The following is a 57,671-nucleotide window of genomic DNA, read 5'->3' as shown; positions in this document are numbered from 1 at the left end:
ATAATAAACTTTTAACAACCAATTTACTAAGTGAGGAATCAGCATGAGTAAGGAAACCAGACGCGCGATTTTCATAATTATCGCGGCCAATTTTATTATTTGTTTAGGGTGGAGTTTAGTTATTCCGGTCGAACCCTTCATCAAAAATGAATATCATTTAACGGCGGGAGAAATGGGCATGATGACGTCCCTATTTGCGTTTACCCAATTTCTCTTTTCACCACTCGTCGGGCGCCTCTCCGACCGAGTTGGCCGGGCGCCAATTTTAACGGTCGGTCTGTTTCTCTTTGCCTTTTCCCAGTTTATCTTTGCTCTCGCCAACTCACTGTTGTGGTTTGACCTTTCCCGGCTAATCGGTGGGGTGGCCGCAGCAATGGTGGGAACGACCTCCATGGCCCTTGCGGCTGATTTGTCCAGCGAACGGGAACGGGCGCGGGTAATTGGCTGGATCTCCGCCGCCTTTAGCGGAGGGCTCATCATTGGACCCGGGATCGGGGGCATCCTTGCCAATTTAAGTTATAAGACGCCCTTCTGGTTTGCCGGAGTCTCTGGAATCTTGGCAGCCCTAGTCTTTATCTTTGGAATGCCCAGCCACCTCAAAGAACGCAGCCACGGCAAGCTGGTTGATGGCGTGCCCCTCCGTACCGGTAGCTTCAAACAACTTTTAAATAAGTCGATCATTACCCTCTTTTTCATGATTCTAGTGGCCTCCTTTGGGTTAGCCGGGTTTGAAAGCATCTATACCCTCTACGTCAACCAGGTCTTCCACTTCTCACTCAATCAAATCGCCCTCGTGTTAATTCTCAATGGAATTTTCTCCCTCTTTTTACAGGTAGTCCTCTTTGACCGCCTGGTTAACTGGGTCGGAGAGATTGGCCTAACGCGCATCTGTTTTTTAGTCAGCATGGCCGGGATTCTCTGGATCCTCGTTGCCCACACGGCGGTGGAAGTGATTGTCGCCACCCTGCTAATCTTCTGTGCCTTTGACGTTCTCCGACCTGCGATTACCACATTGTTGACGCGCTTTGGAAAGAACAATCAGGGGCTGATCAACGGGGTGAACATGTCTCTAACCAGCATTGGAAACATCGCCGGCCCCATCTTTGCGGGAACCCTCATGGATCAAAATCCGAGTCTGCCCTACCTGATCGTTGCGATCATCATGTTCTGTTCGGCGCTGATTACTTGGGTAGTTAGTTACGAAATGAAACAACAACGGTCCACGCAATGACCTTAACCAATAAAAAAAGAACCTTTCTAACGGAAAGGTTCTTTTTTGTGGGCTACACCCTAACGATGCTCTAACGCACAGGCAATGCTGTGGGCTAACATCCCAAAGATCATCATGTACATTGAAATCATCATCCCATCGGGCAATGCCATAAATAAAATCAACGTGATAATCCAGTAAATCGAAAGCAGCCAGTAAAATAACTTCATCGGGGAACCTCCTCATTCAGATTATTCACATTCTAACATTGATTTTATTTAAAAATAAGCCTTGACAAATAGGTCCGCAGCGAGTAAGAATGCTGCAATCGCAATTAGGAACCGGAGAACCTTAATGTTGACACGCCGCACAATCAACGGTCCGCAGTAACCTCCGATTAGCAAGCCAATTCCCAACGGTAAAACGGCATGCCAAGCCACCGTCGTGGTCATGATAAAGTACGCTGACGAACAAATGTTACAAGCAAACGTCATCACGTTTTTGACGGCATTGTACTTGGCAAAGCTTTCCCGGGTAATCACCGCTAAAATTGCTAATAACACTACCCCACCGGCAGCTCCAAAGTAACCTAGATAACCACCTACCAGGACAATCCCTAGGTAACTAGCTAACGTAAGCACTTTATGGCGGGTAGGATGCATTGCTTCTCGTTGCAAGCGTTCTTCTTCCTTAAGTTCCTTCCCCCGACCGGAAAGTAATAACATAATTCCGGCTACCAGGATGAAGAAGGGCACGACCTTTTCAAAGGTCGATGCCGGGGCAACCAATAGGAGGGCACTCCCACTCACACTTCCAATCACCGCTAGGATGGTATACCCAAGCGCCCGGCGCCACTGACCGTGCAGTTCCTTTAGGGACGCTGGAATGGCGCCCACCCCGGTAAAAATGAGGGAAACCGTATTCGTCACGTTCGCAATTACGGGCGGAATCCCAACTAATAATAGCGCCGGATAAGATGCGATTGAAGCGAGCCCCGCAATGGTGGCCATTAAGCCCGCTACAATCCCCGCGGCTAATAAGAAAATAAACTGTAAAATCATGTACTCTAAACCCCTCTTTGTAAGTTAATTTACCACTCTGTCTGTTTCATTATAGTATAAATAATCAATTGGATAAAATTAACTAAAAAAGCACCTCCATAGTTGGAGGTGCTTTTCGCGAATCTACGTTACAGTTCTACTTGGTATTCATCAAAGTAGTGTTGCAGTGGTTGTAAGTCTTCACCATCATAAATCGCAAAGAAGTCGGCCAAACTATACTGCTGTTGGTCCCCTTTATCCTTGCGGAAGTTCGGGCTAACCGTTTCGACTACCTTACCATCTTGGATCTTAACCACTAAGTCTTCCACAGGAAGGGCCCGGTGGTCGTTAATCATTACATCCAGCAAGAACGGACGTCCTGCTTTAACAGCTGCAACGGCTTGATCAAAGGCCGCCGGTAACTCTACATAGTTCGTAACCCGAACGGCATCTAAGCCCATTCCCTTGGCAATCATTGCAAAGTCTTGGGGTTGCAAATCCAGGCCGAAGTATGGCATTGCTAGGTCTTCTTGCTCCCCTTTAATGAAGCTCAAATCTCCATTTTGGGTCACGATGTTAATGATTGGTAACTGGTACTTAACTTCTGTAACCAAGTCTTGCATTACCATGGACAGCGCTCCGTCTCCGGCAATGTTAAAGACTTGCTTGTCCGGTTCGTCTAACTTAGCTGCGATGGCTCCGGGAACTCCGGAACCCATCGTAGCAAACAGAGCGGAAATGACCCACTTTGTACGATCCGTGAGGTTTAAGTATCTAAAGGTACTGATGATGTTATCACCAACGTCAACGGAGTAGACAGCGTCTGGTTCTGAAATCCGGTTAATTTGCTTGTAAACCTGTGCTGGACTCAAACTGTCGGCGTCACTATCCATCATTTTCTGAATGTAAGCCTTCCAGTTTTGCATGTTCGCAACGGCGGCCTTAAAGAACGGCCGCGCTGGAACTGCTTCTGACTGCGCAATTGCCTTTTCCACAAACTGCGTCGCATCTGACCAGATGGCCAAATCCGGAACGTGGTGGCGACCTAGTTGAACCGTCTGATTATCAACTTGAATGTACTTAAATTCGTGACTAGCGTAAACGCTGTGGGCGAAGGCAAAGTCACCACCAATGGCAATTACGAGGTCAGCAGTAGCTAAAATTTCATCCGCTGGCTTCGAAGCAGCTCGGTTCGCTGTGCCTAGGTTCCCTTCGTAGGCTTCGTTAACATATCCTTGGGCTAACCCATCCATAATAAGAGGAATTTGTAACCGTTTGGATAGTTCAATCAACTGATCCCCACCAGCCTTAATTCCGCGACCAACGTGAATTACCGGGCGCTTAGCTTCCTTTACCATGGCTAAGAATTGGGCGACTTCGTCATCAGTCGCAACTGGTTGCGGGGCCGGTTTCTCGTAAGTTGCTGAAGCGGAATCGTAACGTACATCCGGAATTTCGGCGAACCCAAAGTCATTTGGAATTACCACTACGGCAACCCCTTTGTGCGCGTAGGCCGCGTGAATTGCTTGGTCTACCACGTGCGGTAAACTTTCGGGACTCATTACTACTCGATCGTAAACCGAAACGTCTTCAAACATGGGCACTTCTGGAAATTCTTGGAAGTAGTCATAGTTCATGTTCGTATGCGGAACTTGACCTACCAGTGCTAACACCGGCACTTTATCTTCCTTTGCATCGTACAATCCGTTTAACAGGTTAACTGCTCCGGGACCAGCGGACCCAAAGGCCACACCAATGTGACCAGTTAGCTTCGCATGAGCGGCCGCTGCGAGCGCACCCACCTGTTCGTGACGAATCTGAACGTAGTTAATGTTCTCTTTTTCAACGTCTAGGGCGTGCAGCGTCGAGTTGATGGACCCACCTGGGTAACCATACACATCTTTCACACCGTAAGCCTCTAAGACCTTCAGCATTGCCACTGCAGCAGGAACTTTGTTTACATCTTTCATAAGGATTCCCTCCATTTCTTACTATTAGCTTAGCACTATTTGAAAACGCTTACAACAAATTATCCTCCCGCTAACCCTAGTTTTTTACTTCACAAACTGTCCGCGGGCGTAATCCTTCAACCGGATGACCCTTAGTCCTTAACCTGGTGTCGTTTGCGGTAAAGTACCACGCCAATCGTAACGGGAATCGTCAAGATTACCCCGATAGCGGAAATGATTGTCATGATTAGTTCCGCGACAAAAATTTTGTCGTTGATAATCATCCCCAGCGTGTAGTGCAACCGGGCAAACCAGATAAAGAGGCCTAGAAGTTCCCCGTAAAACCCAAAGAACAGGGTATTAAAGGCCGTCCCCACGATTTCTTGGCCAACGCGCATTCCAGTGCGAATCAACTGCTGGTCACTAATCGTGGCATCGTGATCCTCCAGTTCGACTAACCCGGTCGCAACCGCCACAGCGGCCTCTGCTACCGCCCCTAGACAGCTCAAAATCGTCATCGCACAGGAAACATCTAGAAACCGGACCCCTAGTTGCAGGGATAGTCCTTCCAAGTCTTCCGTATTTTCGACTCCAAAACCCTGCACCTGGGCCCAGTGTTCAATCGGAATGATCAATAAAATTACTAAGCCAACCACGATGATGGACGTCAAAAACGCAATGTCAGCATTGCGCCCCTGTTGATTACCAAAGTAAATGGAAACTACGAGGATAATCACCGCATTACACAACGTCACAATCAGGTAAGGAATCCCCCAGGAAATCAAGACTACGGATAAAAAGACCACCGCAAAGTTAAACAGCAACCCGAGAAACGAAACTAGCCCCTGTTTACCACCAGCTAGTAACATCGCTCCCAGTAATACCAACACTAGGGCACTAATCGTACTCATTTGAACACCTTCATTTCACAAATGCCACCGGCTAACAACCCCGTAATCGGAACGGTTAGCGCAATTCCAATTCCACTTATCAAACTCTGGACGATTCCTAATGACATAATCATTGAGTAAGAATAGCCCCAACTATTTCCGTTCTTTAAAAACAGTACCATCATGGGAAAGGTACTAGCCACAAAGATTAAAAAGAGCACGTTAATCAGGGGACCCATGATGGAGCGACCAATCTTACGGGCATTCGCAAACAACTCGGCAAATCGCATGGTCGGTTGCTCGCGATAGATTGCAAAAACACTCGACGTGATGTCTGCTGAAAGGTCCATGATCGCTCCGAGCGAGCCAATCATACTCCCTGCAAAAAAGAGTGGCAGCCGTTGCTGGGTCACGTAGTCCATCATTTCAAATTTCATGCCCCGTTGGTGCGTTCCCATCAGCACTAACCAGGCAATTAGCAACGCCGCGGCGGTCCCCAAAATGGTAGCAATAATTGCCACCAGGGTTTCCTTGGAGCGCCCAAAGATTAGCAAGGCCGTTACGATCGTAAACACCACCGCAAGGAGACTAAACAGCACGAAGGGATTCCAATCCGTATGCACATCCAACTCCACGACTACCATGAACAACAAGGCATTTACTACTAGGCTGAGGAGCGCCATCGACCCACGAAACTTTAGGATGAGTAACAGCAGACTCACGGTTAACCACACCAAAAAGACCACCACGGTATCCCGTTTAAAGCCGTTAATGAGACCGGATCGGTTGCGTTGGGAGTTCCCACCCAGGTGTAAAAAAACCTGTTGACCCGGGTGATATTCCTGATCGGTGGCGTTTGAGCGCGAAAATTGATTTTGCACCCGCAACGTTTGGCCCCGTTTTTTCCCATTGAGGATTTTGAGGGTCACCGTTTGGTTTTGCTGGTAATCCTGATTCCGAAACTCATCCGTCGTTTTCATCCGCGGACCGTTTTTAACCTGCTGGACCTCAGCCACGGTCTGACTGTATAGCGGTGCATCGTAATGGGTCAATAAAACGGCGACTAGCCCCACGACTAGCACCACTAATAACCACCACCATTTAACTGTGATGCGGGGTTGCATTCTTTTCAAAGTAATTCCTTCTTTCCTATTTGTGGTACGGACTGTTGCTATTAATCATGAAGGCCCGATAAATTTGTTCACATAAGACCACCCGCATTAACTGATGAGGAAGGGTGAACTTCCCAAACGATAGCTGATCGTCAGCCCGCTTTAGGACCGCTGGGGCTAATCCCAGTGAACCGCCAATGATAAAGGTCAGGTCCGAATGACCATACGTCGTCAGGTCTTTAATCTGCTGCGCAAAGGCCTCTGACGTGCGTTCGGTCCCGTTAATCGCCAATGCAAACACGTACTCACGCTCACTCACCTTGGCCAGAATTCGGTCGCCCTCTTTCGCCTGCACCTGCTCCATCTCAGCAGAACTTAATGATTCCGGAGCTTTTTCATCCCGGACTTCAATCATTTTAACCTTACAAAAGCGCGATAACCGCTTTTGGTACTCAGCAATGGCCGCCGCAAAGTACTTTTCCTTTAGTTTTCCAACTACTACCAGTTTGATGTTCATAACTACCAGCCTTTCAACAGTTTATCCACAAAGTTATCCACAGGCAGTGGCTAGTTTTCCGCAATTTATGGAAATTTCCCCACCTGTCTTTTTCCCAGCTTTGTCAACAAGTTTTTTAGTTATCCACAATTAGCACAGCAACATTTGTTCGTTAACACATCGAAAAAGGCCGTGAAACGCCGTTATTATCAGCTTTAAAAATCGAACAAAAATGTTCCATAAAGTTATTAACAATCCCTGTGGATAACTTCCAAGAAGTTATTCACGGAGATTATTCCGCATCCGCACGCGCTTTTGCTCATCACCGAAAACTTATCCACAAAGTTATCAACAGGAATTTCCCCCACCAGCTGCACGCTTGATAATTTCTTGCATTTCAGCATTGTGGAACTTTTTTTGTTCGGAATTACTGAAAATTTGAGCCGGATTTCCGCTCAGCCAAAATCAGCAATTTGCCCGCCATTAAAAAAACACGGTTCATCGCTGAATAGAACCGTGTCGTTTCCTATAACTTAATTAACGGAGAGGGCTGTTCGACGTCCGTATCAAAGAGTTCAAAATCTTGACCAACTCCAAATCCATGATTCTTCATGACCGACGCCACGGTCAGGCGCGCGAGCGCTTTGGTGTTATTGTGATGACTCCGGTGCGCCAGAAAAATACGCTTGGTTTGTGGACCCATCACGTCCATTAAGATCTCCGTACTAGCCTGGTTAGACAAGTGACCGGTGTCGCTGTTAATTCGTAGCTTCGTGGAATACGAATAATCCCCATTCATTAGCATGTCTGGATCATAATTGCACTCAAATAAATACGCATCCGCATTCCGGATCAAACCCGCGACCCGGTCAGAAACTGAGCCGGTGTCCGTGATGATCACAAAACTTTTTCCGTGATGGTGATAGTTATAGAACTGCGCCTGCGCTGCGTCATGCGCGACCGTGAAGCTTTCGACGTCCAAATCACCCCATAACTCGGTGGTATTGGGGTCAAACACAAACTTTTGCTCCAGCGGAACCGCGCCGATTTTTTGGTCCATCGCCTTCCAGGTCGCCTCGTTTGCATACACGTTCATCCCATATTTTCGGGCTAAAATGCCAACTCCCTTAGCGTGGTCCGTATGTTCGTGCGTAACGAGCATGGTGTCGACATCGGCAAGGTCCTTCCCGATGCCTTCCATTAACCGTTTAATCCGAATCCCCGAGAGCCCTGCATCTTGAATAATTTTGTGCTGGGGCGTTTCAATGTACGTGCAATTGCCCCCACTGCCACTCGACAATACACTGATTTTAAACTCATCATTCATTAGTTTTTCACGCTTTCCACTTTCGCAGTTCCGTTTGGTTGTTCTTGCACCTTTTCCGTATTAAACGAGGCCCCGTTTAAGGCATTAATCCGTTTAATTTGTACCTTCGGATTCGACTTCGTGTTCATCGCGATGACCCAGGTCGGAATATAAACTTCCTTACCACTTAATTCCAAGAAGCGAGTATACGCTAACTTTTTCCACAAAATCTTGGCGTTATTCGGTAACTCGTTATATTGATACAAACTAATCACCGCCCGTTCCTCCGTAATGAGGTCCGCTTTATCATGCAGAATCTTGACGTTTCCAAGTTCGCGTTGGGTATAGCCAATCACTCGTTGGTTCGCAACGCTAAACGTCAGTTGCGCGTTCGAAGAGAAGAAGGGTCCCACTGGACTTTGTTGGGCATAAACCACCTTGGTCCGGGTGGACAAATCCGGATCATACCGATACTGCTTCGCATCCAGCACAAACCCGGATCGCTCCCGCAGCAACTTGGTAATCGTCCGCTCCGGATGCGTTGCAGAAACCTTCACGGGCGTCCGCAAATCGCTAATGATCGCTCCGTTCTCACTGCGCGCGTTCTGATCCTTTAACGTTGCCAACCGATTCCCCAAGTCCGTTTGTGGTTCAGCCGACAAATAGTAGCCCGTGTGCTTAGCAGTACTCAAGGGGCCCACCGTAATGTTGTCCCGTTTCATGTCTTTGATAATCGTGGTGTTCACATTGCCAGCGTTCGCACTGTCATCCTGAACCTTACTATTCTTCGTCATCATGAACAAAAACACGTCAATCACAATGAAAGCAATCAAGAAGATTCCTTGAATTCGTTTAAAATTCATTAGAAGTTCTCCTTTCGGGCCTTAGTAACGTTCCCCTGTTGCAAGTCAACGTAATTAACCCACTGATTATTATACTTTACAAACCAGCTGGGCCGCAGCAGTACCAGTAACTTATGCTCGTCATTGGGCACAATTTGGTACCCGATCTGCACGTTACTAATCCGTTTCGTATCAACGTTTGCCTGGGCCAGTTGGGCTAACATCGTCTTACTGCTAGGGAGCGTGGTCTGCTGTTCATCAGTCGGTACCGGAATTTGAAAATCGCGCAGGGAGAATTGGTAACGTTCTGAAGCTCCATTCACGTACTGATAGGAGTAATTACCCAGTTGCTGATTACCAAAGATTGGGAAGCCATCGATAAAGGAGCGATAGCTGACCGTCTTATTCTGCGCCTGGTAGGCATCAAACTGCGATGACGCCAGGGGAACCCCAAGTTGAACCGCGTTTTGGTACGCCACCTTGAGCGCATCCTCCTCCGTTTTAACCGTTTTTTGGGGCCGAAAGTTATTGTAGGTCACGTCGTCATTGGCCGAAAAGGTCAACTCCTGGTTCGCAGAAGCGTAGGTCGTTTCCCCCTGATGGTGTTTGACGGTCGTATCGGTACTATTGCCAATGATCCGACTCAAATAGGTGGACTGGGATTGTTCCTGCAACATGTACCCGTAGTCTTTGAGCTGGACGGCGTGTGGGAAGTATAAGAACGGTTTGTTGTTAAGGGCCCGGATTTCAACCCGATTACTAGCTACGTCGTGTCGCAACGTCCGTTTTAGGTGAGCAAGGTTCAGCTGCTGCACGGAGGCCTCGTACACTTGATAGTTCTGATCGGTTAAAAAGTAAATTTTCCCCTTCTCATTCAGCGGAATCACAATCCGTTGCACCTTCAGTTGCTTTGAAAAGAGCTGTGGTTGCTTTAAAACCTGCCCTAACATCTGTCCCGCGAGGGCGTTATTGTAATTCAACATGATTGAATTTGGCTGGTTTAAGACGTCAAAATACCGTTGCTCATGCTTGGTACTAATGCGATGTAAATCAGTCATCTGGGTCCCTCGGAGCTGTTTTACAATCGTCCCCACTAGGTTGACGGTTGATGACGTCAACATGGTTTGATGGTGGTGCTGATTCGTTTTAATGACCCGCAGAGGAGAATATACGTCCTGTAACGGACGCACGTTCGCGTCGTTATGGAGAGCAACGGCCCGATTTTGATGCGTCCGACTGCTAAAGCGGGCTGGATTCGTCAGTAAAGAAACCGACAGGCCGACACTAATCAGGACGGCGATTGCCAGCGCAACTGGTAAAAAATAGCGTTTAAGCTTCTCCATCATCCCAGAGATCCTCCTCAATTGGTTCATACGGAAGGGAGATATAGAAAGTCGAACCCTTTCCTTCCGTACTTGCTACCCGAATGTCACCACCAAACGATTCGATGATTTCCTTTGAAATCGCTAATCCAAGGCCACTACCCCCTTGCGCCCGGGACCGCGCCTTATCTACCCGGTAGAACCGGTCAAAAATGTGTTTTAATGCACTCTGAGGCATCCCGAGGCCTTGGTCACTGATGCTCAAGACGATCCGATTATGATTCTCATACAGCCGACAGGTAATCGTGCCCCCGTCTGGAGAATACTTCACCGCGTTGTTCATCACGTTATCAAGCACCTGGGTGAAGCGGTCGGGATCGACCTCCGCCCATAAGTCCTGGTGCGTAAATTCGCGCTTAATCCGGTAGTGTTTCTCAGCATCGTTTTTCACAATCATATCAAACCGGTCCAAGATGTAGTTAAACAACTTGTTGATGTTGACGAGCTCGGTGTTATACTTCTGGGTTCCAGAATCCATCCGTGACAACGTCAATAAGTCATTAATCATCCGAATCATCCGATCTGTTTCATCCTGCGTCACGTGCAAAAACTTCGGCGCCAGTTCGGGATCTTCCCAGGCCCCGTCTGAGAGCGCCTCTAAGTAAGAATGCACACTGGTTAACGGCGTGCGCAGTTCGTGGGAAACGTTTGACACGAACTGACGACGGTCCTCATCAATTTTTTGTTGGGCGGTTACATCGTGGAACACGCAAACCAACCCATTAATAAAGCCAGACTTTCGTTGAATTAGAGAAAAGTGCGCCGATAAAATCAAGCGCCGTTCCGGAGTCGAAAAGTCTAGGTACACCTGCCCCGGATCTTCAATTAAATCCCGCAAGTTAAACTGATCCTGCAAATTTAAAACCTGCAGAATCGGTTTGCCGACCACTGCCTGCTTGGTGGTGCCCAGTAACTCGAGCGCTTCGTCGTTAACGATGGTAACGAGACCACGCCGATCGGTGGCCACCACGCCGTCGGTCATGTTATCCAACACAGAATCCAGCCGGCGCCGTTCGGACTCTGTCGATTCCTGGGACTCTTCCACCTGCACCGACAGGTTATTAACGGCGTGCGCCAGTTGGCCTAATTCATCGTTGCCATAGACCTGGACGTGTCCCGAGTAATCCCCCCGGGCAATTTGTTCGGTTTGGCGTTTCAATTCGTCAATCGGTTTCGTAATCGCCCGCGAGATAATGAGGGTCAATAGTAACCCTAAAATAATCGAAAGCACCGCGGCAAACAGGTAAATAATCGTGATGTTATTAATATTGTGGTAAACCTGACTGAGGTTCGCCCGAATGTAAACGACCCCTTCGATGTTGTTCTGATTTTTAGCGCTGTTAATCAGCGGCGTTACCAGCACGTAATACCGATTATTGTTACTTGAGGTCGTTTTTTCAATCGTCTTACTACTGTACAGAGCACTCTTAACGTCTCCGTCGGTGTTTTTCTGTCCGACCAGCGACTGTTCGTTATTTTGGTTAGTTCCCCGGATGTTACCCCGGGCATCAACCACGGTGACCTCCGCGTTATTACTAATATCGGCATCCTGCAGAATCGTTTGAATTTGCTTATTTGCCTTAATTTGGTTGCGACTGGCAAGTTGCTTTTTTAGCGACGTATTGATGTATGGTTTCAGTTGCAACGATGCTTTAAACGTGTTGAGGTTTTGGTACTCCAACTGCCGCACAAACACGGCACCCACGGTTTCCAGCGTTAGCAGCATCATCAGCACGAACACCAGTGCAATTTTAAAGTGAATGGATTTAAAGAACTTCCATTTATGAGCCATTCTGCTGCTCCTTCAGTATCAGTGTTTAAGTTACTGGGCGTCCGGTGTATCGCGGACGTAATAACCGACACCCCGCCGGGTTACCAACCACTGCGGATGACTAGGATCATCCTCAATTTTTTCCCGTAACCGCCGGACGGTCACGTCCACGGTCCGCACGTCACCAAAGTAGTCATAACCCCACACCGTCTGTAAGAGGTGTTCCCGAGTCATCACCTGACCACTGTGTTGAGCGAGGTAGTGAATTAGTTCAAACTCCCGGTGGGTTAAATCAACCGGCGCCCCGTCCTTAGTTACCGAATAGGAATCGGGATGAATGGTCAAGTTTCCAATCGTCAGGTCCTGATTTTCTCCCGCTGCGGGACCCGCGGCTTCCGTTGCCACCGATTGCCGGCGCAAGTTGGCCTTCACGCGGGCAACCAGTTCGCGGTTAGAAAAGGGTTTCGTCACGTAATCATCAGCCCCGATTTCTAAACCTAGGACCTTGTCTAACTCCGAGTCCTTAGCAGTAACCATGATGATGGGCATGTCGTGGGTCTTGCGAATCTCCTTAGCGACCTCTAGCCCGTCCATTTTCGGCAACATCAGGTCTAAGATCACTAGATCCGGATGATCGTCTTCGACCTTGGCAAGGGCTTCCTCACCATCGTAGGCGACGATGACCTCGTATCCTTCTTTTTCTAAACTAAATTTTTCAATGTCTGTAATTGGTTTTTCGTCATCAACAACTAATATTTTGGCCATGATTATCAATGCTCCTACCATGTTTTTTTCGGTTTCAATCCAGAATTGATCAAGACTTATTCAATTGCTCAATCACAACTTAGTATATCACACCTCTAGACCGGGCTCCGCTTTGCAACCTAGCCGGCCCAACTCCGTTGCGATTTTTTTCGAAAAAAGTGTTGCACCACTAATGTGCCTATGCTAATATAATATATGTACTTTTGATTTGGGCAGTTAGCTCAGCTGGCAGAGCAACGGACTCTTAATCCGTGGGTCCAGGGTTCGATCCCCTGACTGCCCATCCCACAGAACGACTATGATGGTCGTTCTTTTTTTGTACCCAAATTCAGATACCGGTTGGCTAACTGCCACCAAGGAGACGATCACCATGAAAACCTGGCACCGCTTACTGCGTTTAACCCGGGTGCATTCTTTAATTGCATCCGTCCTTCCCTTTTGTTTGGGCCTGCTCTTCGCCCTCTTTCGCGATCACGAATTCAACTGGGGAAACAGCCTGCTTTTCTTTCTCATCACCTGTTTAATGCAGATCTTAGTTAATCTCTTTGATACCTATCAAGACTTTCAAAACGCACTTAAGTATCAGCTTAGTCCGGAAACGGATGACATTTTTGCTAAGGTGAAAAACAAGTCGGAAGCCCACCGTCTCAAACTCGCAATTTATGGCTTAACCGCCCTTGGGGGGCTATTAGCACTGTGGTTAGTTCTTCGTACCAGTCCTGTAATCTTAGGCCTCGGGCTACTCGGGACCGCCGTTGGTTATCTCTATAGCGGTGGTCCTCACCCGATCCAAAATGGTCCGGCTGGAGACGTCGCCTCTGGGCTCATCATGGGCTACATCATTACCCTCGCCACCGTTTTGATCAACATCCAGCCCGCTCAGTACCACTGGGCGCTGGTGGGAGAAATCCTGCTCGTCGCTGGAATCGCGATCTGTGCGATTACGAACATCAGTCTTGCTAATAACCTCTGTGACTACGAAGAAGACGTTAAATTCCACCGGTTCACCAGCGTCAGCTACTTAGGCAAGGAAGGGACGCTACGTTTTTACGCCTGCAACTATCTGCTTGGTTATGGGTGTCTGCTCGCCGCCATCTGCCTTGGTTGGTTACCGGTTTCAACCTGCCTAGTCTTCGTTACCATTCCGTTGGTAATTAAGAACACCCGCCGGTTTTGGCAGGTCCAGAGTAAGCAACAAACCTTTGTCCTTACGATTCGCAATGACATCGCCATTACCCTCGCGGTCGTGGTGGCTACCATCATTTTTATCCTGTTTCAGGTCTAACTAAAAAGCGTGTTGCAAAAACTGCAACACGCTTTTTTTTATTCGCTTGATTTTACGTCAATCCGATATCCGTACAGGGTAATCAACGAACTAACGATGATAATGGCAACCCCGATGATGGTTGGCAAGCTAATGTTTTCCCCGATTAGGAAGAAGGCGAAGATTGGCGAAAGCACCGGTTTAAAGAAGAACACCAGTGAGGCCATCGTAACGCCCCCTTCTTGTAGAGCGAGGAAGTAAAAGGCAAAACCCCCACCGGTAACCGCGACCCCGACAAACAGTAAGATCCAGAGGTTTGGCAGGTTCACGTTGGTAAGGATGGGAATTGCCGCAAACGGTTTTAACCAACTCACGGAGCGCATGGCTGCCGCTACTGGCGGTAATTTCGTGATTAGAATAATCACCAGTAACTCCAGTGCTCCTGCAATAAAGGTGAAGCTGGTCATCACGACCCCGTCAAGTTCCACCCGCAGGGAGGCAGCTTGCGACATGATGCTATAAAACCCAAACGTTGCGGCCGCCAGGATGGCAAAGAAAATCCCGAGCGGGTCCGTTAACTTAAAGGGATCCACGATTACCAGTAACCCAATCACGGACAGAATCAACGAAATAATGTCCGTTCGTGACACGTTCTCATGCAAAATCAGGTACGCAAAGATTAATGCAAAGACTGGATTACAACTAAACAGAACGGCGACAATGGCCGGTTCTCCGTATTCAATCGCCAGTTGGTAGAGCGTCATAGAAACGACGACACACAAAAAACCGGTGAGAGAAAAGACCTTCCAATCGGCGAGCTGGATGCGCCGGTGCTGCTTTTTTAAGTGCGCAGCGGCAAAGGGCAGGATCACCAAGCCCCCAAGGGTAAACCGAATCAGGTTCAACTGAATTGGGTTAAATTGGTTCCCCGCTGCTTTCAAGGCAATTTCCATTAAACTAAATAACACCGTTGAAAGTAAAACGTATATTAATGATTTTTTCATTGGTTTGGATTCTCCTCTTCCTTTCCAAAATACAAAAAAAATGCGGAAATTGCAAATTAAGCTAAAAAAAGCACCCCAGAATTGGGATGCTTTTTAGTTTAGTGGTGAGGTATGTTTCACATGAAACAAATCGCATGATCTAATCACCGTTATAAATCGTATCTTTCACAATTACGTAATCAACCGTTCGTAGGGCCTTTAAATCCCGGCCTCCGGCGTAAGAGATTGAGGATTGCAAGTCTTCCTTCATTTCTTGCAACGTATCGTAGATGCTGCCCTTATACGGCACCAGCAATTTCTTGCCTTCCACGTTATGGTAAGCACCCTTTTGGTATTCAGACGCCGACCCAAAGTATTCCTTGTACTTCCGGCCAGCTTCTTCAACTTCTTTTCCGGGTGATTCTAGGTGCCCCGCAAACAGCGAGCCAATCATACACATCGTGGCTCCAAACCGTAAGGACTTCGCAATGTCACCATCCGTCCGAATTCCACCATCGGCCACAATTGGTTTCTGAGCGGCTTTAGCACAGTACCGAATGGCTGCCAACTGCCAGCCCCCGGTTCCAAATCCGGTCTTCACCTTCGTAATGCAGGCCTTTCCGGGACCCACCCCCACCTTGGTGGCATCGGCTCCAGCATTTTCTAAGGCCCGAACTCCCTCAGGAGTCCCCACGTTACCGGCAATTACAAACGCCGTAGGTAACTGTTCCTTAATGTACTTAATCATTTTAATGACGGAATCGGAGTAGCCGTGGGCAATGTCGATTGTAATGTATTCTGGTTGTAAGTCATCAGCCGCTAAGCTCGCAATGAAATCATATTCAGCGGGCTTGACGCCGACGCTAATTGACGCAAATAAATCCTGGTCGTGCATCCGTTTAATAAAATCGTGCCGGGCTTCCGGTTGAAACCGGTGCATTACGTAAAAATACCCATTTTGCGCCAACGAAACGGCCAACTCTTCGTTAATCACGGTTTGCATGTTCGCCGGTACCACGGGGAGCTTAAACTGCCGTCCCCCAAATTCCACCGTTGTATCGCATTCACTACGTGAGTTAACAATACACTTGTTGGGGATCAATTGAATGTCATTATAATCAAATACTTCCATGCTTTTCTCTCCTATTCACGAACATTAATCTTTATTTAAATTCTTTCATTCGCGGACCTTCCATATCATACCGAAGCCACCTGCAATAGTCAATTAATTAACCAAAAAAACAGCATCCCAGCGGATCCTGTTATTCGTGTGCATATGAAATTGAAGAAAACTTATTAAACGATTTTACAAACAAGAGCTTAACCGTTCCACGGGGTCCCGAACGGTTCTTTTCGATGATAATCTCAACTTCACCCACGTTATCATCATCGGGAGCTGGGGCATTCGCCCCTTGCTCGTCCTCGTTTGCACCTTCGCGCTCGTAATAATCATCCCGATACAAGAAGGCCACAATGTCCGCATCCTGTTCGATTGAACCAGATTCCCGAATATCGGAAAGCACCGGCCGCTTATCCTGCCGTTGTTCCACGCCCCGGGACAGTTGTGATAAAGCAATAATTGGCACCTGCAACTCATTGGCGAGTTTCTTTAACTGCCGTGAGATTTCAGACACCTCTTGTTGCCGGCTTTCCCGGGTACTTCCTTCAATCAACTGCAGGTAGTCAATCACGATTAAGCCCAAGCCACCATCAGGATCGCGGTCGGCTTCCTTCTTCAACCGCCGACAGTTCGCCCGGATGGAGGCAATTCGCGCTCCCGGAGTATCGTCAATAAAAATCTTGGCGTTCGACAACGTTCCCATGGCAACCGTTAAACTATTCCATTCGTCGGAGCTCAGTTCCCCCGTCCGCAGGTGGTTCGCATCAATACTGCCTTCCGCACATAGCATCCGGTTAACCAGAGATTCGGCACTCATTTCCAAACTGAACAGGGCCACCGTCTTATTGGTCTTCGTTCCAACGTTTTGGGCAATGTTTAGGGCAAAGGCCGTTTTCCCCACCGCGGGCCGTGCGGCTAAAATCACTAATTCGCCCGGATGGAGTCCGGTGGTCATCTGGTCCAGGGCTTTGTAACCAGTCGGCAGGCCGGTCACATCGTCGCCACCGTTTTCAGACAACTCGTTAATCTTTTCAAAGGCCTGCGTCAAGACATCACGAATGGGTTGAAACCCACTCTGATTGCGATCCTCCGACACATCCATGATTTCCCGTTCTGCGTTATCTAAGAGGGTGTCTAGGTCTTCATCCTCATCGTAACCATCAGTGGCAATCTTAGTCGCCGTTTGAATTAGGCGGCGGAGAACCGCCTTTTTACTCACAATTTTGGCGTAATATCCCAAGTTAGCGGCGGTTGGAACCGATTCTGCGAGTTCGACGATAGCTGAAACTCCGCCAACGTCTTCTAGTTGGTCCTGACTTTTCAATCGGTCGGTCACCGTTACGGCATCAATTCCTTCATCCTGATCCGCTAAGTCAACCATTGCTTGGTAAATTAATTGATGAGATCGCTTGTAAAAATCAGCGGCCTGTAAAATTTCCATGGCCTCGGGTAACGACGAAGGAGCTAAGAAAAGTGAACCCAGGACCGCCTTTTCCGCTTCAATACTATGCGGGGGCGTGTGGTCCGTTAACACATCGTTATTCATGCTCTAACCCTTTTCTAATGTAGCGCATTGATTTATTTTTCGGCAACGTGGACCCGAATTTTAGCCGTCACGTTGGGGTGCAGCTTTACGGGGACGTTGGTGTAACCCATTGCTTTAATGGGTTCAGCGAGTTCAATCTTACGCTTATCAATTTTTACTTGGTATTGTGTGGCCAATGCCTGCGCAATTTGTTTGCTAGTAATGGAACCAAACAAACGTCCGTCTTTGCCGGATTTAGCCCGTAGTTCCACTACCGTGTCATCCTTTTCCAAAAAGGCTTGTTGTTGCTTTGCTTCTTCTAATTCTTCTTCGGCATTTTCGGCCGCGTGTTTTTGTTGTGCTTTCACCCGGCTAACTGATGATTTAGTTGCTGGTTCAGCGAGGCCGTTCTTAATCAAATAGTTTTGGGCATACCCAGCTGGCACCTGTTTGATTTCGCCCCGTTTTCCTTTACCGCGCACATCTTCTAGAAAAATAACTTGCATAATCATTCACTCCTTTTGATCTAATGTAACAAATTTACTGCGTTCATGCTATTCGTCTGCCGGTGCATTGTCTAAGAGACTGGTTTTAATCGTCGTTTGTAACAATTCACTAGCTTCTGGAACGGTTTGGTCGGTCAACTGGGTAGCTCCCGCGCCTAAGTGACCGCCACCGCCCAGTTGCTCCATAATTAATTGGACGTTAATCGTCCCCGTACTGCGAGCTGAAATCCCAACGTTGCCATCCTGACGCCGAAAGACCACGAACGAGGCTTCGACCCCGTCTACAGACAGCAAGGAATCCACTGCCTTCGCCGCGGTCACTGAATCATACGCTACCTCGTCTTCGGCCGTAATTAGGGCAATGTGATCACTTTCAAATTTTACCAACGAAATCAGATGGTTCTCATCCATGTAATTTTTCACGTTTTCCTTCATGAACGAGGCAATTTCCTCTACATTGGCGCCCGCCGACCGTAAGTAACTGGCCGCATCAAACGTCCGGGTTCCGGTTTTAACCGTAAATGATTGGGTATCCACCACAATCCCGGTCAACATCGCGGTTGCTTCCAACTCGTTCATTGGATCAGCAGACTGCGACTGGTATTCAAACATTTCCGTGATTAATTCACACGCAGACGAAGCGTAGGGTTCCACGTACGCCAGCAACGGATTCGGCGGGAAATCTTCTCCGCGCCGGTGGTGGTCAATGATGACCACCCGGTTTTCGAGCTTCTGGTACAGCTCCTGGGCGACGCCAATCTTTGGATTGGAGTGGTCCACCATAATCATTAGGCTATCATCTGTCGTTAATTTAACCGCCTCATCGGTGCTGATGATGGAAGCTTCGATGTCTGGGTAGTCCTTGATTTTATCCAAGAGGCGCCGAATGTCTGTGTGTACATCTTGATCATCAAAGACAATGTAACACTTCTTGCCATTCATTTGCGCAATCCGGCGAATCCCTAGGGCTGCCCCCCAAGAATCCATGTCGGGCTGTTTGTGTCCGTCCACAAAGATCTGGTCGGCCGTGCCCATTAATTGCACTAGGGCGTGCGTGATCATCCGTGCCCGAACCCGGGTCCGTTTCTCCATCGGGTTTGTCTTGCCCCCGAAGAAAACGGCCTTCCCGTCCTTAGACTTAATCACGGCTTGATCTCCACCCCGGCCCAGCGCGAGGTCCAAATTATTTTGAGCTAAATCGGCCAGTTGGTTCAGGTCCGTATCACCATACGCAATCCCAATGCTCAACGTGATCGGGAAGTTCTGTTGCACCGTTCCCTTCCGGATTGTGTCGAGAATGTTAAACTTATCGGCTTCAACGGCCTTTAACGAGCGCACGTACATCATAATCGAATAGTGCTCGGCATCGATTCGTTTGAGATAAATCCCGTACTGTTGTGCCCATTCGGTTAACTTATTCGTGACGTAGTTTCGCAAGTTTGAAATTTCTTGGTCCGACATAGATTGACTAACCTCATCAAAATTATCGAGGTAAATCTCCCCAATGGCCACTTTCTCGTTTTCATACTGCACTTCCACCTCAGCGTAGTGCGTGATGTCCATAAGGTAAATGGTCCGGTACTGCCGTTGAATCAAAATGTTAAAGTGTCGCCCGTTCCAGGTGGCTTCAAACGGATCATCCTGATCCCAGTTGGTCTGAATCACCTGCGCGAGGTGGGGAGCAACTTGTTCCAGCTGCTTGCCTACCACCCGGTCCGTTTTAAAATAAGGTTGCAAATATGGATTAATCCAGCTAACCCGTTGTTGGCTATCTAAAATTAAAACCCCCAACGGCATTTCCAACATTGATTCTTGTTCCCCCCGTTTGATTAGGTACGAGAGGCTGTCCATGTAATTATTGGCCTTTTGTTCGACCACGTTTAGTTCTTTACTTACAAAGAAGAGACCCACGCAGGCCAGCATCAGGAGAACTACCCCAACCCACACGTTGTAAACAAACGCAATTACCAGACCCAAGACCAAGTTCAGGGAAATGAAAATGGCGATGTTACGCAGGTGTCGATTATGCATAAAAGGTGGCAACGCCAGCGTTGTGTTTTCCTTTTTCATCATTTGCTCCTTTACTCAATGGGGATCTATTACGCTTTATTTTATCACAAACTCTGCCCTAAAAAGGGGTGAATCCGATCTACCGAACCAGGCCGAATTGCAGCAAAGAAAAAAGAGCTTCTCATCTCTGAGAAACTCTTTGCAACTGCCCATTAGTCTTCAACAACGAATGGTAACAAGCCCATAATCCGAGCCCGTTTAATGGCAATTGTTAATTTCCGTTGGTTCTTAGCGCTAGTTCCCGTTACTCGACGTGGTAAAATCTTACCCCGTTCTGAGATGAACCGCTTTAATAAATCAACATCTTTGTAATCAATGTAGTCAATGTGGTTTGCAGCGATGAAGTCAACCTTCCGACGCCGACGTCCACCTCTTCTACCTCTTGCGTGTCTTTGTTCAGCCATGTGTAATCCCCTCCTCGTTCGTTAATCAGATTTGTCCCACTTTAGAATGGCAAATCATCATCGGAAATATCGATTTGGTCCCCTGAACCGGCAAACGGATCGGCAGAATTATCATTCCCATTGCTAGGATTACTCTGGTTTGCACCATTGTGATCAGCTTGGCCACCGAAGTTATTCGATTGCGGAGTTCCAAATGGATTTTGTTGAGGAGCTTGGTTGCCAGCGTTGTTGCCTGATTGACCACTATTCCGTGGTTCCAACAGGGTAAAGTTTTCAACAACGACTTCAGTTACATAAACTCGTTGGCCCTGCTTGTTTTCATAGTTCCGCGTTTGCAAACGGCCTTCTACTCCAAGCAATGACCCTTTATGAACGAAGTTGGCAAGGTTTTCAGCTGATTTCCGCCAAATAACACAATTAACGAAGTCAGCTTCCCGGTCACCATTTTGATTGGTGAAGCGACGATCAACGGCTAGGGTAAAGGAACCCACGGCTGCCCCGCTTTGGGTGTATCGTAAATCGACATCTCGTGTTAATCGTCCCGTTAGGACCACGGTATTAATCATACTGAAACGCTCCTCTCGTTCTTAAACAGCTTATTTATCACGTTTAACAGTCATTTGCCGTAAAATGTTGTCACTAAACTTCGACAACCGGTCGAATTCGTCGATTGCTCGACTGTCTTCAGCAGTTAAGTTTACCACGTGGTAGATTCCTTCGTTGAATCCATCAATTTCGTAAGCAAACCGCCGCTTCGACCAATCCTTTGAATCGATCAACTTGGCACCATTATCAGTCAAGATTTTGTCAAACCGTTCTACTAAAGCAGTTTTAGCAGCGTCGTCAAGATCAGGACGGATGATGTAAGTAATTTCATATTTGTTTTCCATGAATTTGCACCTCCTTATGGACTTTCGGCCCTCCAACGATTTGAAGGGCAAGGGTTGCAGTTTGACTCAGTGTCAATCTACAGCTTTACATTATAGCATTGCTTGGGTCCGTTGACAATCCACGAATGCGATTTACCGATACTTAGTTAACTACGTAAAAAAAGATGCCACCATGGCATCTTTTTTTCTTTTTTTATTTATTCATCATCAGTTGCTGGTGCACTTGCTACCGGAGTAGTCGGTTCATCATCCGTTTTCGTGACGATCGCCATCGTGGCCACCTTCGAATCTTCATCAATCCGAATCAGGTGAACCCCCATGGTTGCCCGGCCCGTTTCCGAAACGTTTTCCGTTGCGAACCGAATCATAACTCCCTGGTCGGTAATTAACATGATGTCTTCATCGCCGAGAACAACCCCCAGACCAACCACTGGTCCGTTTTTCTCAGTAACGTTGGACGTCTTAATTCCCTTACCGCCCCGGCCTTTAATTGGATACTGGTCAATTGGAGTCCGTTTTCCGTACCCCTTTTCGGAGATTACAAACACATCTCCACCAGGAACCAGCACGTCAGCACCAATTACGTAATCCTGGTCCCGGAGTTTCACACCCCGAACTCCAGTGGCAGAGCGGCCCATTGACCGAACGGCATTGACCTTAAAACTCACAGCGTAGCCCGCGTGCGTTCCAATGATGACATCATCGGTTTCACTTACTAACGAAACCTTGATTACTTCATCCGTGTCCCGCAGGTTAATGGCCTTGAGCCCGTTGTTTCTGATGTTGACAAACTCAGCTAACGGGGTCCGTTTGACCGTTCCCAGCTTCGTCGTAAAGAAGAGGTCCTTGTGAGCAACGTCTTCTGTATCACTAATGTCTAAGACGGTTTGAATCTTTTCGTGTTCACCCAGTTGCAAGAGGTTGACGATCGGAATTCCTTTCGCCGAGCGTCCGTATTCCGGGACTTCATAGGCCTTTAGGCTGTACACCTTCCCCGCCGTGGTGAAAAACAGCAGTTGGTCATGCGTGGAACCGGCCAGTAAGTGTTCAATGAAATCATCCTGGTTCACACCCATTCCCTTAATTCCACGGCCACCACGGTTCTGGGCCTTAAAGTCATCGGTTGGAATCCGCTTGATGTACCCGTTGTGCGTTAACGTAATGGTGACATTCTTGGCCTCGATGAGATCTTCGTCCTCGATGCTGGTAATTTCTCCCACCATCAATTCCGTCCGCCGGGCATCCCCAAACTTCTTTTGCGTCTCTAACAACTCGTTATAGATGATGTCTGTGACCCGGTCGTGACTATTTAAAATATCCCGGTAGTCGTTAATTTGTTCCAATAACTTTTGGTGTTCATCGGTGATTTTTCCGCGTTCTAGTCCGGTTAACCGAACCAACCGCATGTCTAAAATGGCCTGGGCCTGTTTGTCGTCTAACGCAAAGTTATCAATCAACTGTTGCTTGGCAATCTCACCCGTTTTGGAACTCCGAATGATCTGAATTACTTGGTCAATGTGGTCTAACGCCACCAGCAATCCGGCTAAAATGTGGGCCCGAGCTTCCGCTTTTTTCAGGTTAAAGCGTGTCCGCCGGGTAATGACGTCTACTTGGTAGTCCAAGTAGCTATTCAAAATCTCTCTGAGGCTCAAAACCTTGGGCGCTCCGTCAATAATTGCCAGCATATTAAAGCTGTACGAAGTTTGCATCAACGTCATCTTGTAGAGGTTGTTAAGTACCACTTCGGCACTGGCATCCCGGCGCACTTCGATAACGATCCGCATTCCTTCCCGGTCGGACTCGTCATTAATTGCCGTAATCCCGTTAATGCGTTTATCCCGAACTAAGTCCGCAATTCGTTCAATTAACTTTGCCTTGTTAACCATGTACGGTAACTCGGTTGCAACGATGGTTTGTTTTCCATGGCGGTCCTCTTCGATATCGACCTTAGCCCGCACCACGATGTTCCCGTGCCCCGTTTCATAGGCATGGCGAATCCCCGATTTCCCCATTACGATGCCTCCGGTTGGAAAATCAGGACCAGGTAGCACTTCCATCAATTCGTTGACCGTAGCTTCTGGTTTTTTCATCAGCAAGTGAATGGCCGAGATGACCTCACTTAAATTATGCGGCGGGATATTCGTGGCCATCCCCACCGCAATTCCGGTTGCTCCATTTAGCAACAGGTTCGGAATCCGGGCCGGGAGGACCACTGGTTCCCGTTCCGTGCCGTCGTAGTTCGGGGCAAAGTCAACAGTATCCTTGTTCAAATCCCGCAACATTTCTAGTGAAATCTTGCTTAAACGGGCTTCGGTATACCGCATGGCAGCGGCGCCGTCCCCGTCGACGGAGCCAAAGTTTCCGTGTCCGTCCACCAGCAGGTAGCGGTAGCTAAATTCCTGTGCCATCCGCACCATTGCCTCGTAAATGGAGCTATCCCCGTGGGGGTGATACTTCCCCATCACGTCCCCAACGATCCGGGCAGACTTCTTGTAGGGCTTATCGGGTGTCACTCCGAGTTGATCCATCCCGTACAAAATCCGCCGGTTCACGGGCTTTAAGCCATCCCGAACGTCTGGTAGCGCCCGCGCCACAATCACACTCATGGCATAGTCCAAAAATGAGGACTTCATTTTTTTCGACAATTCGACGTTGGTTATTCTAGTTTCTGGCGTTTCCATTTCGTTAGCCAAGTAACTTGCCTCCGTTCCCTCTAGGTAACTCTTTTTCCGGTTGTTTCACATGAAACAAAGTTAAACATCCAGGTTTTCAACAAACTTAGCATTCTCTTCGATAAATTGCCGCCGGGGACCCACTTTTTCTCCCATCAACATCTGAAAGGCCTCCGTTGCGGCGGCAGCATCGTCAGACGTTACCCGGAGCAGGCGTCGGTTAGCCGGATTCATCGTGGTTTCCCACAACTGTTCGGCATCCATTTCTCCTAACCCTTTGTACCGTTGAATTTGCGGTTTCGGAGCAGCGGGCAGCGAACTCAACAATTGTTGTAGTTCCTCATCCGAGTCAATGTAGCGTTGGAACTTATTCCCCTGCCGCACCCGATAGAGCGGTGGTTGGGCAATGTACACGTAGCCCTTATCAATCATCGGCCGCATGAAATTGTAAATTAAGGTTAATAACAGGGTTTGAATGTGGGCACCATCGACATCGGCATCGGTCATGATGATTAACTTGTGGTAGTTCACCTTCGTAATGTCGAACTCTTCGCCAAAGCCCGTTCCCATCGCCGTAAATAACGACCGAATTTCCTCGTTGGCTAAAATCCGATCCATGGTGGCTTTCTCCACGTTCAAGATTTTCCCCCGAATGGGTAGAATTGCCTGGGTTAACCGAGATCGTCCTTGCTTAGCAGAGCCGCCGGCCGAGTCCCCCTCGACGATGAACAATTCTGAAATGGCGGGATCTTTACTGGTATTGTTTGCAAGTTTCCCCGGGAGGCTGTTAATTTCTAGCCCACTTTTCTTCCGGGTGACTTCCCGAGCTCGTTTGGCTGCTGACCGTGCCTTGGCTGCCAGTAACCCTTTTTGCACGATTTCTTTGGCCACTTGCGGATGTTCGTCCATGAATTTCGCAAATTCCTGGCTAAAGACGTGATTAGTAGCCGTCCGGGCGTCCGAATTTCCCAACTTCGTCTTGGTCTGGCCTTCAAATTGCGGATCCGGATGTTTAACACTCACAACGGCCGTTAACCCCTCACGGACATCCGGTCCCGTAAGGTTATCCTCGTTATCCTTAAGCAGGTGGTTATTGCGGGCGTAGACGTTAATGATCCGCGTCAACGCTTGCTTAAAGCCCTCTTCGTGGGTTCCACCTTCGTAGGTATTAATGTTATTCGTAAAGGTTTTTAACGTACTGTGGTAGTCATCGGTATATTGCAGCGAAACTTCCACCGTGATGTCATTTTCGACCCCTTCCACGTAAATGGGATCCTGAAACAGCGGTGCTCGATCCCGGTCTAGGTATTCCACGTAATGCCGAATCCCGCCCTCGTAATGAAAATCGTGTTCAACGGGCGGTTCCTGCCGGTTATCCTTAATCGTGATCCGTAGTCCCTTATTTAGAAACGCTAACTCCCGAATCCGGGTCGTCAGGGTTTCCATGTCATAAACCGTGGTTTCCGTAAAAATATCGGGATCTGGTAAGAAGTGAACCTTCGTTCCGTGGGCCTCAGCTGGAGCAGTTCCAATTACTTTCAAGGGCGTCTGCACGTGACCGCGCACGAAGTCCATGTAATAGCGTTTCCCGTTCCGAGTCACCTCCACAGAGAGGTTTTCTGAGAGCGCGTTAACCACTGAGGCCCCAACTCCGTGCAATCCACCAGAAACCTTGTAACCGCCACCGCCGAACTTTCCGCCGGCGTGCAGGATGGTATACACCGTTTCTAGTGCGGATTTACCGGTTTCTTTTTGTTGGTCAACCGGGATCCCCCGACCGTTATCCGTTACCGTGATGCTGTTATCTTTTTCAATGACAACATCAATTTGGTCGGCAAAGCCGGCGAGCGCCTCATCAATTCCATTATCGACAATTTCCCACACGAGGTGATGAAGTCCCTGTGAATTAGTCGCACCAATGTACATTCCCGGCCGTTTCCGCACCGCTTCCAGTCCCTTTAGGACTTGAATTTGACTCGCATCATACTCATTTGCTCGTTCTGCCTTTGTCTCATTCGAATGCTCTGCCATGTTCATCCTCCTACTGGTCAATCTTTCCGCCGTGAATGTGGAACAAGCGGGGATCATGAATTAACTCCGCTGACACCCCACTCAGACTAGTTGTCGTTAAAAACGTCTGCACTTTATTTTGAATTGCCGTCAACAAATGGGTTTGCCGGATATCATCTAGTTCCGACAAGACGTCGTCTAAGAGCAAGACCGGGTACTCCCCCGTTTCATCCTTCATCAAATCAATTTCCGCCAGTTTAGTGGCCAGGGCTGCAGTCCGCTGCTGTCCCTGTGATCCAAAGGTCGCCACGTCCTTGCCATTAACCAAAAACCGGAGATCATCCCGCTGCGGTCCGTAAAGGGTCGTCCCCTGCTGAATTTCTTTTTCCTGATTATCCGCAAACTTTTGCAACAGGGCCTGATAAATCATGTCAACACTTGTAAGTTGCTCCCGCGGAAGCGCCGTTGAGTAACGAAACTGCAACTCCTCGCGATGCTGCGAAATTTCAGCATGCAATGCTTGCGACCAGTGTTGCAAACGTCGCAACAGTTGCACGCGCTGAAAAATGATTTCTGCAGCGTAGGCAGCTAACTGATCCGATAAAACCGTGAGGTACACCCGATCGTGTGCTGTTTGAAAGTGCAACTGGCGGAGGTACGCATTGCGCTGTTTCAAAATCCGGCGGTACTGACTCACGTTGTATAAATACCGGTTACTCATCTGCCCAAATTCAATATCCATGAACCGCCGGCGTACCTGTGGCGCACCCTTAACGAGTTTTAGATCCTCTGGGGCAAACAAAATCACGTTTAACTGTCCCACGTAAGTCGAGAGCTTCGCCTGTTCAATGTGATTGACCTTTGCCTGCTTTCCACTCGGGTTAAGCCGCAGTTCCAACTGAGTGGACCCGGTCGCACGCCGAATCTGACCCCACAGGGAGGCCGTTTTGTGCTCCCATGTAATCAAATTTCGGTTATTGGAAGTGCGATGACTGCGGGCTAACGCTAAGACGTAAATCGCCTCCAAGAGGTTCGTTTTGCCCTGCGCGTTTTCCCCAATCAAAACATTGACGCCGGGTGCAAAAGCGACGTCGAGTCGTTCATAATTACGAAAATTTCGCAGTTTTAGTTCGTCAATCCGCATGTAATGGCCTACTTTGCCTTAATAAAAAACAAACCCACCTCGGGAACCCGGACGACATCACCGTCGTACAGCTTCTTTCCGCGTCGGTTTTCTGGTTCATCATTTAGATAAACGGTTTTTTCGCGTAAAAACAACTTTGCTTGTCCGCCTGAAGCGATCACATTTTCCATTTTAAGCAATTGGCCTAACGTCACGTACGGCGTTGTAATTAAAACCTCTTTTTTCATCTTGCCACCTGCTTTCGTTACTTCTAATTATAACCTTTAAAATTCAAAAAGTACACCCAGCTCGCATTTATAAGCCGTTTCAGCCCGTTCAGGCCATTTAGACATTTAAACCGTTAAAGCACCAAAAAAGCCCATAAACTAAATTATGGGCTTTTAGTGCGATTTTAGGTTAAAAGGTTCGTACGGGAGTGATCAGTTGAATAAAGTTCGTTTGGTTATCGGCCGGGGTAATCGTAAACGGTCGTAAGGCCGAAGTAAAGGCGATTTCAACGTCAATCGGACCAAAGACGCGGAGGGCTTCTTTCATGTAATCCGGATTAAACGAAATTTCCAAGTCCGCCCCACTAATGGCAGCGGGCGTTAACTCTTCTTCCACCTTCCCTACGTCTGGAGAGTTCCCCGTGATCGTTACAACTTGATCAGCAGGCTTAATTGTAAATTTAATGACGTTGTTGCGGGATTCATGGGACAGCAAGGATGCCCGTTCTACGGCAGCGAGTAGGTCAGTGGCTGCAAACTTGACCTGGGTTTCTGAGGAAGTTGGGACCAGCCGCGAGGTATCTGGATAATTTCCCTCAAGGAGTCGGGAGTAAAACCGGGTCGACCCAAAGGTAAAGAGCACCTGATTTTCTGACAAATGCATGTCAATGGCATTCGTTTCCCCGTCTAACATCCGAGCTAATTCTTTCAGACTTTCGCCAGGGATAACCACGTTATAGTCACCTTCGGCTTCCTTGGGTAACTCCACGTTCCGTTGGCTCAGCCGGTGACTATCGGTGGAAACGGCCAGTAACTGATTGTGATCTAACGTAAAGTGCACTCCAGTCAAAATCGGGCGGCTTTCTTGCTTAGAAACTGCGATTACAGTTTGGCCGATGACTTCCCGAAAAATTTCAGCGGGAAGGTGAATGGGATGTTCGCTATCAACTTCAGGTAAGTGTGGGTATCCATTGGCATCCAGTCCATTAATTGTAAACTCAGAATTTCCGGACTTAATGGTGGTTTGGAAGTTATCACCGACTTCCACTGAGAGTTCCCGATCTGGGAGCTTTTTCACGATTTCACTAAAGAACCGAGCGGGCAGGGTGATTTTCCCAGTGGAACTAATGGTTAATTCATGATCTGGATTATCCCCACTAATCGTGGTTTGAATGGAAATGTCAGCATTACTACCCGTTAATTGAATGTTGCTGTTGGAAACATCAATCATCAAGTTGGTAAGGATGGGAATCGTTGTTTTGGTTGAAATGGCTCGTTGAACAATTCCTAAGGCTTTAATAAACGAAAGTCGATTAATGGAAAATTGCATACTTCAGTTCCTCCTTAAGGGCCGGTGGGTTAATTTAATTAATTAAAACAAAAATCGTAGTAGTAGTAGGGCCTGTGATTTCTGTGGATAACTCCTAAATAGTAAGTTGGTTAATCAGTTATCCACTGTGGATAAGTTTGTTGGTAAGTGGCCTCGTTTTTTAATATTTATCCACAACTAGCATTATACCATTTTTCCAAAGGTACTTACGCCCCCGCTCGTTAGTGCCGGATTTCCGTTTTTAAATCGGCAATTTGTTTTTGGAGTTCGGCATCGGAGGCAGCCATTTTAGTAATCTTTTCGTGCGCATGAATTACCGTGGTGTGATCCTTGCCCCCGAAAGCTTCTCCGATTTTGGGGAGGGAATTATCGGTGAGTTCCCGACAGAGATACATGGCGACCTGCCGCGGAATGACGATGGCTTTCACCCGCTTTTTCCCCTTCAGATCCTTAACCGTGACGTGGTAATAGGACGCGGTCACTTTCATGATCGTTTCGGGGGTGAGAGCACTCTTTTCCTTGTTGAGTTTTAGGGGTTTCAGCGCTTCGGAAACGAGGTCCATGGTCACTGGTTCCTGCTTTAAATCGGCAAAGGCTTTAATGCGGGAGAGCGCGCCTTCTAGTTCCCGGACGTTTGAATCAATTTGACTGGCGATGTAACTCATGATGTTATCGTCGACTTGGAGTCCCTCAGACTGAGCCTTAGCCCTTAGAATGGCGGCCCGGGTTTCCAAATCGGGCGCCGTAATGTCAACCGATAATCCCCATTTAAATCGGGAAACTAAGCGATCCGTGAGCGAGTTAATTTCGTTCGGGAGCCGGTCGGCCGTCATCACGATTTGTTTGTTTTCTTCGTAAAGGGCGTTAAAAGTATTAAAGAACTCATCCTGGGTTCCCTCTTTATTAGCAAGGAACTGGATGTCATCGACTAATAGTAAATCGACGTTGCGATATACCCGCCGAAATTCCTGCATTTTGTTGTTTTGCAGGGCATCAATGAAGTCATTGGTAAATTTTTCCGTGGTAACGTACTTAACGTTGGCATTGGGATGCGTCTTTAAAACTTTGTTACCAATCGCCTGCATTAAGTGGGTTTTTCCTAGTCCAACGCCACCATAGAAGAACAACGGATTGTAAACCTTGCCGGGATCTTCAGAAACCGCGAGGGCCGCGGCGTGCGCCATTTGATTTCCCTGCCCAATCACGAAGGTATCGAAAGTGTAATGATGATTCAGGTGGGGATCAATGTGCGGGGTAGTTGGCTTGGCGTGATTTTGCTGAAACTGCGCAAGATTGTCGGTGTTTGGGCCGGTTTCTCCCTTTAAAACTAAATTGGGCCGGACATCCGTTTGGGTAACCGCATAGGCGTATTCAATGAACGTTGATTTTAACTGGCGTTCCCAGTAGTCGCGGTGCAGCGCAGTTGGAAGTTCGAGGGTTAAGACGTGACCATCGTATGAAATTGGGGTAACGGAGTTGATCCAAGTAGCATACGTATTTTCGTCAAATTTAGGATTTTCCTTAAATTTGGCTTTAATTTGATTCCATAGTTCGGTGTGATTCATGGAATGCGAACCTCCTCTGATTAAAACATAGCCGTATTTTAGCACGCAGTTTCATAGTTTTCCACAGGGTTATTAAACCTGTGTATAAATGTTTCACAGTTAGTTTATAACTTTTCCACAGGTGTGTTGATAACTTGGTGGATAACTAAAATGTGCTGTAAAATCACAACTGGCTGTTAATAACTTTTTGCTGTTACAACAAGGATTTAAGCTCTTATTTTAAATTATCAACAGCTTGTGGATAAAATTTTGAACAGGTGGTTTATTTGTGGATTTCTTGAGGAAAAGCTTGTGCATCTCCTGTGAGGTTATCCACAACAATTCACAGGGGGAACGTATGAAACTTTTTTAAAAATCCACAGAACGTTAGGTGCGGTTGCAAAAATTGCTATTTGCGCGTCACGGGTTTTGTGTTATCATTGGAAAGAAATACGATTAGTATTACTTAAAATGCGAATGTTAATTAAACAGTAAGGAGGGTTCGTAATGAAAAGAACTTACCAACCTAAGAAACGTCACCGTAACCGGGTTCATGGTTTCCGGGCACGTATGAATACTAAAAACGGCCGTAAAGTTTTAGCACGTCGCCGTCAAAAAGGTAGAAAAGTATTATCTGCATAGACCACTGACCAGTCGGTGGCCTTTTTTATTATGTAAAATATGATTATTGGAGACGAGTGCACGGATGAGAAAATCATATCGAGTAAAAAAGGAAGCCGAGTTTCAACAAGTTTTTGATGCGCACCGGTCGGTTGCTAACCGCCAGTTTGTCATTTATCAATTAGAGAAACCGGGACAGCCCCATTTTCGGGTGGGGATCTCAGTTGGGAAAAAGATCGGAAACGCCGTTCACCGCAACTGGGTTAAGCGCCGGGTTCGCCAAACGCTCACGGAGTTAAAGCCCCAGTTACGTTCGGACGTTGATTTTCTGGTGATTGCGCGCCCGCGGGCGGATGGGTTATCGATGGCGGATGTCAAAGCAAGTTTGACTCACGTTTTGAAGTTAGCGAAACTATTGAATCCGGATGATTGTGAGGAAGAAAAGTGAAAAAGTGGAAAAAAATTGCCACTACCCTGCTAGTGGCGAGCTTAGGATTAATGTTGACGGCTTGTAGCAACGCACCCGTAAACAGTCATAGCACGGGGATTTGGGATGGCTTGATTGTTTATAATTTCTCCAGAGCGATTATTTGGCTATCCAAAGCCTTTGATAATAACTACGGAATTGGGATTATTCTGTTTACCATTGTAATCCGAATTTTAATCCTGCCGCTCATGGTCTACCAAACCAAAAACATGAAGGAAATGAACGAGTTGCAACCCCAACTCAAAGCTTTGCAAAAGAAGTATTCCTCTCGTGATACTGAGACCATGATGAAGTTGCAAGCAGCGCAAAAGGAGCTTTATAAGGAAAACGGGGTTCACCCCTTTGCCAGCATGCTTCCGTTGATTGTGCAGTTGCCGATCATCTTTGCGCTCTACCAAGCCATTTGGCGGACGCCGGCGTTGAAAACGGGGCACTTCCTCTGGCTCCAATTAGGGAGTCGGGATCCGTACTTTATTTTGCCGATTCTAGCAGCGGTCTTCACCTTCCTGAGTTCGTGGTTAGCGATGAAGTCGCAACCAGAGACAAACGGAACCACGATGATTATGACGGTGGTAATGCCGCTGGTAATCTTCTTTACCGCCTTGAACGTACCATCGGCCTTGTCACTGTACTGGGTGGTTACGAATGCCTTCCAAGTGGTGCAAACCTTGATTTTGCAAAATCCATGGAAGTTGCAACGAGAACGCACCGAAAAGCAGCAGGCACAGCGGCAACATGAACGGGAAATTCAAAAAGCAATGAAACGCGCCAAAAAGAGTCACCGGAAACGATAAACCAAGTAAAAAGGGAACGAAGCTACGGCTCCGTTCCCTTTTTTTAGCTAAAATAGTTAGTTGTGTAAAATTTAGTCGATTAAATTTCCGAAAGTGATTACTCCGCGTGGGAGTTTGTGCTATGCTAGCAGGGGTCAATTATTAACTAGGAGATAACGAACATGCCAAAATACGAAGGCACAACTCTAGAAGCAGCCATTAACGCAGGGTTAATGGCATTAAACCTTACTAAAAACGAAGCAAATATCGAAATTTTACAACAACCAACGGCGGGCTTTTTCGGCTTGTTTAAACAACCAGCGCGGGTCTTAGTTACTCCCCGTCCCGGCGACCAAGCAGCGAAGCCCCAACCCGCCAAGCGGGATTCGGATCCCACGAAGCAACCCGCTCACCAACCAAGACCAGACCGGTTTGAGCGCAACTTCGCCGTTGTGAAGGAACTGGGCCAGTACTTGCAAAACGTCCTACATGAAATGGACATTAACGCAACCTTAGAGGTTGAAATGCCCAACAGTAAACACGTTTACATTAATTGCGAAACTGATAAAGAGGGGCTGTTAATTGGAAAGCACGGTCGGACCATTAACGCGCTCCAGCAACTTTGTGAATTTTATTTAACGAACCACGGGGTTAACTACGTCGAGGTTAGTTTGGATACGGCTAACTACCGGGAACGCCGGGAACAGATTTTAACGGACCTGGCCCGCAAAACGGCCCGGAACGTGCAATCGACGGGGCAACCAGTCCATTTAGACGCTATGCCAGCGTTTGAACGCAAACAGATTCACATGGCGTTAGAGGATTTTGATGGGTTAATTACGTATTCGGTCGGGAATGAACCGAACCGGGAAGTCGTGATTGCCTCCAAGTAGCTTTAAATTGACAATGGGCGCCCGCCCGCTATAATTAAATTAATGAAAGATGGTCGATAAAGTAGTGAAAGTACTTTATCCTAATTCGCTGTGCGGTTGGGGTGGGTACTTTTTTTGTGTCTGAACGAACTGGCACAGCAAGGGAGGATCAGCCTCCAGAAAGGAGTACCACGATGCCATTAATGACAACTGATTATGATACGATTGCTGCAATTTCAACGCCCCCTGGGGTTGGTGGAATTGCGATTGTCCGGTTAAGCGGGAGCGAGGCGCTGGCGATTGCCCAGCAAATTTACCGGGGCAAAGACCTCAGCCAAGTCGCCACGGATACGATTAACTATGGTCATATTGTGGACCCACAGGCTGAACAACGAGAGATTGACGAAGTGATGGTGTCTGTGATGCGGGCCCCCAAAACCTACACCTGTGAGGACGTCGTGGAGATTAACTGTCACGGGGGGTTGCAAGTGACGAACCAAATTTTGCAACTCGTGCTGCGCAACGGGGCCCGACTGGCGGAACCCGGTGAATTTACCAAACGCGCCTTTTTAAACGGTCGGATTGATTTGTCCCAGTCAGAAGCGGTGATGGATCTGATTGAAGCTAAGACGGATACTGCCCGCAAGGCCGCGTTAAACCAGCTGGATGGTAATTTGTCGGCCGTGATTAAGAAGTTGCGCCAGTCAATCGTCGACATCTTAGCAAACGTCGAGGTTAACATTGATTATCCCGAATACGACGGGGCGGAAGAGGTTACCAGTCAGTTAATGTTAGAGCGCTCTGAAGCAATCAAAGCGAAAATCCAGTCGCTGTTAGCCACTGCTGAACAGGGGAAGGTGCTTCGTGATGGATTAAATACGGCGATTGTCGGCCGGCCGAACGTGGGCAAATCGAGTTTGTTAAACCGCTTACTGCACGAGGAAAAAGCGATTGTAACCGACGTTCCCGGCACGACTCGTGATGTACTAGATGAATATGTGAACGTAGCTGGGGTTCCGCTCCACTTAATTGATACCGCCGGCATTCATGAAACCACGGATCAGGTGGAAAAAATTGGGGTGGAACGCTCCCGGGCCGCGATTGAACAAGCCGATTTGGTCTTAGTGGTCTTAAATGCGAGTGAACCGTTGACGGCTGCCGACCAGGAATTATTGGATGCGACGGCACACACGAAGCGGATTATCCTGTTGAACAAAACGGATCTGCCCGCGCGCATCACTCCATCAGACCTTCCAGATGATGAGCAAACGGCGGTGATTAAGACCTCTACGGTGACAGAAGATGGGACGAAACCACTCGAAACCATCATTGCGAAACTGTTCTTTACCGATGGAATTAGCCGTCAACAAACGGATGTCATGGTTACGAACGCCCGCCATATCAGCCTGTTACAGCAAGCCCTAGATGCATTAACCACCGTAATTAGTGGTCTTACTGCTGGGTTGCCGGTTGATATTGCCCAGATTGACTTACAGCGGGCGTGGGAACTGCTCGGAGAAATTACCGGGGATAACTATGATGAAGAATTAATGGATCAACTCTTTGAACAATTTTGTATTGGAAAATAACGATGTTTCACATGAAACAAACGTTGATGGGAGGAAACACACATGACACAAAAACCGGTGATCCAAGCAACCGACGTGCAGCAACGTTACGAGGCAGGTTCCTATGACGTAGTAGTGGTGGGAGCTGGGCATGCTGGTTGTGAAGCAGCCCTGGCAGCTGCTCGGATGGGGCAGACCACGCTCTTACTGACGATTAGTCTCGAGATGGTCGCCTTTATGCCATGTAACCCCTCAGTGGGGGGACCAGCCAAGGGAACGGTTGTCCGAGAAATCGATGCCCTCGGGGGCGAAATGGGCAAAAACATTGATAAAACCTACATTCAGATGCGGTTGCTAAACACCCGGAAGGGACCAGCCGTGCAAGCCTTGCGCGCTCAGGCCGATAAGCATGCGTATCATGAAGCCATGAAACAAACCATTGAAAATGAACCCAACTTGACGTTACGCCAGGCCGTCGTTGATGATTTGTTAGTAGACGACGGGACGGTCACGGGCGTAGTAACCAATACGGGAGCGATTTATCGAGCGGGAGCCGTGGTCTTAGCAACGGGAACTTCAGCAAGAGGTCAGATTTACATCGGGGAACTGCGGTATTCGTCTGGTCCGAATAACACGCTTCCATCAATCAAGCTCTCCGAAAACTTGGAACACAAGGGCTTTCACTTTGAACGTTTTAAAACCGGAACGCCCCCGCGGGTTAATGGGAATACGATTGACTACTCGGAACTGGAAGAACAACCCGGCGATGACCAACCACATCACTTTAGTTTTCTAACGTCTGATCAGGACTACCTGCCCCGGAGTGAACAGGTTTCTTGTTGGCTAACCTACACGAATCCAACGACCCACCAGTTGGTGCGGGATAATCTCGATCGGGCTCCCATGTTTAACGGGGTCATTGATTCCGTCGGGCCCCGGTACTGTCCGTCAATCGAAGATAAAGTGGTTCGGTTTGCGGATAAGGATCGCCACCAGGTCTTTTTGGAACCAGAAGGGCGTCGAACAGCCGAATGGTACGTTGATGGCATGTCAACTTCTATTCCAGAGGAAGTGCAACAGGAGATGTTACACACCATCAAGGGCTTAGAACAGGCCCAAATGATGCGCCCCGGGTATGCGATTGAGTACGATGTGATTCCGCCCCAACAGATGAAACCGAGCATGGAAAGTAAGCAAATTAACGGACTGTTCACGGCGGGGCAAACGAACGGAACTTCCGGCTACGAAGAAGCAGCTGCTCAGGGGTTGATGGCGGGGATTAACGCCGCCCGGAAGTTACAGGGCCGCGACCCGGTTGTTTTACAACGCTCAGATGCCTACATCGGCGTGATGCTGGATGATTTGGTAACGAAGGGCACCAACGAACCGTATCGGCTCCTGACCAGTCGGGCAGAGTACCGGCTCTTGTTACGAAATGACAACGCGGATCTCCGCCTGACACCCCTCGGTCATGAGTTAGGGTTGATTGACGACCAACGGTACGAAGCCTTTGTCGCCAAACGGGAAGCAATTGATGCTGAAATCAAGCGCTTAGACCAGTTGCGCATTAAACCAAGCGCCGCGGTCAATGAGTTTGTAACCGCCCACGGGGATAAGCCACTCCAAGATGGAATTGGAGCAGCTCAGTTCCTTCGCCGCCCGTACGTTGATTACCAAAAACTGTTGGAATTTATCCCGGCCGCGCCCACGGAACTGACCTCCGAAGTAATTGAGCAGGTCTCCATTCGAATTAAGTACGCGGGCTACATCAAAAAAGAAGAAGACCGGGTTGCGAAGTTAAAACGGATGGAAGCCAAGAAGATTCCGGCTAACATTGACTATGATGCCATCGATGGGATTGCCACCGAAGGGAAGCAGAAGCTGAAGGAGATTCAACCAACCACAATTGCCCAAGCGGCACGGATTAGTGGGGTTAATCCTTCGGACATTGCCATCCTAGGGGTCTACATTCAACAGGGTCGAATTGCCAAAACCCAATAAGCAAAAATCCGATAAGCAAAAACCGAATAACCATTAGTCTCAGCGCGTGCTGGGGCTTTTTTGTTATGATAGAAACGAGCAACCGGAGCGTTCGAAAGGGAGTGCAACATGAAATTTTATACAAATGACCACGTGGAGTTAGTTTATGATGACCAGGGTGAACCAAGTGATCCCCCGGTGGTAATCCTATCGGGAATTGGGGCCTATAAGGAATACTGGGAAGCCACGATTAAGACCTTAGTGGCGCACCACTATCGGGTGATTAACGTTGACGCCCGTAACCAGGGACAGTCAGAACATACGAGCAAGGGGTTACGGATTAGTCGGCACGCCGCTGATCTGTTCGAATTAATTGCACAATTACAGTTAACCCAGCCCGTTTTAATGGGGAATTCGATGGGGGCGTCCACCATGCTCGCGTATCTATCGTTATACGGAGCAAAAAACGTTCGGGCGGTCGTTGATGTGGATCAAAGTCCTAAAATGATTAATGATGCCACCTGGAAGTGGGGCTTTAAGGACCTGACCTGGGAGGACTTTCACGAAGTCTTAAAGCGTCCCCTTGGGAAGTCGACCTATACGAATTTTGATGAAACTTTGTTTACTAAGTTACAAAGTTTAAAAAAGCAGGCTCCCTACGATGCGGAGTTGAACTATCCCCTGTTAATTGACCACGCAACTCAGGATTGGCGGGACATCATCACGCACCTGGAGTGCCCGCTGCTCATTGTCAGCGGGCAGGAATCCCCGTTTTTTGCGCCCGAAATGGGAGCAGTCGTAGCCGGAATGTCGGAGCACGTGACCGCCGTTGTGATCAGTCAGGCTGGGCACTTGGTAATGGCGGAACAACCCCGGCGTTTCAACGCGGAGTTGGTGAAGTTTTTAACAAGTTTACCCGCGTAATTCGGTTTGGAAAATCGCTCACAAAGTGGGTATAATAGCAATTGAATTGCTACTAAATATTGAATGAGAATGGAGGACTTCCATGGCAGAAGATGTATTTCAAATACACAAAGCACATACTGGAGTCTTAGGAATCGAAGGGGAATTTCCCGTCGATAATAAAGAGGAGTTAGCGCTCGCTTATACGCCCGGTGTAGCGCAGGTGTCCAAAGCCATTGAAAAGGACCCAAACCTCAAGGATGTTTACACCATGAGTGGGAAGTTGGTTGCCGTGGTCACCGATGGTTCTGCGGTCCTCGGACTGGGGAACATCGGGGGCGGCGCTGGGTTGCCCGTGGTGGAAGGGAAATCCTTGTTGTATAAAGATTTGGCGAATGTAAATGCCCTGCCACTTGCGGTTGAACAGGATAGTGCGGCCCAAATTGCGGCCCATCTAAAGGCCATTTCGCAATCATTTGCGGGGATTCACCTCGAAGACATTGCTGCTCCGAAGTGTTTTGAACTGGAAGAACGGTTAAGTCAGGAACTAGACATTCCGGTCTATCATGATGATCAAGAAGGAACTGCCATTGTGATCCTGGCAGGCTTAATTAACGCTGCCAAGGTTGTTAAAAAGTCCCTGACGGACCTGAAGATTGTGGTTAATGGGGCCGGAGCCTCTGGAATTGCCACGGCCAAGTTATTAAATGCCGTTGGAATCAAGCACATCACCCTCGTGGACGTTGATGGCGTAGTGCACCCAGACAGTTCCAACTACAACGCCTATCAAACTGGCTTAGCTAAAGAATTGAACGGAACGGACGGAGCAACGCTCGATGACGTGATTGATGGTCAGGATGTCTTTATCGGACTGTCCGTGGCAGACGTTTTGAGTGCTGACCAAGTGCGGCGCATGGCGCAGGATCCGATTATCTTTGCCCTCGCCAATCCAGTGCCAGAAATTGATCCAGACGTTGCTAAACAAGCGGGAGCTGCCGTAGTAGCAACTGGTTCTAGCAAATACCCAAACCAGGTTAATAACATTTTGGTATTCCCAGGCTTGTTCAAGGGCTTGCTCGCCAGTGGGATAAAACAGGTGACGTTTAGCATTGAAGAGGTAGTTGCAAAGGCCATCGCCGGCATGATTGAAACGCCAACTGCGGATGAAATTGTACCAGGAGTGTTTGATGCAGGGGTGGTTAAAACCGTTTCAAGTGCCATCGAAAATTTAAAGCAGTAGGGGTCGACCATGGAGACAGACATCAGGGAGATTAACCTGCAGCAACCGGCAGAATTTGAGCAGTGGCGGCAGTTCTTAGCAGGACTGGGCATTGCGAACTTTACGGCGAACGAAGTGGATCCCGTGGATGAGACGATTGGGATCTTTGTTGGAAACCAGCTGGTGGCCACGGGGTCGTCCTCGGAAAACGTGCTGAAGTACATTGGGGTCAGCCACACGGCGGACGGCAACGGGGCTTATTTCAACCAGATCGTGTCAACGTTACTGACGAACCTAGGGCAACGGGGGATTTTTCACGTGTTCGTGTTTACCAAACCCCAGTATTCAGCTAGCTTTCAGCACGTTGGCTTTCAAGAAATCGTGCACAGTGATAGTGCCGCTTTTCTTGAAACCGGGCCGACGTCAATTAACGACTACTTAGCGGCGATCCCAAAGGTTGCTGGACCGAGTTCAGCCATTGTGATGAATGCTAATCCATTCACCCGTGGACACCGGTACCTAGTGGAGGAAGCCGCTAAGCAGAGTCAACACGTCTATGTCTTTGTCGTTAGTACCGATAAATCGCTCTTTAACACCCAGGAACGGTTTGAAATGGTACAGGCGGGGACGGCCGACTTGCCCAATGTTGACGTGGTCGCCGGTGGTGATTACCTAGTTAGTTATGCGACCTTTCCGGCCTACTTTTTAAAGACCGATAAGAATCGGGTTCGTTACCAGACGACCATCGATGCGTTGATCTTTAAGGAACGGATTGCACCGGCGTTAACGATCAAGACGCGTTATCTGGGAACGGAACCCCAATCAGAAACAACCAACGTTTATAATGAAGTGTTAGAAAAGGTCCTCCCCCCCACGGTGCAGGTGAAAATTATTCCCCGCAAGCAAACGGATGGGAAGGTCATTTCTGCGCGGGACGTGCGGATGGCAATTAAGGATGATCGGTTAGCTGATTTATCCGCCTTAGTTCCAGAAACCACCGCCACGTTCATTACGAACCACAAAGCAACATTACAAGAGCGGATTAGGAAAGGAATGAAGATTGATGGAAATTAAACAAACAGCCATGGATGGCACGTTGGAATCATCTGATATTCAAATTACCGTTAGCAAGGGAACGAATGGGGTCCAAATTGATTTGACCTCAGACGTTCAAGAACGGTTTGGAGCAGAAATCAAACAAACCATTGCAGCCGTAGTGGCGGACTTTGGATTAGAAAACGTCAACGTTAAAGCAGTTGACCAGGGGGCCCTCGACTGCGTAATTAAAGCGCGGACGATTACAGCCTTACAACGGGCGCTCGGAACGAACGCCGAACCAGCATGGGAGGTACTCTAATGACATTTAAACCAGATCGCTTACGCCGAACGATGATGTTTGTGCCCGGTAACAATGCGGGAATGTTGAAGGATGCCGGAATTTACGGCGCCGATTCAATCATGTTTGACTTGGAAGATTCAGTGTCTTTAGCTGAAAAGGATTCAGCGCGGATCTTAGTCTACGAAGCCTTACAAACCGTTGATTATGGTGATACGGAATTAGTAGTGCGGATTAACGGCCTAGACACGGAATTCTACCAGGCTGATATTAAGGCCATGGTTAAAGCCGGGATTGACGTAATTCGGATTCCAAAGGTTGAAAATGCTGGCATGGTGGAAGCTACCGAAAAACTGGTTGCGGATGCAGAAGCTCAATTTGGGATTCCCGTAGGCACTACCCATGTTATGGCGGCCATTGAAAGTGCGGAAGGGGTCTTAAACGTAAGTCAAATTGCGAAGGCCTCAGACCGGATGATTGGGGTGGCACTATCAGCTGAAGATTACACGACGGATATGCAAACCCACCGGTACCCAGGTGGAAAAGAACTGGAATTTGCCCGGAACATGATTATTAATGCAGCACGGGCTGCCCACATTGCGGCCTTTGATACGGTTTACACGAACGTCGACAACGTCGATGGCTTGATTGAAGAAACCGAATTCATTCACCAACTGGGTTACGACGGGAAGTCTGTCATTAACCCACGGCAAATTCCGGTGATTAACAAGGTCTTTGAACCAAGTGAAACCGAAGTGAAGAACGCCCAAAACGTGATTGCGGCCATTGAACGCGCTCACCAAGCTGGTTCCGGGGTAATCGCAATGAACGGTCAAATGGTTGACCGGCCGGTGGTATTACGTGCTGAACGGGTGATGAAATTAGCGAAGGCTTCTGGAATCGTCGACAAGGAGGGTCACTACATTGGAAAATAAATTAGGGCGTGAATTACCTAGTACTTTATTAGAAAAATTAAACTTTAAGCCATTTACCACGACTGAAATCGGACATCCGGAAGTGCAACGAACGGCACCGAAGGTTCGGTTATCAACGGGGGACGATAAGGTTACCAACGATTTAAAACAAATCGTGCGTGATAACGTTAAAGACGGCATGACGATTTCCTTTCACCACCACTTCCGAAACGGGGACTTTGTCTTCAACACGGTGATGAAGGAAATCATGGCTCAGGGGATCAAAGACCTCACGTTAGCACCATCTTCTTTAACTGGAGCTATGAATGACGTGGCCATCGAAGCCATTCAAAATGGAACGGTCACAAACATTACAACTTCTGGAATGCGGGGAACGCTGGGGGACCAAGTTTCTCACGGTTTATTACCAAATCCCGTAATTTTTCGGTCACACGGTGGTCGGGCCCGCGCCATTGAAAATGGTTACATTAAGATTGACGTGGCCTTTTTAGGAGTTCCCAATGCTGACCGGTGTGGAAATGCGAACGGAATGTACGGCGATGAAGCCTTTGGTTCCCTCGGGTATGCCCTGATGGATGCTAACTATGCGAATAAGGTGGTCTTGTTGACGGATAACCTCGTGAACTACCCGAACACGCCGGCCTCAATTAAACAAACGCAGGTTGATTACGTGGTTGAAGTCGACCAAGTGGGTGATCCTGATAAAATTGGTTCTGGAGCAACCCGGTTCACGAAGGACCCGAAGAACTTGAAGATTGCGAACTTAGTTAGTGATGTAATCACGAACTCATCGTACTTTAAAGACGGCTTCTCCTTCCAAACTGGTTCTGGAGGAGCTGCCCTCGCGGTTACGCGTTACCTTCGGACGGCGATGGTGAACCAGAACATTCACGCTTCCTTTGGATTAGGGGGTATTACCAAGCCGATGGTTGACCTATTAGAAGAAGGGTTAATCGACAAGTTGATGGATGTGCAGGACTTTGATAAGACGGCTGCCCAATCCATGAAGGACAACCTGAACCAACAAGAAATTGACGCTTCGTGGTACGCTGACCCTGACAACAAGGGTGCCATGGTTGATCAACTAGACGTTTCTATTTTAAGTGCGTTAGAAATTGATACGGACTTTAACGTGAACGTGTTGACCGGTTCCGATGGTGTGATCCGGGGTGCCGTTGGTGGACACCAAGATGCTGCCACTGCGAAGTTAACGATTATCTGTGCTCCGCTAGTTCGGGGTCGGATTCCTTCAGTCGTGAAGAGTGTGGGCACGGCCGTTACGCCGGGTAGTTCCATCGATGTGTTAGTAACGGAACGCGGGATTGCCGTGAACCCGAACCGACCAGAGTTACAGGCAGAACTAGAGAAGGTGCCGGGCTTGAACCTCTATACCATTGATGAATTAGCTGACATGGCCCAAACGATTGTGGGACAAGAAGCTGACCTTGAATTCACTGACCGCACGGTTGGGTTAGTTGAATACCGGGATGGTTCAATTATTGACGCCATTAAAGAAGTAAAAGACTAATTAGTCCAAAAAAAGCGGGAGCCTGTCAAGCAGCCCCGCTTTTTTTGCTGGTAAGGGGAAACCCTAGTGAAGGAGAACCTATGAAAGATCTGTTTGCAACGGGCACGCCCCAAACGATTGCAGCGGTCTTGCAGAGTAAAGACCACAGAGCGCGTCGGCAACAAGAGTTGGTGACCAAGTTTCCTACCGGAACGGTGGTGGCGCTCAAGCTCAACGTGCCGGGGCCCATCAAAACTAATGCAGCGTTACAGCGGTTGTTTACAGCGGGACAACGCCTGTTAGAACGTCAGTTTCAAGGTGTCACCCGCCTGCAAGCGCCCGTGGTTACCACCGGTCTTGCTGGGACAGAAGCCTTCTATGTTTTTGCCATTGATGGCTGGGAGGCCAAGCGTCGGGCGGTGGCCTTTGAAGATCAGCTACCCCTCGGGCGGTTGTTTGATGCGGATGTCCTCACACAAGCACAGACGCATTACTCGCGGCAGGAGTTAGGTGAGCAAGCGCGCCGGTGCTTTCTCTGTGACCGGCCTGCCAAGGAATGTGGTCGCAATCGGACCCATTCTGTCGCCGAGCTCCAGGATTACTTTAACCGAGTTTATGCGGAGGTTTTTGGAGATGACTGAACCAACGCTTGCCGGAACCATTGCGAATCAGGACGCGGAATCCATTAGTCAAACCGCAGTGGCAGCCCTCTTAGACGAGGTTGTGACCCATCCCAAGCCGGGGTTGGTGGATCCAGTTGATAATCGGGGACATGAGGACATGGACGTCTATTTGTTTATTGATAGTGCCGTAAGCCTACAACCCTACCTGGCGCAGTGCTTTCAAACCGGGATGACCTTTATCGGGACTGCGTTACCAGCGTTAATGGAACGCCTGCGCCCCCTCGGCATGACGGCTGAACGGCGGATGTTTACCGTGACCAACAACGTAAATACCCATAAGGGCGCCATCTTTGGGTTGGGAATCATGGTGGCGGCCTGTGGGTATGCACAGGCACAATCAGCAGGAACGGAAGTGCAGTTAGCAGCAATTAGCACGACCGTTCGGGGAATGACCGCTGGATTAGTGCAAACCGACTTCGCTGATTTACAGCACAAGCAGCACCTAACGGCTGGAGAACGGCAGTACCTGCAGTACGGAACGACCGGAATTCGTGGCGAGGCCGAAGCTGGCTTTCCGACCGTCTTTCAGCACGGACTCCCCGCCTTCTTAACCAGTTCAGGCAGCCGGCAGGAACGGATTTTGACGGCCCTGCTCGCGATTGTCGCAAATAGTCGGGATAGCAATCTGATTAAACGAGCTGGCACCCCCGCCATTGTTAGTAAGGTTCAGACCCAGGCCCAGGAAATGTTACATGTGAAACACACCACCGGTCGGTTAGATTGGAACGCCTTACAACAAATGACCGAACAGTTTGCCGCACAGCGACTTAGTCTGGGTGGTTCTGCTGATTTATTAATTCTGACCATCTTGATGGCCCGGTTAATGCAACGCTTTTAGGTTAATGGTCTTCGGGGTTCAACGGAATTGGACCAAAGGACCAGTGAAATGCGTTAAAATTAACGTACTTCTTGATCCAGTAAGATGGGAGCGTGAGATTAATGGAAAAGTTTATTGAACGAGCAACTCACTTTGTACCTGCTGATACGGCCACGATTAACCGCAAACAAGTTGATCTTTCCTATGCAGCGGGAGCCCGACATCAGTTAGACGTTTACTGGCCGGATGCGGGTTCTGCTCCGTTTCCAGTTATTATTGATATTCACGGGGGTGGCCTCTACTTTGGCGCCAAAAGTTCCCAGAAGTTAGCTGGGGCACTGGCCCTGCGCCAGCGGGGGTATGCAATCGTGAGTCCGAACTACTCGTTAAGTTACATGGCGCCCTTTCCCCAACCTGTGTATGAGCTCAAAGCAGTAGTTCGGTGGGTCAAAGCGCACGCTACAGAGTACCAGTTTGATCCGCACAACGTGTTTCTCATGGGGGAATCGTCTGGAGCGCAGCTGGCCATGTTAGTGGCAGCGTCCAGTGGTTCTGGGCATTTACAAAGTAACTTTGGCAACGATTTTGGGGTTAGCGACCGGGTAAACGGAGTGATTGCTTCCTACGGACCATATGATTTGGCCGCCATGAAAGCCCAGTTTGCCATTTTAAAGCAGGAACCGAAGTTTGCGGAAACAGGCGAAGCGGATTCCTTTGAAGGTGCCATGCTCGGGTGGCACCGTCCCGTCGATGTCCCAGAATTGAACGCACAGGCCAATCCGGCTACGTATTTGAATCAGCAGATGGTGCCGGTATTAATGTACGCCGGGACGGGGGACCGCGTGGTTCCCTACATTCAAACCATTAACCTAGGGGCTCAAATTGCGACGGTAATTGGTAGTGATCAGGTTGAGGTGCACATTGTGCCGGATGTGCCACATGGTCCCGCTGGCTTTTTGAACGCTGAGGTTACCCAGCAAAAGGAGAACTTTTTAAAACGAAATCTCCATTAAATGATAAAATAGGAACAGCGTGATTAAACTGAAGGAGTAGAGACATGAAAACTTTTAAAGGAATTTTAAGCTGGGTGATCCCAATTGTACTGGGCTTAGCCATTGCGCTGGTGATTAAGCAAACCTTTTTCACGGTGGCAAAGGTGAGTGGGCCTTCAATGGATCCTAACCTGCATGACCGGCAGACGATTATGGTGTGGCGGCAAGCCAAACCGAAACCGGGGAGTGTGATTGTATTTAATGCGACGGGCGTGGATCCCAACGCTGCTCCGAATGACGGTGCGGTCAAGCGCGTGTTGGGGACAGCCGGAACCGACTACGTGAAGCGGGTCATTGCGGTGCCAGGTGATACGGTGGCATTTAAGAATAATCAACTATACGTAAATGACCAGGCCGTTAAGCAACCCTACATCAGTAAGGACGCGCAAACAGAGGGAACCGAGTATTCTCAGCAAAAGGGGAATTGGGACCTCCACTCCCTCTCAACGCAGGCGCCCAACTGGGTGAAGGATCGGGGCGTAGTGAAGGTTCCGAAGGATAAATACTTTGTCCTAGGGGATAACCGAAAGGTCTCAAACGATAGCCGTTACTGGGGCTTTGTCCCGAAGGATAAGATTATCGGAGTGGTGCAAACCTTGCCATTTGGTAGCAACGCCACCGCTCGGAATAACATTAATCATCAAGCAAAATAACGCTAAAAACCAGTTCACTGCGGTGGACTGGTTTTTATTTTAATCGGACTGGTTATAATTATTCTGATTTAGTGATTAGCAAGCGTGCTATAATCTGGGGTGAGGAGGACAAACTACTAATGAAAACGAAAAAATTAATTGTGACTACCATGCTGACTACGACGATTGCATCGCTTGGATTTATTCCCACTGTTGTTAATCCGATTGTTTCGCAAGCGGCCACGAACGTGAGCAAAGGCAAAATTATTGTCCATTATGTAGATCAAACTGGGAAGGCGATTCGTCCGGCTACCACGGCGACCGGGGCAACTGGAACGAGGTATGTTGCTGATGTTCCCGCAATTAGGGGCTACAGCTATTCCCGAATTGAAAACGGGCAAAATGATAACAACGGACCCGAGATGGTGTTTGGTGGCGGCGACGGGGTTACAGATGTTTCCGAAATGACGATTGTGTATACTGCGACTGGTAATTCTAGTAAGCCAACCCCCGTGCCTGGAAAGGCCACCGGAACAACGGCGACGGGCGAGAACGGGCAACCACAAACTAGTTCTAAGCACGGGAATGAGCAAGCTGCCCAAGGAACGAAACCGCATGCTAACAATCAAGCAACTGGTGAAAAGAAGCAGCGCGCTGCAACCAAACAGGGAGATAACCAGCAACAAACTGAGCAACAAACGAAGGCCGCTAAAAAGAAAAAAGCGGCCAAGCAGCAGTCGAAGAAGCAGGCTTCCAAACGTAACCAGCATGGGATTTTCATGTGGGGCGCCGCTGGTTTAATTGGCTTGGCAGTAGTCGGCGGTGTCGCTTGGAAATGGTTGCAAAAACCCCGGAATGCGAAGCACTAGGTAAATATTACAAGCAGGAATCCGGTTGGATGGAAAAGTTAACTTGACTGAATTGAGCAAGGACGGCCTTTGAGAAGTGAGGGTCGTCCTTTTTAGTCGGATCCGCGAAGCAGGCCAGTTGGGGGCTATTTAATTTTAATTGCCTTTTTGTTGGCAAATCCGTACAATAACTACAAACGAAAGGAAGCGATCTCCATGGATTTTGCAAAGCCGCTCTCAGCGGACCAAATTAAAGCCATGCAGGCTCATTATGAAGCCTGGCCAGCCCACCAAATTGTGACAAATGCCGTAAATAGTAACGGGATTAACCAAACGGCCAAAAATGCTGAGGTGGCACAAAAATTAACGAATGTCTTCTCTGATGAGGTTAAAACGGGGAAGGTAGCGAACCAGAAGCAGAGTGGTCGGTGTTGGTTATTTTCGATCCTCAATACGCTCCGGCATCGAATGGCAGCTCAGTATCACGTGCCGGATTTAGAGTTATCGCAAAGTTATCTCTTTTTCTGGGATAAAATTGAACGGGCCAACATGTTCTATGCGCACATGATTGCCCTCGCCGATCGTCCTCTGTCAGATCGGGAAGTTGCTTTTTATTTGAGTCGCCCTGGTGACGATGGGGGTCAGTGGGCGATGGCCGCAGCGTTAATCGATAAGTATGGAGTGGTTCCACGTGAAACATTTCCAGAAAACGCCGTGACAACGAAGACCAGTGAATTGGCCGGGCTCTTAAATCGCAAGCTGCGCAAGGATGGACTAGCGTTACGGAACCTAGTTCGTCAGGGGGCGGATGATGCGACGATTGAAGCGACCAAACAGGAGTGTTTAACGGCGGTTTACCAAATTACGGCCAGTGCCATCGGGGTGCCGCCAACCCACTTTGATTTTGAGTATCGTGACGATCAGCACCAGTATCATTGTGACGAAAACCTCACGCCCCGCACGTTCTACCAAAAGTACATTGGCGTGGATCTCCATGACTACGTGGTGCTGAGCAATGCGCCTGATAAGGACTACTACCAACGGTACTCCTTACCTAGTCAGGATAATGTGATTGCAGGATTGCCCATCGAATTTCTCAACTTACCGATGCAGGCACTTAAACAAGCTGCCATTGCGCAACTACAGGACCAAGAAACGGTCTGGTTTGGCAACGATATTTTAAAGCAAGTTGACCGCCAAGCGGGCCTCATGGATAGTGAACTGTACCTGCAAGATGAGCTATTGGGGGTTGATACGACGCTGTCAAAGGCCGATCGGTTACGAACCCACGAGGCAGAGGTGACGCACGCAATGACCCTGACGGGAGTCGATTTACGGGCCGGCGTGCCACAAAAGTGGAAAGTGGAGAATAGTTGGGGGGAAAAGGTAGGACAAGCTGGTTACTTCATCATGGCTGATAACTGGATGGATGACTACGTGTACGAAGTGGTTGTCCACCGCAAGTATCTCGCAAAGGACCAACAAGCTGCGCTCCAAACCCCAGCGATCGTGTTACCACCATGGGATTCGTTACAATAATCCACCTCGTCTGAAGTTTATAATTTAGGCACAAAAAAAGCTCAAGATTAAAATCTTGAGCTTTTTCTATTTGATTACCATGAGAAGCTTAGAGGCGCTTGCCAAAGAAATCGTTTAGTTTTGCAACGGCCTTGTCAGTTGGTTCTGGTTGGTCGTAAAGGTCATAGTGACTAACGCCTGGTAAGACAACTAATTCCTTATCGTTAGTAGCAGCTGCATCGTAGTATTGGTAACCGAACCGGTAGGAACCAAAGGCTCCCGGAACGCCACCGACGATGATTTCGAGCGGTTGAGTAGCTAATTTATCAGCCAAGCTCAACGGATCGAAGTTCAGCATCATTGGGATGACACTGTAAACGTACCGGTTAGGAGCGTAGTCATCGTGGCCACGAGGAGTTAGGTAGTAATCAATGGCTTGTTCGATATCAATGTCATTGATGCCAGCTTCTTTGCGGGCTTCTTGACTAGCTGGTAAAGCAGGGATGTATTTAACTTCAGCTCCTTGAGCTTCGGCAGTCCGTTGCTTAGCCATATCTTCCAAGTTTTCAATGAGCGTTTTGTCGTTTTGACCAAACGTTTCCCGATAAATCGTTCCAACGTCGGCTGGACAAACCCCAGCAACGGCCTTGATTCGCTTATCGAACTTAGCGGCGTTCAGCGTAAAGCCACCACCACCACAGATTCCCATGGCTCCGATCCGGTCAGAATCAACGTATGGAAGGGTATCCAAGTAATCAATGGCAGCCATCACACCAATGGTCCGGGCGTATGGAATTTCAGAGTTGTGGGGTTCACCAGCACTACGACCTTGGTAAGGAGAGTCGTAGGCAATGGCTAACCAACCCTGTTTGGCCAGCTTCGTGGCGTAAATTCTACCAGAAGTTTGGTTGAAATCACTAGTAGTGGGGTGATTTACCACAATGGCTGGGTGTTTTTGACTTTCGTCAAAGTTTTCCGGGAAGAAAAGTCGTCCCTGTAGCTCGATATCGTTTAAATCGCGAGCTTTGAAGCTAATATCTTTAGTTGTAATCATAAATCTAATCTCCTTTTTCTAAAGTATGACTATATTATACACTGATGTGTAATATAATTGAAAGTCATAGCTTCTCGAATCTGACACTTACTACACGTTCCGGCAAACATTGGGTTTTAATGCATGACGCTGCCGATAGCAATGCAAAAAATGGTCCCGTCCCACTATCAAATCAGGTATGATAGAGGTAAGTAGAGAAGGAGGAAACTTAGATGTCATTAGTATTAGAAATAATTGGCTTAATCTTATTAATCAATACGATTGCGGCCATCATTACCGTCTTCCGGCAACCTAGAAACATCGCCGCTACGTGGGCCTGGTTCTTAGTCCTCGTGTTTATCCCGGTGCTTGGGTTTTTCATTTACGCCTTTTTTGGCCGCCGGTTACCGAAAAATCGGATGTTATTGTTATCCGGAAGTACCAAGAAACAGGTTAGTAGCTTAATCAACAAGCAAAAACGGCAATTAGGCAAGTTTACCGCTGATCAAACGCCCAACTACCAAATTTTGAACCGGGCACAGGGGCAGATTGAAATGTTCATGAACACGGCGACCGCGCCATTGCTAGGCAACAATGAGGTTGATGTGTATACCAAGGGAACCGACTTTGTGAACCAACTGTTTACGGACTTTAAAAACGCCCGTAGTTCGATTAACATTGAATTTTACACCTTTTATGCCGATAACATTGGGCACCAAACCCTGGACCTGTTAACCGAAAAAGCAAAGCAGGGGGTAGACGTGCGGGTAATCTATGATGCCTGGGGTTCGATGGGGACCAACGAAAAGTTTTTCCGGCCGTTGATTGAGGCTGGCGGGCACGCTTATCCCTTCTTGCACAACCGCTTTAATCTGATTGATATGCGGGTTAACTTCCGGGATCACCATAAGATTGTGACCATTGATGGTGAGTATGGTTACATCGGTGGGATGAACATTGGTGATCAATACTTAGGACGCAAGAAGAAGTTTGGAAACTGGTATGACTGTATGATGCGGGTTCATGGTCAAGGAGTGCAGGGCTTACAATCCCGCTTTATTCTGGATTGGAATGCAACTGATCAACAGGATAAGATTGATCCAAATGCAGCCGACGCCATTGCGAAGTATTATCCAGAGGTTAAGACGGATGGACACGCTGCAATGCAAATTGTGGCCAGTGATCCGATTTCTTCAATGGAACAGATTAAAATGGGGTACATCAAACTGATTGGGATGGCGCAACGCTCCGTTAAAATCATGACGCCCTACCTCATCCCAGATGAATCAGTGCTAGATGCGTTAAAAATCGCGGTTAAGTCCGGAGTGGACATCACCATTATTACTCCTGACATGCCTGATCACCCGTTTGTGTACCGGGCTACGCAGTACTATACGGAACAACTTACGAAGTTAGGCATTAAGGTTTACGCTTATAACAACGGGTTCTTACACGCCAAGACGATGGTAATTGATGATGAATTAGTTTCAATTGGATCAGCTAATTTGGACTACCGGAGTTTTGAACTAAACTTTGAATGTAACGCCTTCGTGTACGATAAGGACCTTGCGAACCGGATGGAAGCCATCTATCAGGATGCCATTTTAGAAAGTACGTTACAAACGAAACAGATTTTTGCCCAAGAATCATGGTGGTTAAACTTCAAGCAACACTTTAGTCGGTTGTTATCACCATTGCTCTAGCCATGAGAGGAGATGAGCAAGGTGAAGGAACATAAGTCAAAACTACGGTGTCAATGGCTGGTTGGATTAGTAGCAGTACTGCTTGTCTTCAGCCATCGGCGGTCGTGCCAATAAAAAGTATAACTAGTACTTTACTTGTACTGGTTATACTTTTTTGCTATAATCACTTCGAGGTTTACTTTTAACGTGTTTTACATCTTTAATTAGACTATTACGTGGTAAGAACATCCAGTTGATAACTAAACAGGAGCTGATTATATGCTAAAAACATCTCGTCAAGAATTAAATTTTTTATTGAAAATCTTTGAAGATACTCCTGAAGAAGATATTGAAAAATATATTAATAGCGAATTACTTTATGAACCTGTAACTAAAAATTACCATACTTATTTTAAGTATGATTATTATAGTTCTTTGATTAGAAAAAATTTGCCTAGTAGCTTTAAGTTAGTTACTTTTATGGCAGGCTCGACTAAGATTAGCTGTTTTTTTAATTTAAAATCTGGAGAACTATTTTTTCCAATACCTAATATATATACGCTTTCTGGAAGACTTAAAAAAGAAAGAAATTATCTTCGATTATTTGTAATGAAATATAATGGCTCTAGTGTAAAACCCTTTTACGATGAAGATACTGATTTATTTGGATACTCAGATCTTGACAAAAAAATTAATGAATATGTAGGTGAACTTGATTCACAAATAACTGGTATTCATTTTATTTGTTTAGAAAATGAATTAATGAACATTCCTATAATTTCAATTAGAGAGTATCAAATTTTTCCTAGCAAACCTTTCTTGGTTGAAAATATTATTCTTAAAGAAGATTTTGACAATGATCCAATAAGTAATCCTGACAATACTGATAATGATTATCCAGATACAAGCAACGGAATTAAATTTAAGAAAATTGAAAAAAAAGGAAAAGGGAAGTAAATTAGATGCGTGAATTTAATGGGAAAAGACTGAACGAAGCTAGGTTTTATAATTCTCTTTCCATTACTAAACTTGCTTCTGAGTTGGGTATTAGTAAGCAGATGGTATCTAAATATGAAAATAGTAATGCTCAACCTAGTTCAGATGTTTTATTCAATATAATAAAGATTTTGGGATTTCCTGCTGATTTTTATTTTGATGTTGATAAATTTAGTCATGAAGAAATGGGAACTTTCTATAGATCATCACTTAATGTGCCAAAAAAATTAAGATCTCCAGCTTCAACTCTTATAAATGCTATTTCTATTTATAGGAATTATTTAGAGACTTATTTAGATTTTCCAGATTTACCTCTAATTAATAAGGCTGATTTAAATGATATTTCTGGTTATAATTATGAACAAATAGCAATGGATTTGAGAAGTGTTTTGGGATTAAAAAATCAGCCCATCCAAGATATGGGTAAATTACTTGAATCTAGGGGTTTTATTGCTTCATTTATTCCAAAAGAAAACAATAAAATTGATGCTTTTAGTCAATACAAAACAATAAATAATTCATCGTATTTCATTATATTTATAAAAAACTCTTCTTTTTTTAGAAATCAATTTTCTTTAGCTCATGAATTATCTCATTGGTATTTACACGGAAATTATTATTTAAGTTCTGATAATTATACTAAAGATGAAAAAAGAGAAATAGAAAATCAAGCTAATAATCTTGCGGCTTCTTTTTTATTGCCAAGAGAACCTTTTATTAATGATTTTAGAAATCTGAAAAATGATAGTATAAACAATTTGTTAACACTCAAATTAAAATGGAAAGTATCTCTCTCATCAATAGTTACAAGAATTTATAATCTGAAATTAATTTCTTATAATAGATATTTAAGCTTGGAAAAACAGATTAGTGCACGTAAATTTAGAAAAAAAGAGCCTTACGATGATATGTATAAGATGAATTTTAGTTCTTTACAAGAAGGCACAAAGTTGTTAGTTGATAATGGAATAATAAGGTATCAAGAAATACCAGATGCAATAAGTAAGAATTATGGAATTAATTATGGGAGCAGGCTTCTAAGTGAAGTTACTGGAGTTAAAGAGGATTTATTCGTTAATTCCAATCCCATAACACTAAAAAAGAATATAAAAAAACAAAAAAGTAAATTTATTTAAATTTATGGGATATTTATAATCATATTATATCTTATTATTTTTAATCTAATAAAATTATTGAAGTTTGTATTGATTTTGGTTTATCTGGCTTAATCGTCCTCTGTCAGCGGCGCCGGTGCCAATAACAAAAAAAAGCTAGTCACTTCTAAGTGACTAGCTTTTTTAGTGCTCTTTAAACGGACACTGGTTTTCGTGATCATTAATCAAACCCGCTGCCTGAAAGAACGAGTAACAAACGACCGGACCGGTAAACTGAAACCCCTGGTGCTTGAGTTCGTGACTAACGTGGTCAGTCAGGGGAATAGTTTTGGGAACGGCACTAGGAGTTGGAACGTCATGAATAATGGGTTCGTGATGAACGAAGTCCCAGAGGAAGTCGCTGAAATTCGTTCCCGCCGTCTCTAGCTTAACAATTGCCTGGGCGTTCTTAATCACAGCGGTAAGCTTGCGCTGGTTTCTGATGATGGCAGCGTTTTGTAAGAGCTTTGGCAACTCCGGTTCCATCGTTGCCACCTGGTGGTAATCAAAGTTTTGAAAAGCGGCCTCAAATGCCGTTCGTTTTTTGAGCACCGTGGCCCAACTGAGGCCAGCTTGCATGAGTTCCAAGGATAGTAACTCAAAGAGTCGATATGAATTGAATTCGGGGTGTCCCCACTCTTGATCGTGGTATGTAACAAGTTGTTGATTAGTGGATTGAGCCCAGTGGCAGCGGGTTGAACTGATTAGCATCAAGCAACCTCCTTAAAAAATTGGTGGAAATGTCACGAAATGTGACATCAAAGATAGGCGGGCGCCAGCAAAACGCCTATGTTTAAAGTTAAGCAAAGTAATGATGAACGCCTAAAGGAGGGTCACCATGAAAACAATGATTAAATTTACGGACGTCCAAAAGTACTACGGTTCCTTTCATGCCTTGCATGACATTAACCTAGAAATCAAGGACGGAGAAACGGTTGTCCTGATCGGGCCGTCTGGATCCGGGAAATCCACCCTACTGCGGACAATTAACGGTTTAGAAACCGTTGAAGCCGGACAGTTACTGGTTGATGGCGAAGACGTGGCAAGCAGTAAGACGAACCTGAATAAGTTACGGACAAACGTGGGAATGGTGTTTCAACACTTCAACCTCTACAATAACAAAACAATTCTAGAAAACATCATGTTAGCACCCAAGATTGTATTAAAACGCGGCGATCAAGAAAATCGGGAAGTGGCAGAACGACTATTGAAACGAGTGGGGCTAGCCGACCAAATCAACAAGTACCCCTCCCAATTATCCGGGGGGCAACAACAACGGATTGCGATTGCCCGGTCGTTAGCGATGAACCCGTTGGCAATCCTGTTTGATGAACCAACGTCCGCACTGGACCCTGAAATGGTTGGCAGTGTCCTAGAGGTTATGAAAGAAATTGCGGCGAATTCCGCGTACACCACCCTGGTGGTGACCCACGAAATGGATTTCGCGAAGGCCGTGTCAGATCGTGTTATTTTCATGGCCGATGGTCGGATTTTAGAGGATGCGCCCACCGACAAGTTCTTCGACCATCCAGAAACGGAGCGGGCCCGGAAGTTCTTGTCGCAAGTGGAACATCACTAGGAAATGAGGTGCAGTGAATGAGTAAATTACACGAACGACGAGTGGGCCTCGTAGCGGCCATTGTCCTCGTGGTGATTTTAGTCGGAGCCATTGTCCTCGGCTTAAATTACCAAAGGAGTCAGGCCCGGGAAAACGATAGTTTACAAACTGTGAAAACGACGCACGTAATGCGCTGGGGAGTTAAGTCAGATACCCGCTTATTTGGATTGATTAGCCCTAAAACTGGGCAGAGTGAGGGGTTTGACGTGGATATTTCCCGCGCCATCACGGCACAAATTGCTAAGCAAACGGGGACTAAGATTAAACCGGAATTTACGCCGGTGACCACGTCCTCTAAGATTCAACTGTTAAAGAATCACCAGGTGGATGCCGTAGCGGCTTCCATGACGATTACACCAGAACGGGCGAAAGTGGTTAATTTCTCGAAACCCTACTTTCCCGCGGGGCAATCGTTGTTAGTGAAACGAGGCTCACCGGTTAAAAACATTCGGGACTTAAATCGACCTGATGCAACAATCATTGGGGTGATGGGAACCACGGCCTTGGAAACCACCAAGCAGTTTGCTCCGAAAGCCAAGGTGATTGCGATGCCGGATAACTCCCAAGCCTTTAGTGCCCTGCAATCCGGTCAGGGTGATGCCATGACGACTGATAACGCCATCTTATATGGGTTCTCTTCTCAGAGTCCCAATGTGGAGGTGGTCGGGGGCACCTTTACGAACCAACCATATGGATTGGCAGTTGATAAGGGCCAAACCCAGTTACAACGAGAAGTTGACCAAGCGTTGGTTACCATTCGCCAAAACGGAACGTACGAACGCTTGATTAAAAAGTGGTTTGGTAACATTCCCGGCTTAGATTGGAGGGAACTACTGAAATGATAATTAAAATCTTTACTGATAACTGGCAAACGATTTTAACCGGATTTGGCTACACGATTGGAGCTTCAATCCTCGGGTTAATCGGTTCGCTGGTCTTAGGCACGGTGTTTGCGCTGATGGAAATGACGCCCCAACCGGTGGTCCGCGGCAGCGGAAAAGCGTTAGTGGAATTCTTTCGCAACATCCCGCTGCTAGTAATTACGTTGTTTTTCTACGTAGTGGTTTCGCATGTCCTTAAAATTAACGGATTTTGGGCGGGCACGATTGCCTTGGCGCTCTATACGTCGGCCTTTATTGCTGAATGTATCCGGGGTGGATTAACCTCCGTGGATCCTGGTCAGATGGAAGGAGCCCGGGCGATGGGCTTGAACTACACCCAAGCCATGATGCAGGTGGTGCTTCCGCAGGGGTTCAAACTGGCCTTACCGTCCTTAGGGAATCAATTCATTAACTTGATTAAAAATTCCTCCATTCTTTCCTTTGTGGCGGGGTTAGATTTAATGTATCAAGCGAACGTAATTTCTGGAACCAACCTGGATCCGTTTAACACGTACATCGTGATTGGGATTTTCTATCTTCTTCTAACCGGACCACTGTCCGTTGTGATGACAAAACTCGAAAATAAGTTAGGGGGGATTAACTAATGATTTTATCTGCTTTTAGCGCTACCAACCTCCACTACCTGTTGGGTGGACTAGGAATCACAATTGGGGTTTCCGTGATTTCAATCATCATCAGTTTTATTTTTGGCACCTTATTCGGAGTTGTTCTGTATGAAGAAGTCCCGTACTTCTCGCGGACGTTACAGTTGCTTGTTAACACGATTCGAAACCTCCCGTTACTGTTGCTGATCTTTTTTACCTACTTTGCCTTACCAAAGCTGGGGGTAGAACTAAACGCCTTTGCGGCTACGGTGGTGGCCATGTCCGTCTTTGAATCCACGATGATCTCTCAAATCATTCGGGGCGGGCTTCTGTCGGTGGGAAAAGGGCAATCTGAAGGAGCGCTCTCCACGGGAATGACTAAGTGGGAAGCATTGTGGTACATCCTGCTCCCCCAGGGATTGAAAAATTCGATTCCCCCGTTGATTTCGCAGTTTATCTCGCTGGTGAAGGATACGTCCCTAGCCACTGCCATCGTGTTAACGGAGATGACGTTTCGGAGTCAGGTTATTTACGGACAAAATCCGAACTACATGATTCCGATGTTTGCACTGATTACGGCACTGTACTTCATTGTGAACTATAGTCTGTCGTTACTATCCAAATGGTTTGAACGGCGATTAGCACTTTAAAAGTTAGCTTTTCAGCGTAATTTTTGGTATCATAGTTCTAAGGATTTTTGGAGCTGATGCAACTTCTAAATTGAAATCTTACTAAAATAGGTGAAACCGGGCATTCGTAATGGATGGTCGGTTTTATTTTTGAGGAGGAAGCGATGGAAGCATGGCAAGCCGAATGGGCATATCAGAAGTACTGGGTAATGGCTCGGTCTCAACACCTTTATAATGCCTGGCGACGGTTGGCGCGCAACAACCAGTGGGACGATGATAAAGCGGTGATTGCTCACGAGCTGTTACTGACTGCTGGCGAACTGACCCCGACCGAAAAGACACTTAGGAATACGTATCAGCACGTTTGGGGCTATTTCAAACGGGTGGCGACTCCCGCAGAAAAGGACGAGTTTCAGGCGGTCCTAGCGGAATTGACGACAGCTCATGATACTGTGGGTCCGGTGTTACTACGGCTCGCCCACCAGTATCAAGTCGAGTACTTGTTGCAGAGCCGGTTACTGCAAGAATGGGAGGATGATGACCATGCGCCTTTGGCATGAAGCTTTGATTCAGAAACTACCAAGACAACAGTTATTAGGACAACACCGCGAGTGTGCCGCGTTACGGGGCAACGGTTGGGGCCGCAAGCACGCAACCGTGAACTACGTTTTTCAGCACTCACCATACAAGTTGTTTCAGTTTCACGAACTGGTGATGGATGAAATGGAACGACGCGGTTATCATCCAGATTCCCACTGGCGCCAGCCCGAGTATCGGGGCAAAACCTGCCCACCCTATGCAGAATTGGCACCTTGTCCGCGGACGCACCCGATTTATCCAGAACACGATCAACGGTATTTACAGGAATGTCAGCAGTTATTGGCCGAACGC

Annotated in this window: 56 protein-coding genes and 1 tRNA gene (1 of these 57 running past the window's edge); 30 read left to right on the top strand and 27 right to left on the bottom strand. The window is 47.4% G+C overall.

The window, feature by feature from the left end:
• The first annotated feature begins 43 nt into the window (after positions 1-43).
• Positions 44-1,231, top strand: coding sequence for an MFS transporter (locus M3M35_RS04940; protein WP_252749563.1), 1,188 nt, complete (start codon positions 44-46; stop codon positions 1,229-1,231).
• 59 nt (positions 1,232-1,290) lie between these two features.
• Here M3M35_RS04940 and M3M35_RS04935 read toward each other — a convergent pair whose 3' ends face one another.
• The 11 genes from M3M35_RS04935 to yycF all read right to left on the bottom strand — a co-directional run bounded on the left by M3M35_RS04935 (position 1,291) and on the right by yycF (position 12,763).
• Positions 1,291-1,440, bottom strand: a complete 150-nt coding sequence (locus tag M3M35_RS04935; RefSeq protein ID WP_252749562.1) for a hypothetical protein — start codon at positions 1,438-1,440, stop codon at positions 1,291-1,293.
• 48 nt (positions 1,441-1,488) lie between these two features.
• Complete coding sequence (locus M3M35_RS04930) at positions 1,489-2,271, bottom strand: sulfite exporter TauE/SafE family protein (RefSeq protein WP_252749561.1); 783 nt, start codon at positions 2,269-2,271, stop codon at positions 1,489-1,491.
• Between the two features lie 128 nt (positions 2,272-2,399).
• Complete coding sequence (spxB, locus tag M3M35_RS04925) at positions 2,400-4,220, bottom strand: pyruvate oxidase (RefSeq protein WP_252749560.1); 1,821 nt, start codon at positions 4,218-4,220, stop codon at positions 2,400-2,402.
• Between the two features lie 131 nt (positions 4,221-4,351).
• Positions 4,352-5,110, bottom strand: coding sequence for a YibE/F family protein (locus M3M35_RS04920; RefSeq protein ID WP_252749559.1), 759 nt, complete (start codon positions 5,108-5,110; stop codon positions 4,352-4,354).
• Complete coding sequence (locus M3M35_RS04915; protein WP_252750700.1) at positions 5,107-6,213, bottom strand: YibE/F family protein; 1,107 nt, start codon at positions 6,211-6,213, stop codon at positions 5,107-5,109. Before M3M35_RS04915 ends, M3M35_RS04920 begins: the two co-directional genes overlap by 4 nt.
• 25 nt (positions 6,214-6,238) lie before the next feature.
• Positions 6,239-6,718, bottom strand: coding sequence for a 23S rRNA (pseudouridine(1915)-N(3))-methyltransferase RlmH (gene rlmH, locus M3M35_RS04910; protein WP_252749558.1), 480 nt, complete (start codon positions 6,716-6,718; stop codon positions 6,239-6,241).
• 505 nt (positions 6,719-7,223) lie between these two features.
• Positions 7,224-8,024: an MBL fold metallo-hydrolase gene (locus tag M3M35_RS04905; RefSeq protein ID WP_252749557.1), complete on the bottom strand. Its 801-nt coding sequence runs from the start codon at positions 8,022-8,024 to the stop codon at positions 7,224-7,226.
• On the bottom strand, positions 8,024-8,866 hold the full coding sequence (locus M3M35_RS04900; RefSeq protein ID WP_252749556.1) for a two-component system regulatory protein YycI: 843 nt from the start codon (positions 8,864-8,866) through the stop codon (positions 8,024-8,026). The genes M3M35_RS04905 and M3M35_RS04900 overlap by 1 nt, the downstream gene beginning before the upstream one ends.
• Positions 8,866-10,191, bottom strand: coding sequence for a YycH family regulatory protein (locus M3M35_RS04895; RefSeq protein ID WP_252749555.1), 1,326 nt, complete (start codon positions 10,189-10,191; stop codon positions 8,866-8,868). The genes M3M35_RS04900 and M3M35_RS04895 overlap by 1 nt, the downstream gene beginning before the upstream one ends.
• Entirely contained in the window at positions 10,175-12,019 is a 1,845-nt protein-coding gene (gene walK, locus M3M35_RS04890) for a cell wall metabolism sensor histidine kinase WalK (RefSeq protein WP_252749554.1), read from the bottom strand. The genes M3M35_RS04895 and walK overlap by 17 nt, the downstream gene beginning before the upstream one ends.
• 30 nt (positions 12,020-12,049) lie before the next feature.
• Complete coding sequence (gene yycF, locus M3M35_RS04885) at positions 12,050-12,763, bottom strand: response regulator YycF (RefSeq protein ID WP_252749553.1); 714 nt, start codon at positions 12,761-12,763, stop codon at positions 12,050-12,052.
• Between the two features lie 210 nt (positions 12,764-12,973).
• On the opposite strand from yycF, the gene M3M35_RS04880 reads away from it, so the two are divergent.
• Positions 12,974-13,046: transfer RNA gene (locus M3M35_RS04880), tRNA-Lys, on the top strand.
• A gap of 87 nt (positions 13,047-13,133) precedes the next feature.
• Positions 13,134-14,048: a prenyltransferase gene (locus M3M35_RS04875; RefSeq protein ID WP_252749552.1), complete on the top strand. Its 915-nt coding sequence runs from the start codon at positions 13,134-13,136 to the stop codon at positions 14,046-14,048.
• A 38-nt stretch (positions 14,049-14,086) separates the two neighbouring features.
• Here the strand turns inward: M3M35_RS04875 and M3M35_RS04870 are convergent, their stop codons facing one another.
• From M3M35_RS04870 to dnaA, 14 genes are all read right to left on the bottom strand, one after another.
• A complete protein-coding gene (locus tag M3M35_RS04870; protein ID WP_252749551.1) occupies positions 14,087-15,031 on the bottom strand; it encodes a DMT family transporter in 945 nt (314 codons plus the stop codon).
• A 139-nt stretch (positions 15,032-15,170) separates the two neighbouring features.
• The gene (locus M3M35_RS04865; protein WP_252749550.1) at positions 15,171-16,142 is read right to left on the bottom strand and encodes a GMP reductase; all 972 of its coding nucleotides are present in this window, start codon (positions 16,140-16,142) and stop codon (positions 15,171-15,173) included.
• A 130-nt stretch (positions 16,143-16,272) separates the two neighbouring features.
• Positions 16,273-17,676: a replicative DNA helicase gene (gene dnaB, locus M3M35_RS04860; protein ID WP_252749549.1), complete on the bottom strand. Its 1,404-nt coding sequence runs from the start codon at positions 17,674-17,676 to the stop codon at positions 16,273-16,275.
• Positions 17,677-17,708: 32 nt separating this feature from the next.
• Positions 17,709-18,161 carry a 50S ribosomal protein L9 gene (gene rplI, locus M3M35_RS04855; RefSeq protein ID WP_252749548.1) on the bottom strand — a complete coding sequence of 151 codons (453 nt, stop codon included), beginning with the start codon at positions 18,159-18,161 and terminating at the stop codon, positions 17,709-17,711.
• A gap of 48 nt (positions 18,162-18,209) precedes the next feature.
• A complete protein-coding gene (locus tag M3M35_RS04850) occupies positions 18,210-20,231 on the bottom strand; it encodes a DHH family phosphoesterase (protein ID WP_252749547.1) in 2,022 nt (673 codons plus the stop codon).
• Between the two features lie 152 nt (positions 20,232-20,383).
• Positions 20,384-20,635 carry a 30S ribosomal protein S18 gene (gene rpsR, locus M3M35_RS04845; protein ID WP_252749546.1) on the bottom strand — a complete coding sequence of 84 codons (252 nt, stop codon included), beginning with the start codon at positions 20,633-20,635 and terminating at the stop codon, positions 20,384-20,386.
• A 41-nt stretch (positions 20,636-20,676) separates the two neighbouring features.
• Positions 20,677-21,201 (bottom strand): single-stranded DNA-binding protein, encoded by a 525-nt coding sequence (ssb, locus tag M3M35_RS04840; RefSeq protein ID WP_252749545.1) that lies wholly within the window; start codon positions 21,199-21,201, stop codon positions 20,677-20,679.
• Positions 21,202-21,231: 30 nt separating this feature from the next.
• The gene (rpsF, locus tag M3M35_RS04835; protein ID WP_252749544.1) at positions 21,232-21,525 is read right to left on the bottom strand and encodes a 30S ribosomal protein S6; all 294 of its coding nucleotides are present in this window, start codon (positions 21,523-21,525) and stop codon (positions 21,232-21,234) included.
• Positions 21,526-21,722: 197 nt separating this feature from the next.
• Entirely contained in the window at positions 21,723-24,206 is a 2,484-nt protein-coding gene (gyrA, locus tag M3M35_RS04830) for a DNA gyrase subunit A (RefSeq protein ID WP_252750699.1), read from the bottom strand.
• A 72-nt stretch (positions 24,207-24,278) separates the two neighbouring features.
• Positions 24,279-26,228: a DNA topoisomerase (ATP-hydrolyzing) subunit B gene (gene gyrB, locus M3M35_RS04825; protein WP_252749543.1), complete on the bottom strand. Its 1,950-nt coding sequence runs from the start codon at positions 26,226-26,228 to the stop codon at positions 24,279-24,281.
• Between the two features lie 10 nt (positions 26,229-26,238).
• Positions 26,239-27,351 (bottom strand): DNA replication/repair protein RecF, encoded by a 1,113-nt coding sequence (recF, locus tag M3M35_RS04820; protein WP_252749542.1) that lies wholly within the window; start codon positions 27,349-27,351, stop codon positions 26,239-26,241.
• 8 nt (positions 27,352-27,359) lie between these two features.
• Positions 27,360-27,578: a S4 domain-containing protein YaaA gene (gene yaaA, locus M3M35_RS04815; RefSeq protein ID WP_252749541.1), complete on the bottom strand. Its 219-nt coding sequence runs from the start codon at positions 27,576-27,578 to the stop codon at positions 27,360-27,362.
• A 169-nt stretch (positions 27,579-27,747) separates the two neighbouring features.
• Entirely contained in the window at positions 27,748-28,887 is a 1,140-nt protein-coding gene (gene dnaN / locus M3M35_RS04810) for a DNA polymerase III subunit beta (protein WP_252749540.1), read from the bottom strand.
• Between the two features lie 221 nt (positions 28,888-29,108).
• The gene (gene dnaA, locus M3M35_RS04805; protein WP_252749539.1) at positions 29,109-30,452 is read right to left on the bottom strand and encodes a chromosomal replication initiator protein DnaA; all 1,344 of its coding nucleotides are present in this window, start codon (positions 30,450-30,452) and stop codon (positions 29,109-29,111) included.
• 486 nt (positions 30,453-30,938) lie between these two features.
• Here dnaA and rpmH point away from each other — a divergent pair, with 486 nt between their 5' ends.
• The 18 genes from rpmH to M3M35_RS04715 all read left to right on the top strand — a co-directional run bounded on the left by rpmH (position 30,939) and on the right by M3M35_RS04715 (position 48,203).
• Positions 30,939-31,073 (top strand): 50S ribosomal protein L34, encoded by a 135-nt coding sequence (gene rpmH, locus M3M35_RS04800; protein ID WP_252749538.1) that lies wholly within the window; start codon positions 30,939-30,941, stop codon positions 31,071-31,073.
• A gap of 64 nt (positions 31,074-31,137) precedes the next feature.
• On the top strand, positions 31,138-31,500 hold the full coding sequence (gene rnpA, locus M3M35_RS04795) for a ribonuclease P protein component (RefSeq protein ID WP_252749537.1): 363 nt from the start codon (positions 31,138-31,140) through the stop codon (positions 31,498-31,500).
• Complete coding sequence (gene yidC, locus M3M35_RS04790) at positions 31,497-32,333, top strand: membrane protein insertase YidC (protein ID WP_252749536.1); 837 nt, start codon at positions 31,497-31,499, stop codon at positions 32,331-32,333. The genes rnpA and yidC overlap by 4 nt, the downstream gene beginning before the upstream one ends.
• A gap of 161 nt (positions 32,334-32,494) precedes the next feature.
• Complete coding sequence (gene jag, locus M3M35_RS04785) at positions 32,495-33,205, top strand: RNA-binding cell elongation regulator Jag/EloR (RefSeq protein ID WP_252749535.1); 711 nt, start codon at positions 32,495-32,497, stop codon at positions 33,203-33,205.
• Positions 33,206-33,378: 173 nt separating this feature from the next.
• Positions 33,379-34,773, top strand: a complete 1,395-nt coding sequence (gene mnmE / locus M3M35_RS04780; RefSeq protein ID WP_252749534.1) for a tRNA uridine-5-carboxymethylaminomethyl(34) synthesis GTPase MnmE — start codon at positions 33,379-33,381, stop codon at positions 34,771-34,773.
• Positions 34,774-34,815: 42 nt separating this feature from the next.
• Positions 34,816-36,753 carry a tRNA uridine-5-carboxymethylaminomethyl(34) synthesis enzyme MnmG gene (gene mnmG / locus M3M35_RS04775; protein WP_252749533.1) on the top strand — a complete coding sequence of 646 codons (1,938 nt, stop codon included), beginning with the start codon at positions 34,816-34,818 and terminating at the stop codon, positions 36,751-36,753.
• Between the two features lie 108 nt (positions 36,754-36,861).
• Positions 36,862-37,656 carry an alpha/beta fold hydrolase gene (locus M3M35_RS04770; RefSeq protein ID WP_252749532.1) on the top strand — a complete coding sequence of 265 codons (795 nt, stop codon included), beginning with the start codon at positions 36,862-36,864 and terminating at the stop codon, positions 37,654-37,656.
• 82 nt (positions 37,657-37,738) lie between these two features.
• A complete protein-coding gene (locus M3M35_RS04765; protein WP_252749531.1) occupies positions 37,739-38,875 on the top strand; it encodes an NAD(P)-dependent malic enzyme in 1,137 nt (378 codons plus the stop codon).
• Positions 38,876-38,884: 9 nt separating this feature from the next.
• Positions 38,885-39,928, top strand: coding sequence for a [citrate (pro-3S)-lyase] ligase (gene citC, locus M3M35_RS04760; RefSeq protein WP_252749530.1), 1,044 nt, complete (start codon positions 38,885-38,887; stop codon positions 39,926-39,928).
• Complete coding sequence (gene citD / locus M3M35_RS04755; RefSeq protein WP_252749529.1) at positions 39,918-40,211, top strand: citrate lyase acyl carrier protein; 294 nt, start codon at positions 39,918-39,920, stop codon at positions 40,209-40,211. The genes citC and citD overlap by 11 nt, the downstream gene beginning before the upstream one ends.
• Positions 40,211-41,125 (top strand): citrate (pro-3S)-lyase subunit beta, encoded by a 915-nt coding sequence (citE, locus tag M3M35_RS04750; protein ID WP_252749528.1) that lies wholly within the window; start codon positions 40,211-40,213, stop codon positions 41,123-41,125. The genes citD and citE overlap by 1 nt, the downstream gene beginning before the upstream one ends.
• Positions 41,115-42,653, top strand: coding sequence for a citrate lyase subunit alpha (gene citF / locus M3M35_RS04745; RefSeq protein ID WP_252749527.1), 1,539 nt, complete (start codon positions 41,115-41,117; stop codon positions 42,651-42,653). Before citE ends, citF begins: the two co-directional genes overlap by 11 nt.
• A gap of 80 nt (positions 42,654-42,733) precedes the next feature.
• Positions 42,734-43,273, top strand: a complete 540-nt coding sequence (gene citX, locus M3M35_RS04740) for a citrate lyase holo-[acyl-carrier protein] synthase (protein WP_252749526.1) — start codon at positions 42,734-42,736, stop codon at positions 43,271-43,273.
• Positions 43,266-44,153 carry a triphosphoribosyl-dephospho-CoA synthase CitG gene (citG, locus tag M3M35_RS04735; RefSeq protein WP_252749525.1) on the top strand — a complete coding sequence of 296 codons (888 nt, stop codon included), beginning with the start codon at positions 43,266-43,268 and terminating at the stop codon, positions 44,151-44,153. The genes citX and citG overlap by 8 nt, the downstream gene beginning before the upstream one ends.
• 101 nt (positions 44,154-44,254) lie before the next feature.
• Positions 44,255-45,145, top strand: coding sequence for an alpha/beta hydrolase (locus tag M3M35_RS04730; RefSeq protein WP_252749524.1), 891 nt, complete (start codon positions 44,255-44,257; stop codon positions 45,143-45,145).
• 44 nt (positions 45,146-45,189) lie between these two features.
• Positions 45,190-45,837 (top strand): signal peptidase I, encoded by a 648-nt coding sequence (lepB, locus tag M3M35_RS04725; protein ID WP_252749523.1) that lies wholly within the window; start codon positions 45,190-45,192, stop codon positions 45,835-45,837.
• Positions 45,838-45,956: 119 nt separating this feature from the next.
• Entirely contained in the window at positions 45,957-46,685 is a 729-nt protein-coding gene (locus M3M35_RS04720; protein ID WP_252749522.1) for a MucBP domain-containing protein, read from the top strand.
• Between the two features lie 195 nt (positions 46,686-46,880).
• Complete coding sequence (locus tag M3M35_RS04715) at positions 46,881-48,203, top strand: C1 family peptidase (RefSeq protein WP_252749521.1); 1,323 nt, start codon at positions 46,881-46,883, stop codon at positions 48,201-48,203.
• 88 nt (positions 48,204-48,291) lie between these two features.
• Here the strand turns inward: M3M35_RS04715 and M3M35_RS04710 are convergent, their stop codons facing one another.
• The gene (locus M3M35_RS04710) at positions 48,292-49,236 is read right to left on the bottom strand and encodes an alpha/beta hydrolase (protein ID WP_252749520.1); all 945 of its coding nucleotides are present in this window, start codon (positions 49,234-49,236) and stop codon (positions 48,292-48,294) included.
• A gap of 212 nt (positions 49,237-49,448) precedes the next feature.
• On the opposite strand from M3M35_RS04710, the gene cls reads away from it, so the two are divergent.
• The 3 genes from cls to M3M35_RS04695 all read left to right on the top strand — a co-directional run bounded on the left by cls (position 49,449) and on the right by M3M35_RS04695 (position 53,029).
• Entirely contained in the window at positions 49,449-50,918 is a 1,470-nt protein-coding gene (gene cls, locus M3M35_RS04705; RefSeq protein WP_252749519.1) for a cardiolipin synthase, read from the top strand.
• 258 nt (positions 50,919-51,176) lie between these two features.
• Positions 51,177-51,854: a hypothetical protein gene (locus M3M35_RS04700; RefSeq protein ID WP_252749518.1), complete on the top strand. Its 678-nt coding sequence runs from the start codon at positions 51,177-51,179 to the stop codon at positions 51,852-51,854.
• 5 nt (positions 51,855-51,859) lie between these two features.
• A complete protein-coding gene (locus M3M35_RS04695; RefSeq protein ID WP_252749517.1) occupies positions 51,860-53,029 on the top strand; it encodes a helix-turn-helix domain-containing protein in 1,170 nt (389 codons plus the stop codon).
• A 162-nt stretch (positions 53,030-53,191) separates the two neighbouring features.
• Here the strand turns inward: M3M35_RS04695 and M3M35_RS04690 are convergent, their stop codons facing one another.
• Positions 53,192-53,758: a DNA-3-methyladenine glycosylase I gene (locus M3M35_RS04690; protein ID WP_252749516.1), complete on the bottom strand. Its 567-nt coding sequence runs from the start codon at positions 53,756-53,758 to the stop codon at positions 53,192-53,194.
• A gap of 136 nt (positions 53,759-53,894) precedes the next feature.
• On the opposite strand from M3M35_RS04690, the gene M3M35_RS04685 reads away from it, so the two are divergent.
• The 6 genes from M3M35_RS04685 to M3M35_RS04660 all read left to right on the top strand — a co-directional run.
• Positions 53,895-54,626 (top strand): amino acid ABC transporter ATP-binding protein, encoded by a 732-nt coding sequence (locus M3M35_RS04685; RefSeq protein ID WP_252750698.1) that lies wholly within the window; start codon positions 53,895-53,897, stop codon positions 54,624-54,626.
• Between the two features lie 17 nt (positions 54,627-54,643).
• Positions 54,644-55,507, top strand: coding sequence for a transporter substrate-binding domain-containing protein (locus M3M35_RS04680; RefSeq protein WP_252749515.1), 864 nt, complete (start codon positions 54,644-54,646; stop codon positions 55,505-55,507).
• Between the two features lie 2 nt (positions 55,508-55,509).
• Entirely contained in the window at positions 55,510-56,151 is a 642-nt protein-coding gene (locus tag M3M35_RS04675; protein WP_252750697.1) for an amino acid ABC transporter permease, read from the top strand.
• Entirely contained in the window at positions 56,151-56,801 is a 651-nt protein-coding gene (locus tag M3M35_RS04670; RefSeq protein WP_252749514.1) for an amino acid ABC transporter permease, read from the top strand. Before M3M35_RS04675 ends, M3M35_RS04670 begins: the two co-directional genes overlap by 1 nt.
• Positions 56,802-56,944: 143 nt before the next feature.
• A complete protein-coding gene (locus M3M35_RS04665) occupies positions 56,945-57,340 on the top strand; it encodes a YbgA family protein (protein WP_252749513.1) in 396 nt (131 codons plus the stop codon).
• Positions 57,324-57,671, top strand: the 5' portion of a protein-coding gene (locus M3M35_RS04660; protein WP_252750696.1) for a TIGR02328 family protein. Its footprint extends 15 nt past the window's final position; 348 of the gene's 363 nt are visible here — the first part of the coding sequence; it begins with the start codon at positions 57,324-57,326; its stop codon lies beyond the right edge, outside the window. Before M3M35_RS04665 ends, M3M35_RS04660 begins: the two co-directional genes overlap by 17 nt.

Origin of the sequence: Fructilactobacillus myrtifloralis (assembly GCF_024029335.1) — a bacterium.
Taxonomy (GTDB): Bacteria; Bacillota; Bacilli; order Lactobacillales; family Lactobacillaceae; genus Fructilactobacillus; species Fructilactobacillus myrtifloralis.
The sequence above is the reverse complement of the archived record's forward strand: the minus strand, read 5'-3'. Positions and strand labels throughout refer to the sequence as shown.

Coding starts and splice junctions, on each gene's coding strand:
- M3M35_RS04940 (WP_252749563.1), top strand. CDS start 44: ATGAGTAAGGAAACCAGACGCGCGATTTTCATAATTATCGCGGCCAAT.
- M3M35_RS04935 (WP_252749562.1), bottom strand. CDS start 1,440: ATGAAGTTATTTTACTGGCTGCTTTCGATTTACTGGATTATCACGTTG.
- M3M35_RS04930 (WP_252749561.1), bottom strand. CDS start 2,271: ATGATTTTACAGTTTATTTTCTTATTAGCCGCGGGGATTGTAGCGGGC.
- spxB (WP_252749560.1), bottom strand. CDS start 4,220: ATGAAAGATGTAAACAAAGTTCCTGCTGCAGTGGCAATGCTGAAGGTC.
- M3M35_RS04920 (WP_252749559.1), bottom strand. CDS start 5,110: ATGAGTACGATTAGTGCCCTAGTGTTGGTATTACTGGGAGCGATGTTA.
- M3M35_RS04915 (WP_252750700.1), bottom strand. CDS start 6,213: ATGCAACCCCGCATCACAGTTAAATGGTGGTGGTTATTAGTGGTGCTA.
- rlmH (WP_252749558.1), bottom strand. CDS start 6,718: ATGAACATCAAACTGGTAGTAGTTGGAAAACTAAAGGAAAAGTACTTT.
- M3M35_RS04905 (WP_252749557.1), bottom strand. CDS start 8,024: ATGAATGATGAGTTTAAAATCAGTGTATTGTCGAGTGGCAGTGGGGGC.
- M3M35_RS04900 (WP_252749556.1), bottom strand. CDS start 8,866: ATGAATTTTAAACGAATTCAAGGAATCTTCTTGATTGCTTTCATTGTG.
- M3M35_RS04895 (WP_252749555.1), bottom strand. CDS start 10,191: ATGATGGAGAAGCTTAAACGCTATTTTTTACCAGTTGCGCTGGCAATC.
- walK (WP_252749554.1), bottom strand. CDS start 12,019: ATGGCTCATAAATGGAAGTTCTTTAAATCCATTCACTTTAAAATTGCA.
- yycF (WP_252749553.1), bottom strand. CDS start 12,763: ATGGCCAAAATATTAGTTGTTGATGACGAAAAACCAATTACAGACATT.
- M3M35_RS04875 (WP_252749552.1), top strand. CDS start 13,134: ATGAAAACCTGGCACCGCTTACTGCGTTTAACCCGGGTGCATTCTTTA.
- M3M35_RS04870 (WP_252749551.1), bottom strand. CDS start 15,031: ATGAAAAAATCATTAATATACGTTTTACTTTCAACGGTGTTATTTAGT.
- M3M35_RS04865 (WP_252749550.1), bottom strand. CDS start 16,142: ATGGAAGTATTTGATTATAATGACATTCAATTGATCCCCAACAAGTGT.
- dnaB (WP_252749549.1), bottom strand. CDS start 17,676: ATGAATAACGATGTGTTAACGGACCACACGCCCCCGCATAGTATTGAA.
- rplI (WP_252749548.1), bottom strand. CDS start 18,161: ATGCAAGTTATTTTTCTAGAAGATGTGCGCGGTAAAGGAAAACGGGGC.
- M3M35_RS04850 (WP_252749547.1), bottom strand. CDS start 20,231: ATGAAAAAGGAAAACACAACGCTGGCGTTGCCACCTTTTATGCATAAT.
- rpsR (WP_252749546.1), bottom strand. CDS start 20,635: ATGGCTGAACAAAGACACGCAAGAGGTAGAAGAGGTGGACGTCGGCGT.
- ssb (WP_252749545.1), bottom strand. CDS start 21,201: ATGATTAATACCGTGGTCCTAACGGGACGATTAACACGAGATGTCGAT.
- rpsF (WP_252749544.1), bottom strand. CDS start 21,525: ATGGAAAACAAATATGAAATTACTTACATCATCCGTCCTGATCTTGAC.
- gyrA (WP_252750699.1), bottom strand. CDS start 24,206: ATGGAAACGCCAGAAACTAGAATAACCAACGTCGAATTGTCGAAAAAA.
- gyrB (WP_252749543.1), bottom strand. CDS start 26,228: ATGGCAGAGCATTCGAATGAGACAAAGGCAGAACGAGCAAATGAGTAT.
- recF (WP_252749542.1), bottom strand. CDS start 27,351: ATGCGGATTGACGAACTAAAACTGCGAAATTTTCGTAATTATGAACGA.
- yaaA (WP_252749541.1), bottom strand. CDS start 27,578: ATGAAAAAAGAGGTTTTAATTACAACGCCGTACGTGACGTTAGGCCAA.
- dnaN (WP_252749540.1), bottom strand. CDS start 28,887: ATGCAATTTTCCATTAATCGACTTTCGTTTATTAAAGCCTTAGGAATT.
- dnaA (WP_252749539.1), bottom strand. CDS start 30,452: ATGAATCACACCGAACTATGGAATCAAATTAAAGCCAAATTTAAGGAA.
- rpmH (WP_252749538.1), top strand. CDS start 30,939: ATGAAAAGAACTTACCAACCTAAGAAACGTCACCGTAACCGGGTTCAT.
- rnpA (WP_252749537.1), top strand. CDS start 31,138: ATGAGAAAATCATATCGAGTAAAAAAGGAAGCCGAGTTTCAACAAGTT.
- jag (WP_252749535.1), top strand. CDS start 32,495: ATGCCAAAATACGAAGGCACAACTCTAGAAGCAGCCATTAACGCAGGG.
- mnmE (WP_252749534.1), top strand. CDS start 33,379: ATGCCATTAATGACAACTGATTATGATACGATTGCTGCAATTTCAACG.
- mnmG (WP_252749533.1), top strand. CDS start 34,816: ATGACACAAAAACCGGTGATCCAAGCAACCGACGTGCAGCAACGTTAC.
- M3M35_RS04770 (WP_252749532.1), top strand. CDS start 36,862: ATGAAATTTTATACAAATGACCACGTGGAGTTAGTTTATGATGACCAG.
- M3M35_RS04765 (WP_252749531.1), top strand. CDS start 37,739: ATGGCAGAAGATGTATTTCAAATACACAAAGCACATACTGGAGTCTTA.
- citC (WP_252749530.1), top strand. CDS start 38,885: ATGGAGACAGACATCAGGGAGATTAACCTGCAGCAACCGGCAGAATTT.
- citD (WP_252749529.1), top strand. CDS start 39,918: ATGGAAATTAAACAAACAGCCATGGATGGCACGTTGGAATCATCTGAT.
- citE (WP_252749528.1), top strand. CDS start 40,211: ATGACATTTAAACCAGATCGCTTACGCCGAACGATGATGTTTGTGCCC.
- citX (WP_252749526.1), top strand. CDS start 42,734: ATGAAAGATCTGTTTGCAACGGGCACGCCCCAAACGATTGCAGCGGTC.
- citG (WP_252749525.1), top strand. CDS start 43,266: ATGACTGAACCAACGCTTGCCGGAACCATTGCGAATCAGGACGCGGAA.
- M3M35_RS04730 (WP_252749524.1), top strand. CDS start 44,255: ATGGAAAAGTTTATTGAACGAGCAACTCACTTTGTACCTGCTGATACG.
- lepB (WP_252749523.1), top strand. CDS start 45,190: ATGAAAACTTTTAAAGGAATTTTAAGCTGGGTGATCCCAATTGTACTG.
- M3M35_RS04720 (WP_252749522.1), top strand. CDS start 45,957: ATGAAAACGAAAAAATTAATTGTGACTACCATGCTGACTACGACGATT.
- M3M35_RS04715 (WP_252749521.1), top strand. CDS start 46,881: ATGGATTTTGCAAAGCCGCTCTCAGCGGACCAAATTAAAGCCATGCAG.
- M3M35_RS04710 (WP_252749520.1), bottom strand. CDS start 49,236: ATGATTACAACTAAAGATATTAGCTTCAAAGCTCGCGATTTAAACGAT.
- cls (WP_252749519.1), top strand. CDS start 49,449: ATGTCATTAGTATTAGAAATAATTGGCTTAATCTTATTAATCAATACG.
- M3M35_RS04700 (WP_252749518.1), top strand. CDS start 51,177: ATGCTAAAAACATCTCGTCAAGAATTAAATTTTTTATTGAAAATCTTT.
- M3M35_RS04695 (WP_252749517.1), top strand. CDS start 51,860: ATGCGTGAATTTAATGGGAAAAGACTGAACGAAGCTAGGTTTTATAAT.
- M3M35_RS04690 (WP_252749516.1), bottom strand. CDS start 53,758: ATGCTAATCAGTTCAACCCGCTGCCACTGGGCTCAATCCACTAATCAA.
- M3M35_RS04685 (WP_252750698.1), top strand. CDS start 53,895: ATGATTAAATTTACGGACGTCCAAAAGTACTACGGTTCCTTTCATGCC.
- M3M35_RS04680 (WP_252749515.1), top strand. CDS start 54,644: ATGAGTAAATTACACGAACGACGAGTGGGCCTCGTAGCGGCCATTGTC.
- M3M35_RS04670 (WP_252749514.1), top strand. CDS start 56,151: ATGATTTTATCTGCTTTTAGCGCTACCAACCTCCACTACCTGTTGGGT.
- M3M35_RS04665 (WP_252749513.1), top strand. CDS start 56,945: ATGGAAGCATGGCAAGCCGAATGGGCATATCAGAAGTACTGGGTAATG.